This window comes from Pseudomonas sp. PDM01 (assembly GCF_014852325.1).
GTDB classification, from domain to species: domain Bacteria; phylum Pseudomonadota; class Gammaproteobacteria; order Pseudomonadales; family Pseudomonadaceae; genus Aquipseudomonas; species Aquipseudomonas migulae.
In genome coordinates this window covers 1-56691 of sequence record NZ_JACVBK010000011.1, presented here as the reverse complement: position 1 = coordinate 56691, position 56691 = coordinate 1, and the positions used below count along the sequence as shown (strand labels likewise).

At 60.4% G+C, this 56691-nt stretch carries 56 protein-coding genes; 7 read left to right on the top strand and 49 right to left on the bottom strand.

What is annotated here, in order from left to right; all coding sequences use genetic code 11:
- Positions 1-39 precede the first annotated feature (39 nt).
- From IB246_RS25015 to IB246_RS25005, 3 genes are all read right to left on the bottom strand, one after another.
- Positions 40-660: a 2-dehydro-3-deoxy-6-phosphogalactonate aldolase gene (locus IB246_RS25015; protein WP_008032870.1), complete on the bottom strand. Its 621-nt coding sequence runs from the start codon at positions 658-660 to the stop codon at positions 40-42.
- A 19-nt stretch (positions 661-679) separates the two neighbouring features.
- Positions 680-1672, bottom strand: a complete 993-nt coding sequence (locus IB246_RS25010; protein WP_008040869.1) for a 2-dehydro-3-deoxygalactonokinase — start codon at positions 1670-1672, stop codon at positions 680-682.
- Positions 1673-1844: 172 nt separating this feature from the next.
- Positions 1845-2327 (bottom strand): GNAT family N-acetyltransferase, encoded by a 483-nt coding sequence (locus IB246_RS25005; RefSeq protein ID WP_008034765.1) that lies wholly within the window; start codon positions 2325-2327, stop codon positions 1845-1847.
- A gap of 133 nt (positions 2328-2460) precedes the next feature.
- Here IB246_RS25005 and IB246_RS25000 point away from each other — a divergent pair, with 133 nt between their 5' ends.
- Both IB246_RS25000 and IB246_RS24995 read left to right on the top strand, forming a co-directional pair.
- Positions 2461-3114: an HD domain-containing protein gene (locus IB246_RS25000; RefSeq protein WP_008040870.1), complete on the top strand. Its 654-nt coding sequence runs from the start codon at positions 2461-2463 to the stop codon at positions 3112-3114.
- A gap of 112 nt (positions 3115-3226) precedes the next feature.
- Positions 3227-4429 (top strand): MFS transporter, encoded by a 1203-nt coding sequence (locus tag IB246_RS24995; protein WP_008040871.1) that lies wholly within the window; start codon positions 3227-3229, stop codon positions 4427-4429.
- A 184-nt stretch (positions 4430-4613) separates the two neighbouring features.
- Here IB246_RS24995 and IB246_RS24990 read toward each other — a convergent pair whose 3' ends face one another.
- The 27 genes from IB246_RS24990 to IB246_RS24860 all read right to left on the bottom strand — a co-directional run bounded on the left by IB246_RS24990 (position 4614) and on the right by IB246_RS24860 (position 29490).
- Positions 4614-5543, bottom strand: a complete 930-nt coding sequence (locus IB246_RS24990) for a PfkB family carbohydrate kinase (protein WP_008040872.1) — start codon at positions 5541-5543, stop codon at positions 4614-4616.
- Positions 5536-7002 (bottom strand): purine-cytosine permease family protein, encoded by a 1467-nt coding sequence (locus IB246_RS24985; RefSeq protein ID WP_008031640.1) that lies wholly within the window; start codon positions 7000-7002, stop codon positions 5536-5538. Before IB246_RS24985 ends, IB246_RS24990 begins: the two co-directional genes overlap by 8 nt.
- Positions 7003-7235: 233 nt before the next feature.
- Entirely contained in the window at positions 7236-8234 is a 999-nt protein-coding gene (locus IB246_RS24980; RefSeq protein ID WP_008040873.1) for an ADP-ribosylglycohydrolase family protein, read from the bottom strand.
- Complete coding sequence (locus IB246_RS24975; protein ID WP_032832566.1) at positions 8231-8944, bottom strand: GntR family transcriptional regulator; 714 nt, start codon at positions 8942-8944, stop codon at positions 8231-8233. The genes IB246_RS24980 and IB246_RS24975 overlap by 4 nt, the downstream gene beginning before the upstream one ends.
- A 212-nt stretch (positions 8945-9156) precedes the next feature.
- Positions 9157-10125 carry an L-arabinose ABC transporter permease AraH gene (gene araH / locus IB246_RS24970; protein WP_032832569.1) on the bottom strand — a complete coding sequence of 323 codons (969 nt, stop codon included), beginning with the start codon at positions 10123-10125 and terminating at the stop codon, positions 9157-9159.
- A gap of 12 nt (positions 10126-10137) precedes the next feature.
- Positions 10138-11682: an L-arabinose ABC transporter ATP-binding protein AraG gene (araG, locus tag IB246_RS24965; RefSeq protein ID WP_008040877.1), complete on the bottom strand. Its 1545-nt coding sequence runs from the start codon at positions 11680-11682 to the stop codon at positions 10138-10140.
- Positions 11683-11747: 65 nt separating this feature from the next.
- Positions 11748-12752, bottom strand: coding sequence for a substrate-binding domain-containing protein (locus IB246_RS24960; RefSeq protein WP_192230198.1), 1005 nt, complete (start codon positions 12750-12752; stop codon positions 11748-11750).
- A 124-nt stretch (positions 12753-12876) separates the two neighbouring features.
- Complete coding sequence (locus IB246_RS24955) at positions 12877-13695, bottom strand: SDR family oxidoreductase (protein WP_008040878.1); 819 nt, start codon at positions 13693-13695, stop codon at positions 12877-12879.
- Between the two features lie 198 nt (positions 13696-13893).
- Positions 13894-14769: an SMP-30/gluconolactonase/LRE family protein gene (locus IB246_RS24950; protein WP_008040879.1), complete on the bottom strand. Its 876-nt coding sequence runs from the start codon at positions 14767-14769 to the stop codon at positions 13894-13896.
- 131 nt (positions 14770-14900) lie between these two features.
- The gene (locus IB246_RS24945) at positions 14901-15617 is read right to left on the bottom strand and encodes a FadR/GntR family transcriptional regulator (RefSeq protein WP_008031621.1); all 717 of its coding nucleotides are present in this window, start codon (positions 15615-15617) and stop codon (positions 14901-14903) included.
- A 200-nt stretch (positions 15618-15817) separates the two neighbouring features.
- Positions 15818-16378 (bottom strand): DUF1285 domain-containing protein, encoded by a 561-nt coding sequence (locus tag IB246_RS24940; protein ID WP_008040881.1) that lies wholly within the window; start codon positions 16376-16378, stop codon positions 15818-15820.
- Positions 16379-16394: 16 nt separating this feature from the next.
- Entirely contained in the window at positions 16395-17003 is a 609-nt protein-coding gene (locus IB246_RS24935; RefSeq protein ID WP_008040882.1) for a DUF4823 domain-containing protein, read from the bottom strand.
- A 185-nt stretch (positions 17004-17188) separates the two neighbouring features.
- Entirely contained in the window at positions 17189-18157 is a 969-nt protein-coding gene (locus tag IB246_RS24930; protein ID WP_008040883.1) for a GTP 3',8-cyclase MoaA, read from the bottom strand.
- 138 nt (positions 18158-18295) lie between these two features.
- Entirely contained in the window at positions 18296-18934 is a 639-nt protein-coding gene (locus IB246_RS24925) for a TetR/AcrR family transcriptional regulator (RefSeq protein WP_008031613.1), read from the bottom strand.
- A gap of 342 nt (positions 18935-19276) precedes the next feature.
- Positions 19277-20062: a TatD family hydrolase gene (locus IB246_RS24920; RefSeq protein ID WP_008040884.1), complete on the bottom strand. Its 786-nt coding sequence runs from the start codon at positions 20060-20062 to the stop codon at positions 19277-19279.
- 15 nt (positions 20063-20077) lie between these two features.
- Positions 20078-20434 (bottom strand): PilZ domain-containing protein, encoded by a 357-nt coding sequence (locus IB246_RS24915; protein ID WP_008040885.1) that lies wholly within the window; start codon positions 20432-20434, stop codon positions 20078-20080.
- A 42-nt stretch (positions 20435-20476) separates the two neighbouring features.
- Positions 20477-21463, bottom strand: a complete 987-nt coding sequence (locus tag IB246_RS24910; protein ID WP_008031605.1) for a DNA polymerase III subunit delta' — start codon at positions 21461-21463, stop codon at positions 20477-20479.
- Positions 21456-22088: a dTMP kinase gene (gene tmk, locus IB246_RS24905; RefSeq protein WP_008040886.1), complete on the bottom strand. Its 633-nt coding sequence runs from the start codon at positions 22086-22088 to the stop codon at positions 21456-21458. The genes IB246_RS24910 and tmk overlap by 8 nt, the downstream gene beginning before the upstream one ends.
- A 19-nt stretch (positions 22089-22107) precedes the next feature.
- Positions 22108-23328, bottom strand: coding sequence for an endolytic transglycosylase MltG (mltG, locus tag IB246_RS24900; protein ID WP_008040887.1), 1221 nt, complete (start codon positions 23326-23328; stop codon positions 22108-22110).
- Positions 23329-23331: 3 nt separating this feature from the next.
- Positions 23332-24147 carry an aminodeoxychorismate lyase gene (gene pabC, locus IB246_RS24895; RefSeq protein ID WP_008040888.1) on the bottom strand — a complete coding sequence of 272 codons (816 nt, stop codon included), beginning with the start codon at positions 24145-24147 and terminating at the stop codon, positions 23332-23334.
- Complete coding sequence (gene fabF / locus IB246_RS24890; RefSeq protein ID WP_008031595.1) at positions 24147-25391, bottom strand: beta-ketoacyl-ACP synthase II; 1245 nt, start codon at positions 25389-25391, stop codon at positions 24147-24149. The genes pabC and fabF overlap by 1 nt, the downstream gene beginning before the upstream one ends.
- 108 nt (positions 25392-25499) lie before the next feature.
- Complete coding sequence (acpP, locus tag IB246_RS24885) at positions 25500-25736, bottom strand: acyl carrier protein (protein ID WP_003175607.1); 237 nt, start codon at positions 25734-25736, stop codon at positions 25500-25502.
- Between the two features lie 191 nt (positions 25737-25927).
- Positions 25928-26671, bottom strand: a complete 744-nt coding sequence (fabG, locus tag IB246_RS24880; protein ID WP_008040890.1) for a 3-oxoacyl-ACP reductase FabG — start codon at positions 26669-26671, stop codon at positions 25928-25930.
- Between the two features lie 16 nt (positions 26672-26687).
- A complete protein-coding gene (gene fabD, locus IB246_RS24875) occupies positions 26688-27626 on the bottom strand; it encodes an ACP S-malonyltransferase (RefSeq protein ID WP_008040892.1) in 939 nt (312 codons plus the stop codon).
- 125 nt (positions 27627-27751) lie between these two features.
- Positions 27752-28762, bottom strand: a complete 1011-nt coding sequence (plsX, locus tag IB246_RS24870; RefSeq protein WP_081500214.1) for a phosphate acyltransferase PlsX — start codon at positions 28760-28762, stop codon at positions 27752-27754.
- 4 nt (positions 28763-28766) lie between these two features.
- Positions 28767-28949, bottom strand: coding sequence for a 50S ribosomal protein L32 (gene rpmF / locus IB246_RS24865; protein WP_003179396.1), 183 nt, complete (start codon positions 28947-28949; stop codon positions 28767-28769).
- 13 nt (positions 28950-28962) lie between these two features.
- Complete coding sequence (locus tag IB246_RS24860) at positions 28963-29490, bottom strand: YceD family protein (protein ID WP_008031588.1); 528 nt, start codon at positions 29488-29490, stop codon at positions 28963-28965.
- Positions 29491-29595: 105 nt separating this feature from the next.
- On the opposite strand from IB246_RS24860, the gene IB246_RS24855 reads away from it, so the two are divergent.
- Positions 29596-30174 carry a Maf family protein gene (locus IB246_RS24855; protein WP_008040893.1) on the top strand — a complete coding sequence of 193 codons (579 nt, stop codon included), beginning with the start codon at positions 29596-29598 and terminating at the stop codon, positions 30172-30174.
- A 188-nt stretch (positions 30175-30362) separates the two neighbouring features.
- Here IB246_RS24855 and sppA read toward each other — a convergent pair whose 3' ends face one another.
- Genes sppA through rluC form a run of 3 tightly spaced genes read right to left on the bottom strand, consistent with a single transcriptional unit; the run spans position 30363 to position 32989 of the window.
- Complete coding sequence (gene sppA / locus IB246_RS24850; protein ID WP_032832571.1) at positions 30363-31352, bottom strand: signal peptide peptidase SppA; 990 nt, start codon at positions 31350-31352, stop codon at positions 30363-30365.
- Positions 31353-31377: 25 nt separating this feature from the next.
- Entirely contained in the window at positions 31378-32040 is a 663-nt protein-coding gene (locus IB246_RS24845) for an HAD-IA family hydrolase (protein ID WP_008040896.1), read from the bottom strand.
- Positions 32027-32989, bottom strand: a complete 963-nt coding sequence (rluC, locus tag IB246_RS24840; protein WP_008031576.1) for a 23S rRNA pseudouridine(955/2504/2580) synthase RluC — start codon at positions 32987-32989, stop codon at positions 32027-32029. The genes IB246_RS24845 and rluC overlap by 14 nt, the downstream gene beginning before the upstream one ends.
- A 701-nt stretch (positions 32990-33690) precedes the next feature.
- Here rluC and rne point away from each other — a divergent pair.
- Positions 33691-36909: a ribonuclease E gene (gene rne, locus IB246_RS24835; protein WP_008040897.1), complete on the top strand. Its 3219-nt coding sequence runs from the start codon at positions 33691-33693 to the stop codon at positions 36907-36909.
- 179 nt (positions 36910-37088) lie between these two features.
- Here the strand turns inward: rne and IB246_RS24830 are convergent, their stop codons facing one another.
- The 12 genes from IB246_RS24830 to IB246_RS24775 all read right to left on the bottom strand — a co-directional run bounded on the left by IB246_RS24830 (position 37089) and on the right by IB246_RS24775 (position 48549).
- A complete protein-coding gene (locus tag IB246_RS24830; RefSeq protein ID WP_008045094.1) occupies positions 37089-37679 on the bottom strand; it encodes an NTP transferase domain-containing protein in 591 nt (196 codons plus the stop codon).
- The gene (locus tag IB246_RS24825) at positions 37676-38659 is read right to left on the bottom strand and encodes an XdhC family protein (RefSeq protein ID WP_008031568.1); all 984 of its coding nucleotides are present in this window, start codon (positions 38657-38659) and stop codon (positions 37676-37678) included. The genes IB246_RS24830 and IB246_RS24825 overlap by 4 nt, the downstream gene beginning before the upstream one ends.
- Positions 38659-40980 (bottom strand): xanthine dehydrogenase family protein molybdopterin-binding subunit, encoded by a 2322-nt coding sequence (locus tag IB246_RS24820; RefSeq protein WP_008045096.1) that lies wholly within the window; start codon positions 40978-40980, stop codon positions 38659-38661. The genes IB246_RS24825 and IB246_RS24820 overlap by 1 nt, the downstream gene beginning before the upstream one ends.
- Entirely contained in the window at positions 40977-41447 is a 471-nt protein-coding gene (locus IB246_RS24815; protein ID WP_008031566.1) for a (2Fe-2S)-binding protein, read from the bottom strand. The genes IB246_RS24820 and IB246_RS24815 overlap by 4 nt, the downstream gene beginning before the upstream one ends.
- Before the next feature lie 247 nt (positions 41448-41694).
- Positions 41695-42714 (bottom strand): UDP-N-acetylmuramate dehydrogenase, encoded by a 1020-nt coding sequence (gene murB / locus IB246_RS24810; RefSeq protein WP_008045098.1) that lies wholly within the window; start codon positions 42712-42714, stop codon positions 41695-41697.
- Complete coding sequence (locus tag IB246_RS24805) at positions 42711-43181, bottom strand: low molecular weight protein-tyrosine-phosphatase (protein ID WP_008045099.1); 471 nt, start codon at positions 43179-43181, stop codon at positions 42711-42713. Before IB246_RS24805 ends, murB begins: the two co-directional genes overlap by 4 nt.
- Positions 43181-43945, bottom strand: a complete 765-nt coding sequence (gene kdsB / locus IB246_RS24800; RefSeq protein ID WP_008045101.1) for a 3-deoxy-manno-octulosonate cytidylyltransferase — start codon at positions 43943-43945, stop codon at positions 43181-43183. Before kdsB ends, IB246_RS24805 begins: the two co-directional genes overlap by 1 nt.
- A complete protein-coding gene (locus tag IB246_RS24795; protein ID WP_007945752.1) occupies positions 43942-44127 on the bottom strand; it encodes a Trm112 family protein in 186 nt (61 codons plus the stop codon). The genes kdsB and IB246_RS24795 overlap by 4 nt, the downstream gene beginning before the upstream one ends.
- A gap of 24 nt (positions 44128-44151) precedes the next feature.
- A complete protein-coding gene (lpxK, locus tag IB246_RS24790; RefSeq protein WP_008045104.1) occupies positions 44152-45162 on the bottom strand; it encodes a tetraacyldisaccharide 4'-kinase in 1011 nt (336 codons plus the stop codon).
- Entirely contained in the window at positions 45162-45593 is a 432-nt protein-coding gene (locus tag IB246_RS24785) for an ExbD/TolR family protein (protein WP_008031559.1), read from the bottom strand. Before IB246_RS24785 ends, lpxK begins: the two co-directional genes overlap by 1 nt.
- Entirely contained in the window at positions 45590-46228 is a 639-nt protein-coding gene (locus tag IB246_RS24780; protein WP_008045105.1) for a MotA/TolQ/ExbB proton channel family protein, read from the bottom strand. The genes IB246_RS24785 and IB246_RS24780 overlap by 4 nt, the downstream gene beginning before the upstream one ends.
- Before the next feature lie 98 nt (positions 46229-46326).
- Positions 46327-48549, bottom strand: a complete 2223-nt coding sequence (locus tag IB246_RS24775) for a DNA internalization-related competence protein ComEC/Rec2 (protein ID WP_008045106.1) — start codon at positions 48547-48549, stop codon at positions 46327-46329.
- A gap of 135 nt (positions 48550-48684) precedes the next feature.
- On the opposite strand from IB246_RS24775, the gene IB246_RS24770 reads away from it, so the two are divergent.
- Positions 48685-49203, top strand: coding sequence for a DUF2062 domain-containing protein (locus IB246_RS24770; protein WP_008045107.1), 519 nt, complete (start codon positions 48685-48687; stop codon positions 49201-49203).
- 951 nt (positions 49204-50154) lie between these two features.
- On the opposite strand, the gene IB246_RS24765 is transcribed toward IB246_RS24770, so the two are convergent.
- From IB246_RS24765 to IB246_RS24750, 4 genes are all read right to left on the bottom strand, one after another.
- On the bottom strand, positions 50155-50934 hold the full coding sequence (locus IB246_RS24765) for an ABC transporter permease (protein WP_008032943.1): 780 nt from the start codon (positions 50932-50934) through the stop codon (positions 50155-50157).
- Positions 50931-51863 (bottom strand): ABC transporter ATP-binding protein, encoded by a 933-nt coding sequence (locus IB246_RS24760; protein ID WP_008032944.1) that lies wholly within the window; start codon positions 51861-51863, stop codon positions 50931-50933. The genes IB246_RS24765 and IB246_RS24760 overlap by 4 nt, the downstream gene beginning before the upstream one ends.
- 133 nt (positions 51864-51996) lie before the next feature.
- On the bottom strand, positions 51997-52620 hold the full coding sequence (locus IB246_RS24755) for a glutathione S-transferase family protein (RefSeq protein WP_008045165.1): 624 nt from the start codon (positions 52618-52620) through the stop codon (positions 51997-51999).
- Between the two features lie 43 nt (positions 52621-52663).
- A complete protein-coding gene (locus IB246_RS24750) occupies positions 52664-53323 on the bottom strand; it encodes a transglutaminase-like domain-containing protein (protein ID WP_008045164.1) in 660 nt (219 codons plus the stop codon).
- 249 nt (positions 53324-53572) lie between these two features.
- Here IB246_RS24750 and IB246_RS24745 point away from each other — a divergent pair, with 249 nt between their 5' ends.
- On the top strand, positions 53573-56020 hold the full coding sequence (locus IB246_RS24745; protein WP_008045163.1) for an acyl-CoA dehydrogenase: 2448 nt from the start codon (positions 53573-53575) through the stop codon (positions 56018-56020).
- Positions 56021-56094: 74 nt separating this feature from the next.
- A complete protein-coding gene (locus tag IB246_RS24740) occupies positions 56095-56502 on the top strand; it encodes a PA2817 family protein (protein ID WP_008032949.1) in 408 nt (135 codons plus the stop codon).
- Positions 56503-56691: the final 189 nt, after the last annotated feature.

The following is a 56691-nucleotide window of genomic DNA, read 5'->3' as shown; positions in this document are numbered from 1 at the left end:
TCTCTTGTTAGATGCAGCGCGCTCGGCGCCAAAAAAGTCTTAACGCAGAGCGTTCCATGCAGCGACGTAGGCCTTGGCGTTGGACGCCACTTGCGCCGCCGTCATGCCCGGTTTGAACAACCCGGACCCGAGGCCGAAGCCCTTCACGCCCGCATCGATAAACACCTGCATGTTCTCCGGGGTGATCCCGCCCACCGGCGCCAGAATCGTCCCGGCGGGCAACACCGCCAGCCAGGCTTTTACAACCGCCGGGCCCATTTGCTCGGCGGGGAACATCTTCAGCACGTCCGCGCCTTCCGCCAATGCAGCGAACGCTTCGGTCGGCGTCGCCACGCCAGGCGACAGAAACAACCCGGCGGCCTTCGCGGCACGCAGCACTTTGGGATCGCTGTGGGGCATGACGATGACCTGCCCGCCGGCGGCTTTCACTTGCTCGACCTGCTCCGGAGTCAGCACCGTGCCCGCGCCGATCAGGCAATCGGCAGGCAAGGTACTGCGCAGGATGCGGATACTTTCGTACGGCTCGGGGGAATTGAGCGGCACTTCGATGACGCGAAATCCGGCTGCGTAAAGGACTTCTCCGATAGCCGCCGCTTCCTGCGGGCGCAGGCCACGCAGGATTGCGATCAGACCGTTTTGCGCCAATGCTTGTTTGAGCATGTCAGACCTCCAGTCAGGTTTAACGGGATGGGTTTGGAGTGATCAGCCCGGCGGCGAGCGCCAGTTGCCACAACCCGCGTTCGGTAGCCTGTTCGGCCAGCGTCACTCGGGCAAAACCGCAGGCGTCGAGCGCCCGGCTGTAACGGGCACAGAGTTGGGAATTGCCGATGAGAATGATCGACGGCAGATGAACGCTGTTGCGCCGACGCCGCTGAACCGTGGCCAGCGCCGACAGCTCATGACCGATCAACAGGCCGGACAAATAATCCGGTTGCGCACTGCCGCTCAGTTCGCCGGTCAGCCCGAGGCTGCGGGCACTGAACAGCGTCGACAGCGGGCCGATTTCGCCGTCCGCCGACAGGGCCACTTGCACGCCACGGTCAAACGCGTCGCCATCGAAAGACCCACCGCGTTGCTGGGTGCGCCCCAGAATGCTGTGTTCGCTGAGCACCGCGAAGACTTCGCCGGTCATGAAGGTGTCGAAATGCACGATGCAGCCGTCGGCCACTTCCACCCATTTCGAATGGCTGCCCGGCAGGCCGATCAACAGATCGCTGCCCGCCCCGCCCGCCAAGTTTTGCAGCACGCCGAGGACCTGGGTTTCTTCACCGCGCATCACGTTCGGCAGGCGCGAACGCTGAATCACACCCGGCACGATGTGCACATCGACACCGCGAAGACTGCGAATGGTTTGTAGGGAGGTTCCGAGATTGGCAACGTTTGCCGGCGTGTCGCGGTAGGCCGCTTCGCGCCAGCCTTGCGCGCTGCCAACCATGCCACAGGCAATCACCGGCAAACCGGGTTGCTCATCGAGCCAGTCACCGCAGGCCTCGTCAAAGGCCAGTTCAAAACCGTCGGTGCATGCCAGACCGTTAATGATTCGCGGCGTCCGGGGCAGCTGCATGATTCCCGATGACAGCGAACGCTGTTCGAGCACCTGGCCACCCGCGGCGAGTTTGTAAGCACGTAATGAGGTTGTCCCCCAATCGAGCGCGATCAATTGCGCCAGCATCGCTTCACCTGTTTTGTTTATTGGCAGTGAGTGAGCTGGACTATAAACCCTGACACGATCAAATCTCAATATATAAATATACATCCCATATTTTGGGATCAAACAAAAAAAGATCGCAGCCCTCGGCAGCTCCCCAATTAGGAGCCACCGAGGGCTGCGATCCTTTAAACGATCAATTGCCCGCAGCAAAATCCCTTAGCACCGCACCATCCATCCGATACCGCACCCACTCCTCCTGAGGCTGCGCTCCCAAGGACTTATAGAACTCAATAGCCGGCTTGTTCCAGTCCAGCACGCTCCACTCAAAACGCCCGCAATCATTGGCGCAGGCGATTTTCGCCAAGTGGCGCAGCAGGGTTTTACCGGCGCCGCCACCGCGTTGCTCGGGAGTGATGTAGAGGTCTTCGAGGTACAGGCAGTTGCTGCCGAGCCAGGTGGAATAGCTGAAGAAGAACACCGCAAAGCCGATCGGCAAACCGTCGCGCAGGCAGATCAGGCCGTGGGCGGTGGCGCCTTCGCTGAACAGGCTGCGCTCGATGTCGGCGACGCTGGCGATGACTTCGTGGCGGGCACGTTCGTAATCGGCCAATTCAGTGATGAACGCGAGGATTTGCGGTGCATCGCTGGGGGTCGCCGGGCGGATTTCGATCGTCATGGACGTGCCTTCGTCAAAAGTGGAAAACGCCATACTAAGTCGGCGCGCAACGCTCGTCACACTGGAAATTCAAAGCTGATCTATGGAGGATGTGGAACCGCTGCCCCAACCGTTTTCACTTAACAGGACGTTTATGACGACTGATGCTTTCGCGCCGCTGCCAATCCTCGCCGCCAGGTTGCTGCCCCACGCACTGGAACCCTCGGAAGACGGCGCCCACGATCTGTCGCACCTGCAGCGGGTCTGGCACAACGTGCGCACTCTTCATGCTGAGGAAGGTGGCGATATTGAAGTGCTGCTGGCAGCGGTGCTTTTGCATGATTGCGTGTCGGTGGAGAAGAACTCGCCGTTGCGTTCGCAAGCATCGCGACTGGCCGCCGAGAAGGCCTCTGCAGTGTTGACCGACATGCACTGGCCCAGCGCAAAAATCAGCGCCGTTGTACACGCCATCGAGGCCCACAGCTTTTCTGCCAACATCACCCCAAGTTCCCTCGAAGCGAAAATCATGCAGGACGCCGACCGTCTCGATTCCCTTGGCATGCTCGGCGTTGCGCGCACCTTTTACATCGCCGGTCGCATGGGCAGCGCGCTGTATGACCCACAAGACCCGGAAGCGAATGCGCGGGAATACGATGACAAGCGCTTTTGCCTCGATCATTTCCAGACCAAGCTGCTGCACTTGGCAGACGGCTTCCAGACCCTCACCGGTCAACGCCTGGCCCGCATCCGGCATGAACGTTTGAAAAATTTCATGGAGCTGTTCAAGGAAGAAATCGGCATCGGCTGAGCGCATTACTCCGCCCACCACTAACCCTGGAATCGATAACCTCAGACCTAACATCGGCGCCTTGCATGATAGATAGATGACACTCTCCGTTATCGGGTCAAGGAAGCGCGTCATGTCTACTGCTCCACCTCAGGTCTCCAGCAAACTGTTCGGCCTGTTTTGCCTCGCCAGTTATTTGCTGTCGCTGTCCTATGGCTCGACGTTTTTGCTGTCGCTGTTGATCGGCTCGCGCGGCGGCAATGAACACGATGCCGGAAGCGTGATTTCGGCGGCGATGCTCAGTACGTTTGCGGCGGTGATCGTTTCCGGGCACTTGTCCGACTGGCTTGGCGCGGCGCGTTCGATTGCGTTGTTCGGCGTGCTGCTGGTGGCGGCCAGCCTGGGTTTTGCACTGACGCCGGGCTTCGGCCATCTGCTGCTGTTTTTCGGCTTGCTGCTGGGTTTGGGCTGGGGCGTTTTCTATACGCTCGGGCCGATCATCGTCGCGAGCCTTGTGACGCCTGCCCAGCGGGCCAGATATTTCGCGCTGCTGTCGGGCAGCATGATGACCGGGATCGGCAGCGGTCCGTTGCTGGGCCGCGCGGCCAGTGCGCTGGGCTATCCCGTAACGGCGGCGTTTTACCTCGCGGCGCTGGCCAGCCTGATCGGCGTTTTACTGTTCTGGCGCCTGGATGCGCAGCTGAAAAAAGCACCCTCGCCTACCGCTGCGGTCGCACGCATTTCCTGGCGTGCAACCCGGCAGATTTTATCGTCCCGCGCAGTGTTCCCGATCCTCATGGTCGGCCTCGGCGGCTGTGTGTTCGGTGGTCTGTCGAGCTTCCAAACCAGCTACGCGGCGTCTCGTTCGCTGGATTACTCGCTGTTCTTTTTCGGCTTCATGGGCGCGGCGATCAGCAGTCGGATGGTGATTGCCGGATTCGTGGTCAAGCGCGATCCGTTCCGCGCGTCTTGCCTGTTGTCCGGGCTGATGATGGTTTCGATTGTGATGTTCGGTTTCGTGGTCGACAGCGGCTTGAGCTACGTGCTCGCGGCGATGATGCTCGGGGTCGGTTACGGGCTGACGTATTCGGTGATCAATGGCCTGGCGGCGAATGAAGCGCCGCACGGCACCACCGCGCAAGCGTTGCTGCTGTTCAGCCTGTCGTACTTCATTGGTGTGTTCGGCTTTCCGTTGCTGGCCGGGAAGATCATCGTCGAACACGGGATGGCGACACTGTTGCTCACCGTTCTCGCCGTGGCGCTGTTGAACTGGCTGATCACCGTGGGCCGCCTGATCTGGCGCCGCTACACGGTCAAAACGTTGCAAGAGGCCTGAACCGTTCGTCGTTCATCAGTATCCATGAGCGTCGATAAAACCGATCAAGCTTGGTGCGGCTAGGGTTGAGGTGGCGCGCAAGTTGGAGGTGTAAACGTTTGAGGGCCCCTTCGCGGGCAAGCCTCGCTCCTACAGGAACTACGCGATCCCTGTAGGAGCGAGGCTTGCCCGCGAAGACGTCAGATCAGGCGCCGAACGTTTTACTGATCAACGCATCCACCTCATCCGCCCCAGGCGAAGTCGCCGGCCCCCACCGAGTCACCGCCAGCGCCGCAGCCGCATTCGCCCGCCGCGCCGCCTCACCCGCCGACAACCCTCGCGCCAACCCGGCCACAAACACCCCGGCATGGGCATCCCCGGCGCCGTTGCTGTCCACCGCCTCAACCTTGAAACCCGGCACGTGCTGACGCTCGCCATGCTGATGAATCCAGCACCCTTGCGGACCGTCGCGGACCACCATCAACACCTTCGACGGCAGATGATCGGCCAATCGATCCAGCGCCTCGGCAATGTCCGACGCCCCGGTAAACCGCAGCGCCTCGACGCTGTTGCTGGTCCACACATCGATGCGCGGCAACAACGCCTGCATCAACGGCGCATCGGGTGATTCCACCAGCGGGCCCGGGTCGAACACCACGTTGATCGCACTCGGCAAATCCAACACCCAATCCACCAGCGCCTGAGCCTTGCCGACATGCAGCAGGCTGTAGCCGCTGACGTAGACATAGTCGCCCGCCTGCGCCGCTACGCTGTTCAAATCCTCTGCGGACACTTCACCTTCGGCGCCGATGTAGGAAACGAAGCTACGTTCAGCCGAGGCGTCCGTGATCGCCACGCACAACCCCGTGTCTCGTTCAGCACTGTGAGCAATGCCGATGCGAATGCCTTCAGCCTTCATCGCCTCACGCGCCAGGTCGCCGAAACGACCAGTGCCATGACGGCCCAGGTAAACCACCGGCAAGCCATTACGCTGAGCGGCGGCCATCACATTGAACCCGCCGCCGGCTTCGAAACTGGCGGATTGCGCCAGTACGTCGCCGCCGGCTTGAGGCAGTTTATCCACGGCCATGACCAGGTCGATGATGACCTGGCCGGTGTGCAACATTTTAGGCATGAGCATTCTCGAGCGACGCGGCGCGGCGATCCCTGGCCCCGCCGAGTACAAAGTAAATCCCGCCGGCGACCAGGAACGTCACGATCCAGCCGAGGCCGTTATGGCCCAGCCACGAGTCGGAGAGGAACCCACGGAACCAGACGGTTTGTTCGGTGGTGCCAATGGTGGTGAAGCTGAAACCCAGCACGATCGCCAGGGCCCACGCACCGAAAGCACGCCACTCGACGCCGCCGCGATACCAGTAGGCGCTGCTCGGGCTGACGTCCAGCAGGTCTTTGGGGCTGTAGTAATGACGATGAATCAGGTCAACGACGAAGATCCCGACCCACGCCGTGATCGGCACGGCCAGCAGCGAAATGAAGGTGATGAACGGGCCGTAGAAACTGTCGGCGATCAGCATGAAGTAAATCGAACCGGCGAAAATCGCGACGATGTCGACCACCACGGCGTAGACGCGCTTGACCTTCAGGCCGAGGGTCAGCGTGGTCAAGCCGGCGGAATACACCGACAGGTTGTTCGACAGCAGCAAGCCGCCGAACGCGGTGATCAGGTACGGCACGGCCATCCAGGTCGGCAGCATGTCGCGGATCGCGATGATCGGGTCAGTGGCCGACGCCAGGTCGTTGTTGCCCACCGACAGCAGGCCGCCGAGGGTGATCAGCAACACCAGCGGGATCCCGGCACCAAACGCGGCGGAAGCCACCAGACGTGCCGCCTTGACACTGCGATGCTGATAACGCGACATGTCCGCACCGGCGTTGGCCCAACCGATCCCGGTGCCGGCGGCCATGGTGCCGACGCCGATGATCATTGCGCTAAGCGGTGCAGGCGTGGCGTTGAACACGGCGCTCCAGTCGATGGTGGCGCAGAGGAAACCGCCGACCAGAATGTTCAGCGCGCCGAACACATAAGTCGCCCACTTCTGAATCACCAGCAACGTCGCGTGACCGAGGCCGGACACCGACAAGGTCAGCAGCACGAAAATCGCGATGAAGATCAGGGTCAGCACCGGTGCGCTTTTGGCTTCCACCGGCGAGCCGAACAGGATCGAGCACAGCGACAGCAACACGAACGCGGCGGTGGTGGTGTTGACGGTTTCCCAACCCAGCCGCGACATCAGCGAAACCAGGGTCGGGCCGATGTTGCCGCGTACGCCGAAGATCGCCCGCGACAGCGTCAGGCTCGGTGCGCGGCCACGGCGACCGGCGATGGAAATGATCCCGACCACCGCAAAGGAACCGGCAGCACCGAGGATCGCGACGATGATCGCCTGCCAGATCGCCAACCCGCGAAACGCCACCAGCGTAGCGCCGAGCGGCAGGCCGAGGATGGAAATGTTAGCGGCGAACCAGACCCAGAACAGCTGCAGCGGATGCCCGTTGCATTCGGCTTCCGGCACCGGCTCGATGCCACGGGTTTCCAGTTGCCCGGCACTTTGCCCGGCGTTCGATGAACTCATGTGAAATGCTCCTGTTGCCTTTGTTGTGGTTATGGGCAATGACGGAAGACGAAAACAACATCCCGGCTGTCCTGGCCAAGTCAGTGCGATCCATTGCGGGGTTATCAATTCAAATAAGCGGCGCGCCTATCGCCGGCAAGCCGGTCTCGCTCCCACAGGGATAGTGCAAACCTCACGGTACACGCCGTACCTGTGGGAGCGAGATCGGCTTGCCGACGATGGCGTCAGCACAGTCAACGCAGGGCGAGAAGGCCCTGCACCAATGGCTCTAAATCCAATTCATTAACGATTTTGACCTTGTCGATCATCGCCACCGGCCAACTCTCAAGCCCCAGACAAGCCCCGAGCATGGCCCCCAGAATCGCCGCGATGGTGTCGGTGTCGCCCCCCAGACCTGCGGCCATGCACAGCGCGTCGAAGGCATTTATTTCACCGATGGCCACTTGCTGCGCCAAGGCAAACGAAACCACCACCGACTCCTGCGAAGCCACCGACGTGCCGATCACGTCGTACATCAAGTCCGCCAGCATCGCCTTGTCGCTGTCGACGCTGATCGTCCGCGCCCAACTGATGCGCGAGGCAATGCGTCCGCCCGCGACCCAGTGGCCGTGGCTTTCCGCTTGTTGGGCGATTTGCTGGCCGAGGTTCAACGCCTCGCCGAGGTCCATGCCGTTGATGCCGGCCGAGACCACCGCCGCCACCGCCGCCGCGCTGGAGATGCCCAGCGTGGTGTTGTGGGTGACCTGGCAGGCCTGCACCACGGCGTTGATGAAACGCTCGGGATCGCGGACATCCGCCGAAATGCCGACGGGTGTGATGCGCATCGCCGCGCCGTTGGTGGTGCCGTAGCGCCCCGCTTCTTCCGGCGAATGACCGGCGAGGATCATCTCGATCGCCCGTTTGGTCGACGGCCCGAGCAAATCCTGCGAGCCCTTGGCCTGCATCGCGGCTTCCCATTCGATCAGCCGTTGCGCCAGTACCGACGGTTCGATCCTGCCCTTGCCGTCGATCAACAACTGACCGACCAGAATCGCCTGTTCGGTGTCGTCGGTGATCGAGCCTTTAGGCATGTTGGCCGCAATCGGTTGATTGGGGCCGGCGTCTTGCAGATCGGTGATTTCACCGAAACGCGCCTTGATAACGGCGCGGCTCAGCGATTGCGTCGGCATGCCCAGCGCATCGCCCAGGGCCAGTCCGTAAAACGCGCCCAGTGCACGATTGAGCGCGGTCATTGTGGGTTTCCAAATTGCAGGTGCAGGCGAAAGTGCACGGGATCGAGCAGGCTTTCGACCTGTTCCATGAAGCGGTTCTGCCGGTCGTAGGTGGTGCGCAAGGCTTTGAGGAACACCGTGCCGACCGGACGACCGAGCAGCTCGGCGTCTTCGGCGCTCAAGGGTTCGGCGCCGATCCATTGATCGCCGCGCTCGCCGATGTAGCCGTACGCGGCCAGGGTGATGGTCAGGGAATTGTCGATCAGGCCGACACGCGGCAGGCTTTCCAGGCCTCCGGTGGCGGGCATCAATGAGCGTTCGAGGGAAACCAGCTTGCCGTCGGTGGAACGACGGCGGCGGTCGAGGGTGATGAATTGGTCAGTGCCGAAACGCGGCAGCAGGTCGGGGCGAGTCACCGCCTCGAGCCGCAGCACTTCGGTATTGATCAGCGCCCCGCTGTCGGCCAGCGCCTGCGCCCAACCGCTGCGCTGATCGAGCACCACCCCGTCGAACGTGACGATGGAACCGACACCACTTTGCGTCGCGATGTAGTTGCGCCGTTTCAATTCGGCCAGGGCTTCACGCAGCGTACCTCGGCTGACTTTGAATTCTTGAGCCAACTGATGCTCGCCCGGCAACTGAAAACCGTCCTCCATGAGGCCGCTTTCAATGCGCCGGATGAGTTCGTCGACCACCCGTTGTTTCTTGTCAAATCGTACCTGTCTAATCATGTACAAATTGATACCCGAAACGACTTGTAACAGGCAAGACATATTTAGGGGGAGTGACGGAAGGATGCGGTCGCGAGGTGAACCAGGTACATCGTCTTCGCGGGCAAGCCTCGCTCCTACAGGTTATATGTCAGTCGCGTAATCCATGCACGACACATAACCTGTAGGAGCGAGGCTTGCCCGCGAAGGGGCCAGCACAGACAACAAAAATCTCAGCGTTGTTTCAGACGGTCGATAACCACAGCCAGCAGCAAAATCGAACCACGAATCACGTACTGATAAAACGTATCGATGTTCTTCAGGTTCATCGCATTCTCGATGATCGCCAGAATCAACACCCCGGCGATCACATGCCGGATCATGCCGATCCCGCCACTGAGCGAAACCCCGCCAAGCACACACGCCGAGATCACCGTCAGCTCGAAACCCTGCCCGATCATCGGCTGGCCGGAAGTCATCCGCGACGCCAGAATCACCCCGGCCAACGCCCCGATCACACCGTGCACGGCGAAGATGATGATCTTGGTCCGGTCAACGTTGACCCCGGCCAGCAGCGCCGCTTCCTGGTTGCCGCCGATGGCCATGGTGTTGCGCCCGTAGGTGGTGTAATTCAGCAACCAGCCGAAAAACAGGAAGCAGGCAATGGTGATCAGGATCGGCACCGGCACGCCAAACAACTGGCCGTTACCGAAGACGAAGAACGACTCCTGCGACACACCCACCGCTTTGCCATTGGCAAAAATGTAGGCCAGACCGCGAACGATCTGCATGGTCGCCAACGTAGTGATCAATGCATTGACCCGCAACTTGGCGATCACGATCCCGTTGATCAGCCCGACGATCAAGCCCATGAACAGCGCCGCCGCCACACCGAGAAACACGCTGTCGGTGTCGCGCATCACCACCGCCGCGACCACGCCGGCACAGGCAATCACCGAGCCCACCGACAAGTCGAAATGCCCCGACGCCAGGCAATACAACATGGTGCATGCGGCAATCCCGGTGGTGGAAATCGCCAGGCCCAGGCCGCGCATGTTCAGCGGCGAAAGGAAGTTGTCGATCAGCAAGGTGCAGAGCACAAAGATCCCGACGGCCGCGAGCAGCATCACCCAGTCATCGAGAAAGCGCCGCAGGTCCAGAGGTTTGCGCTGGGTGGGCAGAGCGTTGTTTTGGGTTGTCATCATAGTCACCTCTCAGTTCGCCACGCCGTCAGCACGGTGGCGCGGCAAAGCCAGTTGCAGCAGGTTGGATTCGTTGGCCTCGTCACGGGACAGTTCGCCGCGCATCGCGCCTTCGCAGAGCACCAGGATGCGGTCGGAAATACCCATCACTTCCATCAGGTCGCTGGACACCACGATCACCGCGATGCCGCTTTCAGCCAGGTTATGGATGATCTGGTAAATCTCGGCCTTGGCGCCGATGTCGATGCCGCGAGTCGGTTCGTCGAGCAGCAGCACTTTCATCGGCATCGACAGCCAGCGGCCGAGAATCGCCTTCTGCTGATTGCCGCCGGACAGGTACATGATTTTCTGCGCCGCGCTGGGCGTCTTCACTTTCAGCGCCTTGATCTGCTTGTCGGCGTTGTCCTTCTCCCACAGGCCGCGCAACAGGCAACCGAAAGTGGAATGGGCGCCGCGCGCGCTGATGTTGATGTTCTCGGCAACGCTGGAGAGCGGCATGATGCCCTCCTTCTTGCGGTCCTCGGGACACAGCAGAATGCCGGCGGCAATCGCATCGCGGGGTGAACGCAGTTTCAGTTCATGCCCGCGCAATTCCAGGCGCCCGGCGGTGTTGCGTTCAAGGCCGCTGAGCATGCGGAACAGCTCGGTTCGCCCAGCTCCCACCAGGCCGAACAGCCCGAGAATTTCGCCTTTGTGCGCATCGAAACTCACCGGCTCACGCAAGCCCGGCCCGAGCAGACCGTCGACCCTCAACGCCACCGCGCCACGCTTGCGCGGGCGGTAATCGTAGATGTCCTGAATGTCGCGCCCGACCATGCACGTGACCAATTGATCGTGGGTCAGCTCGCTCATGTCCTCGAAGGTGCGCACGTAGCGGCCGTCCTTGAACACCGTCACCGCGTTGCAGATGCGGAACACTTCTTCCATGCGATGGGAGACGTAAAGCACCACTTTGCCTTCGTCGCGCAGGCGCCCGATGATCGCCATCAAGCGATCGATCTCCCGCGCCGAGAGGCTACTGGTCGGTTCGTCGAACGCGATCACATGCGCGCCACGGGACAACGCCTTGGCGATTTCCACCAGTTGCCGTTGACCGAGGGACAGGCGCCCGACTTTCTCCTGCGGATCGATTTCATCGGCCAGGCCCTTGAGGCAGGCCAGCGCTTGTTGTCGCAGTGCGTTGCGATTGATCAGGCCGAAACTGGCAGGCAAATGACCGAGGAACAGGTTTTCCGCCACGGTCATTTCCGGGACCAGATGCAGTTCCTGATGGATCACCGCCACCTTGTTGCCGATGCTGTCGGCGGTGGATTTGAAGACCATCGTTCGCTCGCCGATCTGCAGGTCGCCGCTGTTCGGCGTGTAGGCGCCGCCGAGGATTTTCAGCAGGGTCGATTTGCCGGCGCCGTTCTCACCCATCAAGGCATGAACCTGACCCGGATGGGCGACGAAGCTGATGCCGTCCAATGCCTTTACCCCGGGAAAGGTCTTGCCGATCCCGTTGAAGCGCAGGCTGCCGCCGGCGCTGTCGTGTTGTGTCTGTACTTGCGCGTGCATAAAACACCTCATCACACAGATCAGGCAGCCCCGTCGCCAGGGCCGCCGATGAAATCAACCGCGCCTCAGTTCCAGAGGCCGATTTTTTCCAGTTCCTGCTTGAAGTTGTCGCGCGTGATCAGGGTCACGTCGTCCATGGCGGTGTACTTCGCCGGCTCTTTGCCGGTGGTGACCCACTCGAACATCATGCTGGCGGCGTTGTAACCCTCGATGTGCGGGCTTGGCAGCATCGAGCCGAAGAAGCCGCTGTTGGGCTTTTTCAGTTCGCCGATGGCGTCGGTGCCGTTGATGCCGATGCCGATCACATTGGCGGCGGCAAAACCGGCGCTCTCGGTGGCGCGCACGCCGCCCAGCACGGTGTTGTCGTTCATGCCGCCGATGATCAGGTTCTTCGCCGCGCCCGGCAGTTTCACCAGCGCCGAGTTGGTGGCGTCCATGCTGCCCGGCACGTCGAGGGTTTTCAGGGCCGAGAACAGGATGTGGTCTTTTGGCATGCCGGCGTCTTCCAGCGCTTTGACTGAACCGTCGGTGCGCTTCTTGCCGGTGTCGAGTTCGTTGTAGGTGTTGATGACCGCGTAAGTGTCTTTCCAGTCCCAGTTACGTTTTTTCGCTTCGGCGGCCATCGCCGCGCCCTGCTTCTGGCCGACTTCGAACGCCGCCATGCCGAGGTAGGGAACGTCTTCCATGAACTTGCCGCTGGCATCGACGAAACGGTCATCCACGGCAATCACTTTCAAACCGTTGAGTTTGGCTTTGGCCATGATCGCCGGGCCGAGGGACACGTCCGGCGGGCAAATCACGAAGCCCTTGGCGCCGTTGGCAGCCAGGCTGTCGATGGCGGACAGGGTTTTCTCGCCGTCCGGCACGGCGATCTTGATGACCTTGAAGCCTTTCTCTTTACCGGCCTTTTCGGCGAAGGCCCATTCGGTCTGGAACCAGGGCTCTTCCGCCTGCTTGACCAGAAAACCGATCTTCACTTCCTCGGCCGCCAGCAAGCTGCTGCTGAGGCTGACCGCGGTGACCGCCAAAGCGGCACAGCACAGGGAACGGATCCCACGACGACGATTCATAAGCTGACTCCTTGTTATTTTTTTGAGCGTTATTTTTCAAAGCCGGTGCAAACGTTGTAGCAAATAGTCATATCGTATGATGATTGGATTTCAGGCGTAATTCCGCGCCTGAAACCCCGGTTATTCAGTCGTGGTACATCACCGAGCGCCCACCATCGATGGTGATGCACGAGGCGTTGATGAACGGCGCTTCATCGCTGGCCAGGAAGACTGCCGTCATCGCCACTTCAATCGGCTGGCCAATGCGCCGCGGCGGATGCAGATCGAAAGCGCGCTGACGTTCGGCCTGCGGGTCGGCAAAACCGTTCCAGTAATCGACGTTCAGTTGGGTTTCGATGTAGCCCGGTGCAATGGCGTTGACGCGAATGCCTTTCGGCGCGTATTCGATGCCCAGTGCGCGGGTCAGGCCGAGCAAACCGTGCTTGGCCACCGGGTACGGGAAGCAGCCGGGAATGATGTGCGTGGAATGGGTCGAGGCGATATTGATGATGCTGCCGACGCCCTGCTCGATCATCTGCGGCAACACCGCCTTGCAGCCGAACCAGGCGCCATCGAGGTCGATGGCAAAGCAGCGGCGCCAGTCTTCTTCAGTCATTTCCAGCGGATCGCGGAACACATTGACGCCGGCGCAGTTGACCAGCACGTCGATGCGGCCATGCAACTCGACGGCCCTTTTTGCCATCGCGTGCAGGTCTTGTTGATTGGATACGTCAACCTTGATCGCCTGAACATCGAAGCCTTGGGCGCGCCAATGCGCCGCGACGCTTTCGACTTTCTCGCCCTGGATGTCGCTGATGATCAGCCTGGCTTGCTGGCAAGCGAAGGCCGCAACAATCGCCTCGCCAATGCCCTGAGCGGCACCGGTCAGCAGCACGACCTTGTTTTTCAGGCGCTCGCCCTTCGACGGCTCGGGCACCGGAGGCAGGGAGAGCGCTTCAGCCATGGATCAGCACTCCCTTTCGCGGGCACGACAAAAACCGGGCATCAGTCGATGTCCGGCCAAAAAACGTGTTGGAAAATCGCTGCATCACTTCACCTGTTTTGTTTTTTTAAGTGTGAGTGCGTGTAACTGATGGGGCCGACTATAAACCCGACCGCCAAATAATCTCAATATATAATTTTACATCCCATATTTTGGGATTTAATCGGCAAATCTCGTACAGGGCTTTCCGGGTATATCGACCCGGATCGACAACACCGCGCCGTCCAGCGGATGGTTGAGCGGGCTCGCAGCGCTGGTGATGTAGAGGGTTTTCAGGTCGGCGCCACCGAAGACACAACTCGTCGGGCGACTGACTGGCAATTCGATGATGCGATCGACATACCCATCCGGTGTCAGCCGGATCAGGCAGCTGCCGTCCCAGCGTGCGTTCCAGATATAACCTCTGGCATCCATCGCCGAGCCGTCGGGGCCGCCACGTTGATGCGGGCCGAACCAAACCAGCGCGGGATCGAGGCCGCCGTCGGTGCGGATGAAATGCTGGTAGAGCGTGCCATCCAGGCTGTCGGCGAAATAAAGCGTGGTGGCGTCATCGCTCCACAACAACGTGTTGGGAATGCCCAAACCGCGCAGCAGCGGCGTGACCCGGGCATCCCGGTCGATACGAAACAAGCCGCCGGAACGCCGCACAACGGGCAGGTCTTCGCCATTTTCGCCGATGTTGTTTTGCATGGTGCCGAGCCAGAGTCGCCCCTGGGCATCGCAACGGGCTTCGTTGCCGCGATTGCCCGGCTGCGGGTCCGCGACGCAGAACAAGGTCAGCCGTGGCTCAAGGCCTGGTGAATCCAGATCGAGCCGATACACGCCACTGCTCAACGTCACCAGCGCATCGCCGCTTTCGCAGGGAATGAAAGCCGACACGTGCTCGGGCATCTGCCAGATCTGCACGTTGGCACCGATCAGGCGCAGTACCTGTTTGCCGGCGATATCCACCCAATAGAGGGCTTGCGTCGGCGCATCCCAGAACGGGCCTTCGCCGAGGCGTGCCCGGTGTCCGGTGACTGCGGTCCATTCCATGAAACCTCCTGCGTTGTTCTTGTTTTATGTGGGAGCGGGCTTGCTCGCGAAGAGGTCGTGTCAGACGACATTGACGTTGAATGACACACCGCCTTCGCGAGCAAGCCCGCTCCCACAGGGGATTAGTGTGATCAGCCGGCTTTTTTGTCGGCCATGACTTTTGGGTAGAAACGTTTGATGGCCAGGTCGGCGTTGTCGATCAGCGTCATGCAAGCCCACACACCGCGCGCCGCGTCGCGGGCGGCGATGGCGTCGGCCATGTCCTTGTGAATCGGCAGCGTGCGGCGCAGTTCGTCCGGATCGGCGGCGGAGACTTCAAAAGAAACCGCCAGCAACGCGCCGAGGGCCGGGACCATTTGTTCGATGAATTGATTGTGGCTGGCCGCGAGGATGCACTCGTGGAAGAACTGGTCGGCGCGGTTGTAATCGATGCCGCTGTGCACCGCGCGCTCCAGCGCGTTATAGGCCTGAAGCACCGCCTGCACCTGCTCGACGGTCGCTCGCTCGCAGGCCCAGCGCACGGCCATCGGCTCGATGGTGCGGCGTAAATCGAGGAGGTCGTCGACGAAGTTTTCCGGCAGGCCGCTGCGGGACAGCCAGCCGACGACTTGCGGATCGAAGAGGTTCCAGCGCCGCACCGGCAATACCCGCGTGCCAACCTTCGGCCCGACTTCGAGCATGCCTTTGGCGACCAGGGTTTTGATGGCTTCCCGGATGACGGTGCGGCTGACGCCGAGCTGCTCGCCCAGGTCAGCCTCAACCTTGAGGGTTTCGCCGGGTTTTACCTGGCCCGCCGCAATCCAGCAACCCAGCCAATCGACCGTCGATGCGTGAAAACTGCTGGACATGGGCACCTCGATGCAGGGACGGCACAATGCCGTTCGCGATGGTTGCCCACGCTAATCATCATACGATTGGGTGTCAATTTGATTTTGAAGCTGAGTAGCGAGATCGCGTTATCGTTCTTCGCGGGCAAGCCTAGCTCCTACAGGTGCCGGCGAACTCTGTAGGAGCGAGGCTTGCCCGCGAAGGCGTCAGCACTGACGACTCAAGGCTCGAGGCCGATGGGGAAGAAGATGCCGCCGCTCCATACGCCCAGCCAACGCTGCCCATCGATTTCACGAGTCACCGCCAGCTCCACCAATTGGTAAAACACATTGCGATGAATCAGCGCTTCGAGATTGGTGCGCACATGCACGTAAGGCGCAGGCTCCTGTGTCACCGGGTCAATCACCACGCGGATCGCATGGTCGGCACCGGCCTCGGCGGTTTCATCCACATGGGTGGTGAAGCGCAAGACCTGGGCTTCACCCTCGCCTTCAACATCCACGGCAATCGCCACGAACGGAGCATCGTCAACCTTGATGCCGACTTTCTCGACCGGGGTGATGAGGAAATAATCATCGCCGTCGCGGCGAATGATGGTGGAGAACAGTTTGACCATCGGCTTGCGCCCGATCGGCGTGCCCAGGTAATACCAGGTGCCGTCGCGGGCGATGCGCATGTCGATGTCGCCGCAGAAGTCGGGGTTCCACAAGTGGACCGGTGGCAAGCCTTGGGTCTTGGGGATTTGCCCCAACAGGTCGTTGGCTTTTTGCGGGCCACTCATGGCGTTCTCCTTGGAATTACTGGTCGCTGAACCCCAGCAGGCTGCGCGCGTATTGCCGCAGCGGCGGGCCCATCAGGTCTTCTGGCTTTTTGTCGTAGAACGTCAGTAAACCGCCACGACTCTTGATACGTGCAGTATCAATCAAATACTGGGTGCTGGTCTCGATCAACATGATCTGAATCACGCCGGAGTCGATACCGAGACGATCCACGGCTTCCTGATCGAGCCATTCGTCCGTGTTGCCGATACGGTCGTCAGTCTTGGCGAAACGGGTGTAGAGCAGGTAATGCGCACCGACCGCACGGGCTTCGCCCATGGCCTGGTCGAGGCCTTCCGGCGTGCGTGCACGGCGGACCATCGGGAAGTATTCGATAAAACCGTCGAAGGCGACTTCGGCGATCACGTTAGGTCGCGGGTAGACCGCACTGCCCGGCGGCACAAAGGCGCCTTGGGCGATATAGACGAACGAATCCGGCTGAATGCGCAGGTTGTGCACGCGGCGGCTGTCGCTGTGGTCAAGCAGCCCCACGTCGCTCATGTGGTAGCGAGCTTCTTCAGCCATATCGCTGACATTCATGCAGCCACCAAGCGCCAAAACGGCCAGCAGCAAAACCAGGCTACGCATCCTACCCTCCAGAGGCCGGTGACGGAAAACCGGCGAATGGCCATGGGATGCAGCTTCCGCGCCAGCTCCAGAACGTCGTTGCCTGTTCGAACGCATTCGCGGGCAAGTCGGACCGCCGCACCGCTCGCTCCTACAGGGATATGCATTCTCCTGTAGGAGCGAGGCTTGCCCGCGAAGAGGCCGGTTCAGCCGCCGATAATCTTCATGACGGTCGCACCACCGGAAAACGCCACTTCCTGCTTGTCACCCAAGGCCTTCACCAAGAGTCGCTGCAAAGCCGGCAATGCCTGATGACGCGGTTTGTCCAGCAGATCGCCGACATAGTGACGATTGCTCGACGACAGGCAGCCATGCAGCCACCCGGTTGAAGACAGGCGCAGCCGCGAACAGGTTCGGCAGAACGGAACGCTTTCGTTGGCGATTACCCCGAAATAGCCCTGCCCCGGAATTTCATAGCGCACCGCTGTGGCGTCAACCGGCGCATCGGCCTGGAGATACTCATAGCGATCACCGATCAGGCTCAGCAGCTGTTGCAGGCTGACGAATTGTTGCAGGAATGCGTTGTTGTCGTTGGCTAGGTGGCCCATGCGCATCAGTTCGATGAAGCGCAACTCGTAACCGCGTTCCAGGCAATAATCGAGCAGTGGCATGACTTGATCGAGGTTCTGCCCGCGCAGCGGCACCATGTTGACCTTGATCTTCATGCCGGCAGCGCTGGCCTGGTCCATGCCATCGAGCACAGTCGCCAGATCGCCGCCGCGAGCAATGCTGCGGAATGCGCCGGCATCCAGGGTATCGAGGGAAACATTGATGCGACGAATGCCGGCATCGACCAGCAGGGGCAGTTTTTTCGCCAGCAATTGACCATTGGTGGTCAGGCTGATGTCTTGCAGGCCCATCTGCCCGACAGCGCTCATGAAGGCTTCGAGTTTGGGGCTGACCAACGGCTCACCGCCGGTGATGCGCAGCCGTTCGATCCCCGCCGCCTCGATCAAGTAGGCAACGCCGCGTGCCATGGCCTCAGCCGACAGTTCATCCTGCGCAGCAACCAGCCGCTTGCCGTTAGGCACGCAGTAGGTACACGCGTAATTGCAGGCGGAGGTCAGGCTGATTCGCAGATTACGAAAACGCCTGCCTTGACGGTCAACGATCATGGTCACTCCGGCACAAGGAATTCGGACGACGCAAAACTTGACTCACAAATCAAGTTTTAGCAAGTCCCATGCCTGAGTATATTACTGAGGTACTGCGCCATATAGCGAAATCATGGCGCAATAAGACAACTGAATGACTCAGCTACTCGGTGTGTCGGTGTCGCGCTTGCGCTTGTTGCCCATGCGCACGCCGATGTCCATCAGGAACTGGAAGAAGCCTTCCTGATCTTCCAGCACATTGCTCCAGAACGGCGAGTGATACAGCGCCACGGCGCCGTGCACCAGCGCCCAGGATGCGCAGTAATGGAAGTAAGGCGGCACGTCTTCGAGCTTGCCTTCGCTGATCCGGCCCTTGATCAGCAGGGTCAGGCGTTCGAAGTTCGAGGCGCGAATCTTGTGCAACTCCTCGATCATCTCCGGCACCTGGTTGCCCTTGACCACCTTTTCTTCCAGGCGATCGAACAAGCGGTAACGTTGCGGATCGCGCATGCGGAATTCGAAGTAGGCCCGGGACAGCGCTTCCTTGTCCTTGTCGACATCGGCCGAATGCAACAGCTCGTTCAAATCGCGCTCGTAATCGAGCATCAGGCGCAGGTAGATCTCCGCCTTGGATTTGAAGTGCTTGTAGATTGTGCCTTTGCCGATACCGACGGCATCAGCAATCATCTCGACGGTGACACTGTCTTCACCTTGGTCGAGGAACAGCTTGAGCGCGGTATCGAGAATTTCTTGCTCACGGCGACGAAATTCACGGACCTTACGAGGTTCTTTATGCATAAGAAAAGGTCTGTCGGGGTCAAAATTCGAAGCCGCGTATTATGCCTAACTTGCGGCAAAATGCACGGATCATCCTTCCATATCTGTGTTTCTAGATGAATTCTGTCAGCACCAGCTTTTAATGAGAACTCTTCCGAAGCGCCTGTATTCCAAAATTGTTTAAAAACCTGGGCCGGTAAACTGGACTCAGCGCAATACTGATCAATACTTCAACTGTCGGCGGGGCATCTCCCCCAAGTGCCGCGTCGATATTGGTACCAACGGACCGCGTACCATTGTTTTACTCCTAATGGTCTTAACCCGGATTCACCCCCCAGAACCCGGGTTTTTTTTGCCTGCGATTTAACCTTTCACATGCGCCAGCGGGAACAGTCGCTTGAAGTTCTCGGTCGTCTGCGCGGCAAATCGCTCGTAGGATTCACCGCGTAGCATTGCCAGAAACTCTGCCACTTCCCGCACATATTGCGGCAAGTTCGGCTTGCCGCGATAAGGGATCGGCGCCAGGTACGGCGAGTCGGTTTCCACCAGCAATCGGTCGGCGGGCACTTTACTGGCCACGTCACGCAGCGCATCGGCATTGCGGAAAGTGACGATGCCCGACAGGGAAATGTAATAACCCATGTCCAGCGCCGCTTTGGCCATGTCCCAATCTTCGGTAAAGCAATGCAAAACGCCGGCCTGGGGCAACGCGGCCTCGCGCAGCAGGTTCAGCGTGTCCGCCCGGGCACCGCGTGTGTGAATGATCACCGGTTTGCCGGTCTGCTGCGCAGCTTGCAGGTGCAGGCGAAACGACTCCTGCTGCAACTCCGCCGCTTCAGGTTCGTAGTGATAATCCAGGCCGGTTTCACCAATCGCGACCACACGCGGGTGATTGAGCTCCTGCAGCAGCCAATCCAGCGCTGGCGCAGCGCCCGGTTGCACGTCCAGCGGGTGCACGCCGACCGAACAGTCGACATCGTCATAACGTTCGGCCAGGGCTTTGACGTCGGCGGCGTTGTCGACACTGACGCCGATACACAGAAAGTGCCCTACCCCGCGCTGGCGGGCCGCGTCGAGTGCGGCATCCAGCGAGCCGTCATGGGCGGCGAGGTCAAGGCGATCAAGGTGACAATGGGAATCTACGAGCATAAAAAGGGCTGCAACTTACATCGTATGAGTGGGACGGTCGGACTTCAGGGCTCCGGCCAGGTGGGTTTCGATTCGACTGCACGCGGTGTCGTCACCGTCGTTGAACTGCACGCCGACGCCAGCGGCCCGGTTGCCTTGCGCGCCTTTGGGGGTGATCCAGGCAACCTTGCCGGCGACCGGTATTTTCTCCGGCTCGTCCATCAGGTTCAGCAGCATGAATACCTCATCGCCCAACTTGTAGCTCTTGTTGGTCGGGATAAACAGGCCACCGTTCTTGATGAAGGGCATGTAGGCCGCGTAGAGCACGGAGCTGTCCTTGATGGTCAGGGACAAAATGCCGTTGCGCGGCCCCGGATTGACAGCTTCATTCATGCTGACCTCCACTGCTGATGTTCAGAGGATAGGCCCAGTCGGTCACTTCTGGGTAGGCAATGACGCCCATTGCACCAGCAGCGCTTCAAGCAACAGCACCCGATTGAGGTTGGCCTTGCTCATGACTTTCTGACGCTGGGCGAGGATCCAGTCCTGAATGTTCAGGACTTTGTCCTGAGCGCTTTTCTGCGCCAGATATTGAATCACCTTGCGCATATCGGCCAATCCCAGCCCGTCTTCATCCTGAGTCAGCTGATACCGCAGGATCAGGCTCGACCAGTCGCAGAACCAGTCAAACAGCAACAACAGCGGAATCGCGTTCCAGCCTTCGGCCAGTTGTGTCGGCGATTGCTGCTGCTTGAGCAACTTCTTCACACCGTCGACCACCAACGCCCGCTGCTCGCGCACGCCCTGGGCCTGCAAATTCACCGCCGCCAGCGGTGAGCCGGCGGCCAGGGTCAGCAGTTCGACACGCTCTTCTTCCGAGCTGTCCGGTAACGCCTTGGCCAGCCACGCAAGGCTCATGGCCTCGCTTGGCAGTGGACAGGCTTGCTGCACGCAGCGGCTTTTGATGGTAGGCAACAGCCGACTGGTCTGGTGACTGACCAGTAACAGCACCGTATCGCCGGACGGCTCTTCAAGGCTTTTGAGCAAGGCGTTGGCTGCGTTGATGTTCATCGACTCGACCGGCTCGATCAACACCACTTTGCGCCCGCCCATCTGCGCGGTCTGGACCACGAAGCTGACCAGTTCGCGGACCTGATCGACCTTGATCGCCTTGTCGGCTTCTTCCGGCTCGAGGATGTAGTTGTCAGGGTGGCTGCCGGCTTTGAGCAGCAGGCAGGATTTGCATTCACCGCAAGCGTCCTGTGCGGTCGGGCGCTGGCACAGCAGGCTGGCCATCAGGCGCTCGGCCAGCGCTCGCTTGCCGATCCCGGCCGGGCCGTGCAGCAGATAGGCGTGCGCATGTTGTTTGCGACCTGCCAACTGCTGCCAGAGGCTGTCCTGCCACGGATAGGCTTCAGCCACGGGTCAACTCCAGCAGACGCGGCAACAAGGCGTCCAGCGACTGTTGAACCTGCGCCAGCGGCTGGGCGGCGTCGACCAGCACATATCGCGCCGGGTCGGCTTTAGCGCGTTTGAGGAACGCACTGCGCACCGCATCGAAAAACGTCCGGCCTTCGAGCTCAAAGCGATCCAGACGACCGCGAGCGCTGGCGCGGGCCAGACCCACTTCCACCGGCAGATCGAAAATCAGCGTCAGGTCCGGGCGCAGCTCGCCCTGAACGAAGCTTTCCAGCGTAGCGATGCGTTCCAGCGACAAACCGCGACCGCCGCCCTGATAGGCGTAGGTCGAGTCGGTAAAGCGATCGCACAACACCACCGCGCCACGGGCCAGCGCCGGGCGGATCACGCCGGCCAGATGCTGGGCGCGCGCGGCAAACACCAGCAACAACTCGGTGTCGGGGTCCATGGCCTCCTCGACCGGCGCCAACAGCACCTCGCGGATCTTTTCGGCCAAAGGCGTGCCGCCCGGCTCGCGGGTCAGCACCACTTCAATACCGGCGGCGCGCAGGCGCTCGGCGAGGTATTCGCGATTGGTGCTCTTGCCGGCGCCTTCGGGGCCTTCCAGGGTAATAAACAAGCCAGTCACAGGCAGTCCTTAGTCAGAATCATTGCGGGCTTTGCGGCGCGGTTGCATCCGATTCGGGCGCGGGTGCAGCAGCGGGCTCTTTAGCAGGTTCTTGAGTCGTTTCTTGAGCCGGCTCTGGCGGCGTCACTGGCGCCAACGCCTCCGGGGCCGGGTCAGGCGAAGCCGCCGGGATCGGAGCCTGCTCATTCGTCGCCTCTGGTGCGGTGACCGGCGCCGGACTGGAGCGGTAATCGGCGCGACGCTTGAGCTGAAATTCACGCACCGCGCTGTTGTGAGCATCCAGATCATCGGAGAACACGTGGCTGCCATCGCCGCGCGCAACAAAATACAGGCTGTTGCCGGCCACCGGGTTGAGTGCCGCATGGATCGCTTCGCGACCGACCATCGCGATCGGCGTCGGCGGCAGGCCGCTAATCACGTAGGTGTTGTAAGGGGTCGCTTCCTTGAGATGGGCGCGGGTCAACTTGCCGTTGTAGCGATCACCGAGGCCGTAAATCACGGTCGGATCGGTCTGCAACAGCATGCCCATTTCCATGCGCCGCACGAACACGCCAGCGATCTGCCCACGCTCTTGCGGTACGCCGGTTTCCTTTTCCACCAGCGAAGCCATGATCAGCGCCTGGTAGGGTTCGGTGTACGGCACGTCAGCCGCGCGCTGCCCCCACTCCTTGGCCAGGACTTCGTCGAGGCGGTCGTAGGCTTTTTTCAGCAGCTCGACGTCCGTCATGCCACGCACGAAACGGTAGGTGTCCGGGAAGAATCGCCCTTCCGGGAAGATCCCGGCGTGACCGAGCTTGTCCATCACTTCGCTATCACTCAAGCCGTTCAGCGTCTGCTCAAGTTTTTCATCCTTGGCCAGCGCAGCACGCACTTGATGGAAATTCCAGCCTTCGACCAGCGTCAGGCTGTACTGCACCATTTCCCCACGTTTCCACAGGTCGATCAGGTTTTCTACCGTCATGCCGGGCTGCATGCGGTACTCACCTTTGTGCAACGGTTGCCCGGCCAGGTTGAAGCGCCAGTACACACGCAACCAGAAAGCGTCCTTGATGACGCCATCGGCTTCGAGTCGATAGAAAGTGCGGGTGGGTGTCGTGCCTTTGGGCACTTCCAGGAGTTGTTCCTGGGTAATGTTCAGCGGCTGTTCCAGCGCCGAATGAATCTTCCAGGCCGAAGCGCCCAGACACAGCCCTGCCAGAACCAGTCCGGTTTCCAGCAGCAGCAAGAATTTACGTCTCACGTATCAAGCATCCAGTAGCGCGCGGGCAATGGTTTGGAGTTTACGGGTGAGCGGCCCAACCGGCCAGCTCAGAGCTGCATAGGCGCGCACCGGCCAAACGCCATACACGCTGTTGCAGATAAAGACCTCATCAGCCCATTGCAGCTGTTCGAGGGTGATGTCGGTGATTTGCGTGGGAATCCCCAGCGACTCGGCTTGAAACAATAATTCGGCGCGCATCACACCGGCCACACCGCAGCGCTTGAGATCGGCAGTGATCAACACGCCATCGCGGACCAGGAACAGATTACTGAACACACCCTCAATCACCCGCCCGGCCTGATCGAGCATCAAGCCTTCGGCATGCTCGGTGTCTTGCCATTCGGAACGGGCGATGACTTGCTCAAGACGGTTCAGGTGTTTGAGCCCGGCGAGCAAGGGTTGTCTGGACAGTCGTGTGGCGCAAGGAAACAGGCGAACGCCCTGCTCCGCATGTACGACAGGGTAAGCGGCAGGCGGGTTGCCCTGAAGAATGCGTCGGGCCTGGGCCGCAGGGTCAGGCGCATAACCGCGCAGGCTGTCGCCGCGGGTGAGGATGAGTTTGAGCACGCCCTCGCCCAGTGCTGCGGCGTAGGCCAGCAGCTCGCTGCGGATCAGCGCGTGATCGGCCGTGATCGCCAGGCGTGAACAGCCTTGCGCCAGGCGCGACAGATGCCGGTCCAGCAACAGCGGCTGCCCGTTCCGCACGGCAATGGTCTCGAACAGACCATCACCGTAAGCCAGGCCGCGATCCTTCAGCGACAGAGCGTCAGCCGGCTGACCGTCGACCCAGCTGTCCATCAGTCAGCGAACCGGCGGAACACCAGCGAGCCGTTGGTACCGCCAAACCCGAAGGAGTTGGACAGGACCACATCGATGTCCATGTTGCGCGCGGTGTGCGGCACAAAGTCCAGGTCGCAGCCTTCGTCCGGCTCGTCGAGGTTGATGGTCGGCGGTGCCACCTGGCTATTGATCGCCAGCACACTGAAGATCGCCTCGACTGCGCCCGCCGCACCCAACAGGTGACCGGTCATGGACTTGGTCGAGCTGACCGCCAGCTTGTAGGCGTGATCGCCGAACACCGACTTGATCGCGCAAGCTTCGGCAAGGTCGCCGGCCGAAGTCGATGTACCGTGGGCGTTGATGTACTGGACTTGATCGCTATTGATCTTCGCATCGCGCAGGGCGTTGGAAATGCAACGAGCAGCACCCGCACCGTCAGCCGGCGGCGACGTCATGTGGTAGGCATCGCCACTGGTGCCAAAGCCGATCAGCTCGGCGTAGATGGTTGCGCCGCGAGCCTTGGCGTGTTCCAGCTCTTCAAGCACCAGCGCACCGGCACCGTCGGACAGGACGAAGCCGTCACGGCCCTTGTCCCATGGACGGCTGGCGCGGGTCGGCTCGTCGTTGCGGGTCGACAGCGCGCGGGAGGCACCGAAGCCGCCCATGCCCAGACCGCAAGCGGCCATCTCGGCGCCGCCGGCAATCATCACGTCGGCTTCGTCGTACATGATGTTGCGGGCTGCCATGCCGATGCAGTGCGTACCGGTGGTGCACGCGGTGGCGATGGCGTAGTTAGGTCCCTGTGCACCCAGGTGGATCGACAGGAAACCGGAAATCATATTGATGATCGAGCCAGGCACGAAAAACGGAGAGATCCGTCGTGGGCCGGAATCATGCAGCGTGCGGCTGGTTTCTTCGATATTGGTCAGACCGCCAATACCCGAACCCATGGCCACGCCGATGCGCTCACGGTTGGCGTCGGTGACTTCAAGACCGGCGTTACGCACCGCCTGAAAACCTGCGGCCAGACCGTACTGAATGAACAGGTCGAGCTTGCGAGCTTCCTTGACCGACAGATATTCCTCGACATTGAAGCCCTTTACCGAGCCGCCAAAACGGGTGGAATAGGCAGAAAGGTCGGTGTGTTCGATCAGACCAATGCCACTACGGCCAGCCAGAATGCCCTGCCAACTGCTCGGCACATCCGTGCCCAGTGGCGACAACATACCCATACCGGTGACTACGACGCGTCTACGCGACACAGCACTCTCCTTTTTCAAATGACGACTTTGCATCAGGCCTAAAGAAAAAACCGCACGCCATGATGGCAGTGCGGTTTTTCCATGACAGCAAGCAACGATTACAAACTATTACGCCTGGTGGCTAGTAACGTAGTCGATTGCAGCTTGTACAGTAGTGATCTTCTCAGCTTCTTCGTCAGGGATTTCGGTCTCGAATTCCTCTTCCAGAGCCATCACCAGCTCAACGGTGTCAAGGGAGTCGGCACCCAGGTCTTCAACGAAGGAAGCAGTGTTGACCACTTCTTCTTCTTTAACGCCCAGTTGCTCAGCAACGATTTTCTTGACGCGCTCTTCGATGGTGCTCATACCTTGTTTTCACTCCTAATGGACAAATTCAGGCAGCTGGCCAGTGGGTAAGTGTATAGAAAGACTTTTCAGTTTTTCAACTGAAAGCTTCACTCCTCAAACCCCGTGACCCTCTGCCTATAAATAGATTGCAGCTTTATAACGGATTTTAGACAGCTCGTATGACATTTTTTTGAAGCAACCCGTCACATTTAACTCATGTACATCCCGCCGTTCACCGGGATTGTAGCCCCAGTAACGTAAGCCGCACCGTCGGATGCAAGAAAAGCGACCACAGACGCGATCTCTTGAGCTTGCCCCAGACGACCCAGCGGAATTTGCGCCTGCAAGACTTCACGCTGTGCCTCGGGCAGTTCGCGGGTCATATCGGTGTCGATGAACCCAGGGGCCACCGAGTTTACCGTAATCGAACGCGAACCGACTTCACGCGCCAGAGCACGGCTGAAACCTTCCAGACCTGCCTTGGCGGCAGCGTAGTTTACTTGGCCTGCGTTGCCCATGGCACCCACAACCGAGCCAATACTGATAATTCGTCCCCAACGGGCTTTGGTCATACCGCGCAGAACGCCCTTGGACAGGCGGAACAGACTGTTCAGATTGGTATCGACGACGTCATGCCACTCGTCGTCTTTCATGCGCATCACCAGGTTATCGCGGGTGATGCCGGCATTGTTGACCAGGATCGCCGGCGCACCGAACTGCTCCTGGATGCTCGCCAGCACAGCGGCAACGGATTCGTCGCTGGTGACATTCAGTTCCAGGCCAGTGCCTTGAATACCGTTTTCTTTCAGGGTAGCGGCGATGCGCTCGGCACCCGAGGCGGATGTCGCGGTGCCCACAACAATGGCGCCCTGACGACCCAGTTCCAGGGCGATGGCCTGGCCGATACCGCGGCTCGCACCGGTGACCAGTGCAACTTTACCTTGCAGACTCATGCAAGCTTCTCCTGATTCAGGCCAACGCTGCACGGGCGGCAGCGAAGGCTTCTGGGGTATTGAGGTTGGATGTCGACACGCCTTCGGCGCAGCGTTTGTTCAAGCCTGCCAGCACTTTGCCGGGGCCGCATTCGACCAACTGGGTCGCGCCCTTGGCGGCCAGCGCCTGGACCGATTCAACCCAGCGCACAGGCTTGTAGAGCTGCTCAAGCAGATCGCGCTTGAGGGTTTCGAGATCGGCCGGCACGTTCGCGCTGACGTTTTGTACCACAGGAATCTGTGGCGCCTGCCAGTTGATCGCAGCGATCGACTCGGCGAAACGCTCGGCGGCTGGACGCATCAGCTCGCAATGGGACGGTACGCTGACCGGCAACGGCATGGCGCGCTTGGCACCACGGGCCTTGCAGCCTTCGATGGCGCGCTCGACCGCAGCCTTGGCACCGGCGATCACGACTTGACCCGGAGAGTTGAAATTGACCGCGCTGACCACTTCGCCTTGCGCCGCTTCGGCACAGGCTGCCAGTACGTCAGCATCGTCCAGACCGAGAATGGCAGCCATACCGCCCTGCCCGGCCGGAACGGCTTCTTGCATCAACTGACCGCGACGCTCCACCAGTTTCACCGCGTCGCCCAGACTCAGGCTGCCCGCAGCGACCAGGGCGCTGTACTCGCCCAGGCTGTGACCGGCAACGTAAGCCGGACGCGCACCACCTTCCGCCAGCCACAGACGCCACAAGGCGATCGAGGCGGTCAGAATGGCCGGCTGGGTTTTATCGGTTTGATTGAGTTGCTCTTCCGGTCCTTGCTGGGTCAGTGCCCACAGGTCGTAACCGAGCGCGTCGGATGCTTCTTTGAATGTTTCGAGGACCACCGGATGTTGCGCGCCCAACTCGGCCAGCATGCCGAGGGACTGCGAACCCTGTCCTGGAAAGACGAATGCGAGGGAAGCAGACATGTAACAAGCCCCTAATGATCTTGTCGTCGGAGAATTGACGTCCCGCTTGGGGGACGCAAGAAACTGACAGTTGGATGGCAAATTGAACTGAGCGGTCACATTTAAGCATTGTCCGACGAAAACGCCTAAAGCAACAAATCCTCCAGACGACCGTGAATGCGTTCCGGCAGGTTTTCCTGGATCTCGATCAAGGCTCGCTGAATCGCACTCTGGAAGCCCTGAACCCCTGCCGAACCGTGGCTTTTCACCACAATCCCCTGCAACCCGAGGAAGCTTGCGCCGTTATGCCGAGCAGGCGCCAGATCAGCCTGAAGACGCTTCATCAGCGGCAGCGCCAGGGCGCCCACCATTTTCGATGCGAGGTTTTTTTTGAAAAGCGCTTCAATTCGCCCGGCAATCATGGTCGCCAGACCTTCACTGGACTTGAGCAAAATATTGCCGACAAAACCGTCGCACACCACCACATCCGCCTCGCCACGGTACAAACCGTCACCTTCGACAAAACCGATGTAGTTGATGCCGCGAGCGCTCTGCAACAAGGTCGCCGCCAGCTTGACCTGCTGATTGCCCTTGATGTCTTCGGTGCCGATATTCAGCAATGCAACCCGTGGACGAACGATGCCCAGGGTTTGCGCCGCGACCGAGCCCATCACCGCAAACTGCAGCAAATGCTCGGCGCTGCAATCGACGTTGGCGCCCAGGTCGAGCAACTGACAGTAACCCTTCTGCGTCGGAATCGCCGCGACCATGGCCGGCCGATCAATGCCCGGCAAGGTCTTGAGCACGAACCGTGACAAGGCCATCAGCGCGCCGGTATTGCCGGCGCTGACGCAGGCCTGAACCTTGCCATCACGCAACAACTCAAGCGCCACGCGCATCGACGAATCCGGCTTGCCACGCAAGGCCTGGGCAGGTTTTTCGTCCATGGTGATCACTTCGGATGCCGGGGTAATCGACAGGCGCGAGCGATCCACAGCCGATTGGCCAGCGATCAATTCTTCAAGAAGGGAGGGTTGACCGACAAGGGTCAGGTGCAGCGAGGGTGTAGCAATCAGACAAGCAAGGCTGGCCTGAACAATGCTGCGGGGACCGAAGTCCCCGCCCATTGCGTCAATCGCGATGACTTGAGCGGACAAGTGATTACTCGTCAGCGCCCTTGTCGATCACTTTACGGCCACGGTATACGCCTTCTGGCGATACGTGGTGACGCAGGTGAACTTCACCGGTGGTTTTTTCTACAGACAGGGTGCTAGCCTCGAGAGCGTCGTGCGAACGACGCATGTCACGGGCGGAGCGGGATTTTTTGTTCTGCTGAACAGCCATAATTGATTAACTCCTAAACGTTTGGGTCACGCTTTAACTGCGCCAATACACTGAACGGGTTGGACCGCGTTACCTCGTCCTCGCTCGGTTCGGGCTCATCGAGACCCGCCGGCTGCTGGCATTCTTCCGGATGATGAGCAGGCACAATGGGCAAGGCGAGCAGAAGCTCCTCCTCGATCAGTGACTGCAGATCCAAAGGATCTTCGCCCAGTTCCAGCACGTCATAACCTTTCGGCAACGACTGGGTATTCGCACCCTCCTTCACCACAGCATAACTGCATTCGCTGTGGATCGGCAGGGTGACCAGCTCAAGACAACGCTGGCAAACCATTTTGACTTCGGTGTCGATAAAGCTGTGGATTACCACAGACTTACGTTCATCTCGTTCAAAAACGAATTTAGCCTGCACCGTACCGACATTGTCGGAAAGCGGGTCGCAGAGTCTCTCCAAATCGGCCAGCAGCAGTTCACCTTGAAGGGTGGTGCCACGGTCAGCCAATTTGCGCGGGTCAACGTGAGGTGGAATCGGGTCATTCAACATAGGCGCAGCATTATAGGGATGCACCCAGCCATGTCAAAGGAAATTCAGCCCTGTCCGTCACCTGGAAGCCTCGCTAGAATTCGCGCCTGTCTTCTGGAGATGCGCATGCTGCCTTTATTACTCGCTTCAAGCTCAGTGTATCGCCGGGAATTGCTGGCCCGCTTGCAGCTGCCGTTCACCTGCAGCTCGCCGGACATCGACGAAAGTCATCGGCCGAATGAGGCCGCCGTCGAACTGGTAAAGCGCCTCGCCGAAGAAAAAGCCCGGGCTCTTGCCGGCAGCCACCCTGCCCATCTGATTATCGGCTCCGACCAGGTTGCAGTGCTCGGCGAGCGCATTATCGGCAAACCCCATACCTTCGAAAAGGCTCGCGAGCAGTTGCTGGCCTCAAGCGGCGCCAGCGTAACCTTTCTGACCGGCCTGGCCCTGCTCAATAGCCAGACGGGACACTGCCAGGTCGACTGCGTGCCGTTCACCGTGCACATGCGCACACTCGACACCGCACGCATCGAACGCTACCTGCGCGCCGAACAGCCCTACGATTGCGCTGGCAGCTTCAAGGCCGAAGGTTTGGGGGTGAGCCTGTTTCAACGCACCGAAGGCCCTGACGCCACCAGCCTGATCGGCCTTCCGCTGATTCGTCTGATCGACATGCTGCTGGCTGAAGGGGTGCAAATCCCCTGACGGTTGCCGAGCCCTTCACTGATCTTGAGGACGCCATCGCCGGCAAGCCGGCTCCTACAAGGGAACGCCCCAATCTGCACCACAACAAAATCCTGTAGGAGCCGCCCGCAGCAAGCCGGCTCCTACAGGATGTGGGCGCCAACAAAAAAACCGGCCACTTGGGCCGGTTTTTTTATGTAGCCGGAAGATCAGCGCAGCGACGGACCCTGGAAGCCCATCCACATCGCCAACTGCTCAGCCACGCTGGCGCCCAGTTTCTTCGAGAAGCGATCGAACGGCGATTCCTGAACGGTGAAGTCCACCAGCTCTTTCTCGCCAATCACATCACGCGCCACCGAACTGGCATTTCCAAGACCATCGATCAACCCCAGCGGCAGCGCCTGCTCACCGGACCAGACCAACCCGGAGAACAACTCCGGATGCTCTTTGTCCTTGAGCCGGTCGCCACGACCCGTCTTGACGCTGTTGATGAACTGCTGGTGCGTCGTATCGAGCACGCCCTGCCAGAACCGAGTCTCCTCAGGCTTCTGCGGCTGGAACGGATCGAGGAACGACTTGTGCTCGCCCGACGTATAAGTCCGACGCTCGACACCCAACTTCTCCATGGTGCCGACAAACCCGTAACCGGCCGCCGTCACGCCAATGGAACCCACCAGGCTCGCCTTGTCGGCGTAAATCTGATCCGCCGCACTGGCGATGTAATAAGCACCGGAAGCCCCCAGATCGGAGATTACCGCGTAAACCTTGGTGTCCGGGTTCAAGCCGCGCAACCGGCGAATCTCGTCATACACGTAGCCGGACTGCACCGGACTGCCGCCCGGACTGTTGATGCGCAGGATGACGCCTTTGACCTTCTTATCTTCGAAGGCGGCACGCAGGCTGCCGACGATGTTGTCAGCGCTGGCGGGCTCCTTGTCGGCGATCATGCCCGTCACTTCGATCAGCGCAGTGTAATTGGCGCTGCGAGTGGCGGCTTTTTCCATGTCCATCAGCGGCGTGAACAGAATCAACGCGCCAAACAGGTACACAAAGGTCAGCAACTTGAAGAAAATCCCCCAGCGACGCGACCGACGCTGCTCCTGCACGCTGGCGAGCAGGGTCTTTTCCAGCAGCTTCCAGCTTTTTTCGTCACCGCTCTCTGCGCTCGGCTTGGCGGGCGCTTTCCATTCGTCGGTCATGGCCATCTACCCCGGCAAAAACTAATTAAGCCCGCTGACTCAGCCAGGCATGCAATTCTGAAAAACGGTCAATAGCCAGCGCCGGCTCGAACAACTTCAGCGCTTCAATCGATTGCGCGCCGTAGCTGACCGCCACCGAATCCATGCCGGCGTTGCGCGCCATCTGCAGGTCGAATGACGAATCGCCGACCATCAACGCTTGCTCCGGGCGAACTTCGCAATGGGCGAGGATCTGCTCAAGCATCAGTGGATGGGGTTTGCTGGCGGTTTCGTCGGCGGCACGGGTGATATCGAAATAATCTTCCCAGCCGTGCGCCTTCAGCACCCGATCCAGTCCGCGACGCGCCTTGCCGGTAGCAACGGCTAAATGATAACCCTCGGCGCGGAACGCCTCCATCGACTCGACAACCCCTTCGAACAACGGCGAAGGCACGGCTTCAGAGGCGATATAGTGGTCCGCATAATGCTCGCGAAACGCCACCAGTTCGGTATCGCTGATCTCGGGGTACAACGTGCGAATCGCCTCCGGCAGGCCCAGACCGATGATGCCTTTGACAGCAAAGTCATCGCGCAACTGAAAACCGGAACGCTCGGACGCTACGTGCATTGCTTCGACAATCCGACCAATGGAATCAGCCAGCGTGCCGTCCCAATCGAAAATCAGCAGTTTGTAATCAGAGGGGTGCACTCAGGCGCTCCACAGTCTTGGCCCACATCTCGTCGACAGGCGCCTGCAACTTCAGTTCGCCGCCATCCGGCAGCGGCACGGTCAGCATGTACGCATGCAGGAACAGGCGTTTGCCGCCCAGATCGCGGATTTCCTTGCTGAAATCGTCATCGCCGTACTTGGTGTCGCCGGCAATGCAATGCCCGGCGTGCAAGGTGTGAACACGGATCTGGTGAGTCCGGCCAGTGATTGGCTTGGCCTCGATCAGGGTGGCAAAGTCGCCGAATCGACGCAGGACCTTGAACACGGTCACCGATTCCTTGCCCTCCTCCTCGTCGACCTCGACCATCCGCTCGCCGGAACGCAGATTGCTCTTGCCCAGCGACGCACGGACCTGCTTGATCGATGCCGCCCAGTTGCCGCGAACCAGCGCCATGTAGCGCTTGTCCACGCCATCACCGCGCAAGGCCGTGTGCAAGTGACGCAGCATGCTGCGTTTCTTGGCGATCATCAGCAGGCCGGAAGTGTCACGGTCCAGGCGGTGAACCAGCTCGAGCTCCTTGCAATCCGGACGCAACTGACGAAAGGCTTCGATCACGCCGTAAGTCAGGCCGCTGCCGCCGTGAACCGCAATGCCGCAAGGCTTGTTGATCACGATCAGCGCTTTGTCTTCATAGACAATCGAGGCTTCGAGCCGCTGCAGCAGGCCCTGGGCCAGCGGCACGGGCTCGTCGCGTTCAGGCACGCGAACCGGCGGCACGCGCACGATATCGCCCGCCTGCAGCTTGTATTCGGGCTTGATCCGGCCTTTGTTCACTCGCACTTCGCCTTTACGCAAAATGCGGTAAATCAAGGTCTTGGGCACGCCTTTGAGCCGAGCGAGAAGGAAGTTATCAATACGTTGGCCGGCATATTCCGGCGAGACCTCAAGCAGTTGTACGCCTGGGGTCGAGGGGGCAGTAGTCGTCATGGCGCGGATGATATCAATTTTTTATGGAATTGAAGCACTTAATCATTACTGCTATAGTCGCGAACGCCGCCAAAAGCGGCCTGGACAGCGGACAAACGGTCAAAAACCGGCCCTGACCAATGCAATTCACCAGGACGCGAGGCCGTCCTACGGCGCTTTCGCTACGTAACGGTGGAGTTTGCAGGTGTAACGAGCGCAGGTGACATGAGGCCTGAATCACGCCGCAAAGCAGAGTTTTCACTCGCTACGCGAGCCCATATTCACGGCCAGTTCACAAAGTGCAGTCAGCTGCGAATGACCCCGAGCGAACGCTTCGGAAACAACGCCTAAATTAGCCATGATGCGTGACCTCCCCTTTCGGAGCTCACGGTAAATGCCAACCCGCTGCGGATTCTGCGCGCGGCAGCACCCGAATTATCAGGGATACGTGTAGGGTGGAGATGCACAACCGCTGGACTGTGTAGCAATAGGCTTTATCAAGACGCTTCATCTCGTCCACAGCCGCCGGTTGATTCCTCCTCCTGACTGAGTGCTTAAGTAGCCACAGCAAGCAGGACGCGTACGTCGCGACGAAGGCCCACATTGGCCGGACTTCGCTAGACACGGGAATGGCCAACCACTCCCGACGCACCTGACACCGACCATGAGAAGTCGTGTGTGCCGAACGCCGTTTCCGGCAGCCCGGAAACCGACGGTACTACATGAAAAGAATGCTGATTAACGCAACTCAACCCGAAGAGTTGCGTGTTGCACTGGTAGATGGCCAACGCCTCTACGACCTGGACATCGAATCCGGTGCACGCGAGCAGAAGAAGGCCAACATCTATAAAGGCCGGATTACTCGCATCGAACCAAGCCTTGAGGCTGCCTTTGTCGATTTCGGCTCCGAGCGCCACGGCTTCCTGCCCCTCAAAGAAATCTCCCGCGAATACTTCAAGAAAGCCCCTGAAGGCCGCGTCAACATCAAAGACGTCCTGAGCGAAGGCCAGGAAGTCATCGTTCAGGTCGAAAAAGAAGAACGTGGCAACAAGGGCGCAGCCCTGACCACCTTCATCAGCCTGGCCGGTCGTTACCTGGTTCTGATGCCGAACAACCCGCGTGCCGGCGGTATCTCCCGTCGCATCGAAGGTGAAGAGCGCAACGAACTGCGTGAAGCCCTGAACGGTCTGGTTGCACCGGCCGACATGGGTCTGATCGTGCGCACTGCCGGCCTGGGCCGCAGCAGCGAAGAAATGCAGTGGGACCTCGATTACCTGCTGCAACTCTGGACCGCCATCAAAGAAGCCTCGCTGGATCGCTCCGCGCCATTCCTGATCTACCAGGAAAGCAACGTGATCATCCGCGCCATCCGCGATTACCTGCGCCAGGACATCGGCGAAGTGCTGATCGACAGCGTTGAAGCCCAGGACGAAGCCCTGACCTTCATCCGTCAGGTGATGCCGCAGTACGCCAGCAAGATCAAGCTGTACGAAGACAGCGTTCCGCTGTTCAACCGTTTCCAGATCGAAAGCCAGATCGAGACCGCTTTCCAGCGCGTCGTCGAGCTGCCTTCCGGTGGTTCCATCGTTATCGATCCGACCGAAGCCCTGGTGTCCATCGACATCAACTCGGCGCGCGCCACCAAAGGCAGCGACATCGAAGAAACCGCCCTGCAGACCAACCTTGAAGCCGCCGAAGAAATCGCCCGTCAGTTGCGCCTGCGCGACATCGGCGGCCTGATCGTCATCGACTTCATCGACATGACCCCTGCCAAGAACCAGCGCGCCGTGGAAGAGAAAGTCCGCGAATGCCTGGAAGCCGACCGCGCTCGCGTGCAGGTTGGCCGCATCTCGCGCTTCGGCCTGCTGGAAATGTCCCGTCAGCGCCTGCGTCCATCGCTCGGCGAAAGCAGCGGCATCGTTTGCCCGCGTTGCAACGGCACCGGCATCATCCGTGATGTTGAATCGCTGTCGCTGGCGATCCTGCGCCTGATCGAAGAAGAAGCCCTGAAAGACCGCACCGCCGAAGTTCGCGCACAAGTGCCAATTCCGGTCGCAGCCTTCCTGCTTAACGAAAAACGCAACTCGATCACCAAGATAGAACTGCGCACCCGTGCCCGCATCGTCATTCTGCCGAACGATCACCTCGAAACGCCGCACTTCGAAGTTCAGCGCCTGCGTGATGACAGCCCGGAAGCCAGCATCAACCAGTCCAGCTACGAAATCGCTGCTGCCGCTGCCGAAGTCGAAGAAGTCCAGCCAGCCGCTGCGACCCGCACCCTGGTTCGCCAGGAAGCCGCGGTCAAGACTGCGCCGGCCCGCGCCAACGCTCCGGTTCCGACCGAAGTCATCGCCGCACCGGTTGCTGCACCGGCCGCCGCGCCAGAGCCAAGCCTGTTCAAAGGCCTGGTGAAGTCGCTGGTCAGCCTGTTCGCTACCAAAGAAGAGCCTGCTGCTCCGGTTGTGGTTGAAAAACCAGCGACCACTGAGCGTCCGGCCCGTAACGAAGAGCGTCGCAACGGTCGTCAGCAGAGCCGCAACCGTAACGGTCGCCGCGATGAAGAACGCAAGCCTCGCGAGGAACGTGCACCGCGTGAAGAACGCGCACCACGTGAGCCACGCGAAGCCCGTGAAGAAACCCCGGCAGTCGCTCGCGAAGAACGCGCTCCACGTGAAGAGCGCGCACCACGCGCCCCTCGCGAAGAACGTGCACCGCGCGCGCCTCGTGAAGATCGCAAGCCACGTGGCGAGCGTGAAGAACGCGTTCGTGAACTGCGTGAACCGCTGGACGCCGCCGCTCCGGCTGCTGCTGCCGCTACCGCTACTGCTGAAGAGCGTCCAGCTCGTCAGCCACGCGAAGAGCGTGCGCCACGTCCACCGCGTGAAGAGCGTCAACCACGCGCCGAGCAAGCCGCTGCCGCCGTTGCTGAAGAAGAGCTGACCGGCAACGAAGAGCAACTGCAGGAAGACGGTCAGGAAGGCGCCGAAGGCGATCGTCCACGCCGCCGCTCCCGTGGCCAGCGTCGTCGCAGCAACCGTCGCGAGCGTCAACGCGATGCCAACGGCAACGTGATCGAAGGTTCGGAAGAATCCGAGTCCGCCGAAGGTAACGAAGGCGCCGAAGCACCAAGCGCTGCCGATCTGGCCGCTGGCCTGGCTGTTACCGCAGCCGTTGCCAGCACCGTGATCAGCGCTCCGGCCGAAGCACAGGCCAACGAGCAAGCCGAACGCGCCACTGCCGCCACACTGGAAACTGCTCCAGTCGAAGCGCCAGTCGTTGAAGCGACCACGCCTGTAGAAGTAACTGCCGCTCCAGAAGTCGAAGTGGCTCCGGTTCGTGAAGCACAGCCTGAAGTCGAAGCTGCCGCCGAGCCTGCCGTTGTTGCTGAAACGCCTGCCGTGGTTGCGGAGCCGGTTGTTGAAACCGTCGCTGAAACCGTGACCGAAACCGTTCGTGAAGTTCGCGAAGAGCAAACCGCTTTCAACTGGGTTGCCGAGCCGGTAGCGGTCGAAACGCCAGCACCAGTCGCTGAAGTTGCGGTTGTCGAGCCTGTTGTTGTGGCTGCCGAACCAGAAGTGGCTCCGGTTGTTGAAGCCCCTGTTGTCGCCGAAGTGGCTGCACCAGTGGTTGAAGCTGCCCCGGCCAGCGCCCTGACACCAAGTGGCCGCGCACCTAACGACCCGCGTGAAGTGCGTCGTCGCAAGCGTGAAGAAGAGCGCCTGCAGAAGGAAGCCGAACTGGCTGCCGCTGCTGCTCCGGTCGCTGTCGAAGTGGCACCGGTTGTTGCTGAAGTCGTCGAGGCTGCTCCTGCCCCGGCTGCTGAAGTGGCTGCCGAACCAGCTGACTCCGTGATCGACGAAGCTCCACGCTCCGTTCAGGAAGCGGTAGAGCAACACGAGCAAGCCCAGGAAAAAGAGCACGAGCCTAAACCTCTCGTCTGATTCCATCGGCTACTAAAAAGCCCCGCCTGGTAACCCAGGCGGGGCTTTTTTATGCCGGCTATTTATCAGGTAGATCGCGTTATCGTTCTTCGCGGGCAAGCCTCGCTCCTACAGTGATCGGCGGAAAATCTGTAGGAGCGTGCGGTGCGGCGATCCGACTTGCCCGCGAAAGCGGTGTATCAGGCGAAAACCAACGCCTCAGGCACATCCACATCCCACAACACCCCGGCATCCTCCACCGCCACCTCAACCACCCGAGCCGACGCAAACAACGGCTTGGCCCCGCGATCCCCCGACAACGCCATCAACCCCGGTCCAAACGTTCGCCCGAAACCAACCGGATGGCCATATTCGCCATTCATCACCGGAACACTGATCCCGTCATCAGCAATCCCCGCCAACACCTGTTCAACCGTCGACGGCAGAATGAACGGCATATCCCCCAACACAATCAACCAGCCACCGAGCTGCGGGCACGCCGCCACCCCAGCCGCAATGCTGTCGCCCATGCCGGAGGATTCCACCAGCACAATCTCGAAACCATACGCCTGAGCCATACGAGCCACTTGCGGGCGATCTTCGGTCGTCACCAGCACGCGTTTCGCCAGCGTGGCCGGCAAACTCACCAGCACCTGCTCGATCACCGAACGAACGCCGCCATCGCGCCCCGTACAGTCCGCCAGCAACTTGTCCCTGTCGGCACCCGCCACCTGTCGAAACCGAGTGCCCTGCCCCGCCGCCAACACGATGACGCCGATTGGCCCGCTCATGCCTCCTCCTGCAACGGCTTCTTCTGTTTCAGCTCGACGCCGTTCTTGATCGCGACAATTTCCGCCAGCAGCGACAAGGCGATTTCCGCCGGGGAATGGCTGCCGATGTGCAGACCGATCGGGCCGTGCAAGCGCTCGATGGCCTCTTGGGACAAGCCTAGCTGAGCGAGGTTTTCCCGGCGCTTCAGGCTGTTGACCCGCGAACCCAGCGCACCGACGTAAAACGCCCTGGAATCGAGCGCCGTCAGCAACGCCATGTCATCCAGGCGCGGATCGTGAGTCAGCGCGACGATGGCCGTGCGTTCGTCGGTCTGGATGTTCAGCACCGCTTCGTCCGGCATACCGGATACGAAGCGCCCGTGCTGTTCTTCCCAGCCGTAGACGAACTCGGTGCGTGGATCGCAGATCAGCACTTCGAAATCCAGCAGCCGCGCCATCTCGGCAACATAACGGGACAATTGCCCCGCGCCGATCAGCAACAACCGCCAACGCGGACCGTAAATCGCGCGTAGCGTGGTGCCGTCAAAACTCAGCGCGTCGTTCTTGGTCGCCGGCTGCAACGTCACTTCACCGCTCGCGATATCCAGCGAGCGCGCCGTGATTTCATGGGCCTCGCAACTCGCCAGCAACCCGGCAACCCAAGCCGGGTCGCCGACTCGCTCCTCGGTCAGGCGCAACGTGCCGCCGCACGGCAAACCAAACCGTGCGGCCTCCTCGCGAGTAACGCCATAAGTGATCAACTGCACCGGCGGCCCGTCAGCCGGAATCCGGCCATCGTGCAGCCGGGCGATCAAGTCATCCTCGACACAACCACCGGACACCGAACCGATCACCACCCCGTCTTCGCGCAAGGCCAACATCGCGCCAGGTGCCCGGGGCGCGGTGCCCCAGGTCTGGACCACGCTGTACAACACCACTCGCTGACCGGCGCGGCGCCATTCCAGCACGCTGCGCAGGACATTCAGATCCACGCTGTCCATCAAGCCTCGGCCTTCTGCCAACCTTGCAATTGATAACGAACCGGCAAGTTGCGGATGCGTTTGCCGGTGGCGGCGAAAATCGCATTGCACAGCGCCGGCGCAATCGGCGGCACGCCAGGTTCACCGACACCGCCCAACGGCACCACGCCCGGCGGCGTGACCAGATGCACGGCAACTTCCTTCGGCGCCAGGGACATGCGCGCCACTTCGTACATATGGAAGTTGTCTTGCTGGACCTTGCCGTCCTTGAAACTGATCTCGCCCAGCACCGCGTTGCCCAGCCCCATCACACAAGCGCCTTCGAACTGCGAGCGAATTCGCTCGGGGTTGATCTGCGGGCCGCAATCCACCGCTATATCGGCCTTGTGCACGATCAACGTGCCGTCATCTTTGACTTCAACCTCGATCACCGCCGCCACGTAAGTGACGAAGCTGTAATGCACTGCCAGTCCCAGGCCTCTGCCCTTCGGCAACTCTCGCCCCCAACCCGCGGCTTTCGCGGCGGTTTCAAGGACGGTGCGCATGCGCCCGGTGTCGATCGGATAGCGTTCGGGCGACTCGCCGTAGTTCCACTCTTCACTCAACGTACGCGGATCGATCTGACGGTCCGGACCGAGCAATTTGATCTGGTACTTGAGCGGATCCTGTTTGGCCTTGTGTGCCAACTCATCGACAAAGCACTGGATCGCGAAGCCGTGAGGAATGTTCGACACCGAGCGATACCAGCCGACCCGCGTATGAATCGCCGCTTCCGGGTTCTCCAGGCGCACGTTGGGGATCGCGTAAGCCATGTTGGTGAAGCCCATGCCCAGCTCGAAAGCGGCCTCATGGTTCATGCCCGGCGCGAACAGCGCGGTGATACTCGGCGCTACCGTGCGGTGCAACCAACCCGACGGCAGGCCGTCCTTGTTCAGGCTGGCCTTCAAGTATTCAGCCGAGACGGTGTGGAAATACGAACAGTGGATGTCGTCTTCACGAGTCCATTGCACCCGCACCGCCTTACCGGGGAATTCCTTGGCGAGGATCGCCGCTTCGATGATGAAGTCCGGCTTGGACTTGCGGCCGAAACCGCCGCCGAGCAGGGTGACGTGGAAGGTGACGTTATCGAACGGAATGCCCAGGCGTTCGCCGATTCGTTCACGGGTGACCTGCGGCGCCTGGCTTGGCGCCCAGGCTTCGCACACGCCATCCTTGAAACGGGCGATGGCGACCATCGGCTCCATCGGCGCTTGCGTCAGGTGCGGCAGATAGTAAGAGGCTTCGAGGGTGCTGTCGGCGCCGCTCATGGCCTGGTCGATGTTGCCGGTATTGCGCACCACTTTGCCGGGCTTGAGCGACGCCGCTTCAATTTCCTTGCGGTAGGCGATCGAGTCGTAACTGGCGTTGGGGCCGTCGTCCCATTCGATTTTCAGTGCATCGCGGCCCTTGATCGCCGCCCACGTATTGCTGGCCACCACCGCCACGCCGCCCAACGGCTGAAATTCCGAGGGCAGCGGACGGCCTTCGATCTGGATGACTTTGACCACCCCGGGGACTTTCAGCGCCGCGCTGTCATCCACGGATTTGACCTTGCCGCCATACACCGCCGGACGTGCAATAGCGGCGTAAAGCATGCCGTCGATATGCACGTCGGCACCGTAGATCGCGCGACCGTTGACGATGTCAGCACCGTCGATGGCCTTGGTGCCTTCCTTGCCGATGTAGCGGAATTCTGACGGATCCTTGAGCCGCAGGCTGTCACGCGCCGGCACCGCCAGCGCACCGGCAGCGACGGCGAGCGCGCCGTAACCCAGTTCACGACCGCTCGGTTTATGGATGACTTTGTGCAATTGCGCGTGGCACTCGCCGACCGGGACTTTCCACTGTTCGGCGGCCGCCTGTTCGAGCATGGTCCGCGCGGCTGCACCGCAGCGGCGCATCGGCTCGTACCAGTGGCGCATGCTGCGCGAACCGTCGGTGTCCTGGTTGCCGAAGCGCACTTCATCGCCCGGCGCCTGCTGCACTTTCACCAGCGCCCAGTCGGCTTCAAGTTCATCGGCCACGACCATGGTCAGGCTGGTGCGTACGCCCTGGCCCATTTCTGAACGGTTGCAAACCACGGTCACGGTGCCATCCGCAGCGATGCTGACGTACACCTTCGGATCATCGATCCAGCCGTTGGGCATGCCGTCGGCGCCGAATTTCTTTTCCTTCTCGGCTGCGAACGCGTCCTGCCAGCCCCAACTCGCGGCGACCACCAGCGCACTGGTGGCACCGACGCCTTTGAGGAAACCGCGACGACTGAGGTTACTCAGGGCGAAATCATTCGGGAACTGGCTCATGCCTTGGCTTCCTTCAGGTGAGTGGATGCCTGGCGGATAGCGGTCTTGATGCGGTTGTAGGTGCCGCAACGGCAAATATTGCCGACCATCGCCTCTTCGATCTGTTCGTCGCTCGGGTTCGGGTTGGTCTTGAGCAGTGCGGTGGCGGACATGATCTGCCCGCCCTGGCAGTAACCGCACTGGGCGACGGCGGTGTCGAGCCAGGCTTGCTGCACGATTTGCCCGACCGGGTCGGCGTGCAGGTTGTCGATGGTGCTGACGTTCTGACCGACTACCGAGCCGATCGGCGTGATGCAACTGCGCGCCGGGGCGCCTTCGATGTGAATGGTGCAGGCGCCGCACAGGCCCATGCCGCAGCCGAACTTGGTGCCGTTGTAACCGGCCACGTCGCGGATGGCCCAGAGCAGCGGCATGTCCTCGGTGACATCGAGTTGATGGTCTTGACCATTGAGTTTCAGGGTAATCATGGGCACGCCCGCATAGTGGTATGGGTTATGGGGTCGAGCAATCTGCCGCTGGGGGATTAGCGGTTGGCATCACGCAGATCGACTCAGGCTAATGAGGCTCTCTTATGCGGACGGAGATGTCTGCATCGGGCCCTTGGTGGAGCAAATGCTTGCATCGTTAGGGGGCTAAGTTAACCCAGCATTAACAAAAAAGCCCTGCACAATCGAAGATGTGCAGGGCTTTGAGATCAGCCTTGAAAGCGTAGCCTCAATACTGATTGGGCTCCATTTCCAGGTCGACATGGAAACGATCTGAAATGTCTTTTTGGATGCGCTGTGCCAGGTTCAGCAACTGCAGACCGGTCGCGGCCCCGTAGTTGACCAGCACCAGCGCCTGCAATTTATGCACGCCCGCGTCGGCCTCGCGAAAACCTTTCCACCCTGCCCGCTCGATCAGCCAGCCCGCAGCCAGTTTCATCTGCCCGTCGGGTTGCGCGTAAGCCACCAGGTCCGGGTATTCGCCTTTGAGCCGAGCGACCAGTGCAGCCGGTACCAAGGGATTTTTGAAGAAGCTGCCGGCGTTACCAAGCACCGCCGGGTCCGGAAGCTTTTCGTTGCGGATGCTGCAAATCGCCTGGCTAACGTCGGTGGCGGTCGGGTGATCGATGCCTTGCTCGGTCAGACGCTGACGCACCGGGCCGTACTCCAGATGCAAGTGCTCGGCACGGTCCAGGGCGAAACGAACCCGCAGGATCAACCAGCGCCCCGGTTCCTGTTTGAACAGGCTGTCGCGGTAAGCGAAGTTGCATTCGGCCAGCGTGAAGTCGCGCAGCTCGCCAGTCTGGCGGTCCAGCGCGGTCAGGCCGGCGAACACGTCCTTGATCTCCACGCCATAGGCGCCAATGTTCTGCATCGGTGCCGCGCCGACGGTGCCGGGGATCAGGCTGAGGTTTTCCAGACCCGACAAACCCTGCGCCAGGGTGTGTTGCACGAACGGATGCCAAGGCTCGCCGGCCTCGGCTTCGATCACGACCTTGTTGCCGTCGTCGCTCAAAATGCGAATCCCGCGGGTGGCCATGCGCAGCACCAGCGACTGGATGTCGGCGGTCAGCAGCAGGTTGCTGCCACCACCGATCACCAGCAACGGCACGTCATGCTCCACCGCATAGGCCAGCGCCTCGCGTACGTCGGCATCGCTGTGAGCCTCGGCAAACAAGCGCGCCTGAACGTCCACGCCAAAGCTGTTGTAAGGCTTGAGCGAAACCTGTGGCTGAACCTGCAAACTCATAACCGGCCCTTCAATTCGATCACCAGTCGATCACAGGCGCTTTCGATCAAGTCGAGCACCTGCTCAAAGCCCTGGTTGCCATCGTAGTAAGGGTCCGGCACTTCATCGACTGGCGACTGGTAGCGGCGCAGAAACAGGTCCAATTCGGCCTTGGGCTTGCCCTTGGCAGGTTGCAGCGCCATGAGGTCGCTCAGGTTGCTGTTGTCCATCGCCAGGATCAGGTCGTACGTGGAAAAATCGGCGCGGGTCACTTGCTGGGCGCGCTGCATCGACAGGTCGTAACCGCGCAGCTTGGCCGCGGCCTGGCTACGTTTGTCCGGAGCCTTGCCGACATGCCAGCCACCGGTGCCAGCGGAGGCGACTTCGACTTGATCGGCCAGCCCCGCTTCACGCAATTTGTGCCGCAGCACACCTTCGGCCGTGGGTGAACGGCAGATGTTGCCCAGGCAAACGAACAAAACCCGCATCAGGCCTCCAGCAGGCGACGAACGCGCTCGAGGTCTTCAGCCGTATCGACGCCGGTGGGCGGTGCGATCAGCGCGTCGGCGACGTGAATCCGCACGCCGTGCCACAGCGCACGCAGCTGTTCCAGGGATTCGGTGTTTTCCAGCCAGCACGGGCCCCAGCTGACGAAGTCATGCAGGAAACCGGCGCGGTAGGCGTAGATGCCAATGTGGCGGCGATACGGCACGCCTTCCGGCAACACGTCTCGACTTTTCGCGAACGCGTCCCGAGCCCATGGCAACGTCGCACGACTGAACGTCAGTGCCAGGCCATTGAGGTCGCTGACCACCTTGACCACGTTGGGGTTGAACAGGGTTTCGACATCTTCGATCGGCTCGGCCAGCGTGGCCATGCGCGCTTCGGTGTGGGCCGCGAGGTTGGCCGCGACCTGATCGATCACGCTTGGCGGGATCAGCGGTTCGTCACCCTGCACGTTGACCACGATCGCGTCGGACGCCAGACCGAGTTTTGCGGCGACTTCGGCCAAACGATCCGTGCCGGAATTGTGGTCTTCTCGGGTCAGCACCACGTCGGCACCAAACGCGATGCACGCCTCGACAATGCGCGCATCGTCAGTGGCAACTACCACACGCTCGGCGCTGCTTTTGCACGCTTGTTCCCAGACGTGCTGGATCATCGGCTTGCCGGCGATCAGCAACAGCGGTTTGCCCGGCAGGCGGGTCGAGGCGTAACGCGATGGAATGACAACGGTAAAGGCTGTGGTCATTTATCCAGACGCTCGTCGGTGGTCAGCGTGCGAGCTTCGGTTTCGAGCATCACCGGGATGCCGTCGCGAATCGGGTACGCCAGGCCGGCGCCCTTGCTGATCAGCTCGGTTTTGTCGGCGCTGAGCTTGAGCGGGCCTTTGCAGACCGGGCAAGCGAGGATGTCGAGCAATTTGGTGTCCATGAGCATTCCCTGGATAAAAACGGTTTAAGGCAAAAGTCGAGCCGGCAACAGGCGCATCAACTGCGTATCGAACCAGGCCACGAAGGCCGGCGATGGCGCAGCATCGACCGCCAGGTACCACCAATCGGCAGCGGCGAAGGCACGGCACTTCACCGCGTCCTTTTCGGTCATCACCAACGGCAATGACGGTGTGAAATTCAAGGCCTGCACGCTGTACTCGGCGTGGTCGGCAAATGCATGCGGGACTGGCTGCCAGTGTAGCGTTTCGAGGGTCGTGAAGAAACGCTGCGGATTGCCGATCCCGGCCACGGCGTGCAGTGCCTGGCCTGCTGGGAAGTGGTCGAGGGGACGGCGTTCGCCGCTGTGCAGGTTGACCAGTTCCGTGGGTTGCAGCTGGAAGGCAAAACCGTTGTCGCGATCATCAGTGGCGCCGTTGAACAGCACCGCGTCAACGCTTTGCAGGCGTTCGACCGGTTCGCGCAACGGTCCCGCAGGCAGGCAGCGCTGGTTGCCCAGGCCTCGGGCGGCGTCAATCAACACCAGCTCAAGGTCGCGGGCCAAACGGTAATGTTGCATGCCGTCGTCGGAGAGAATCAGGTCCAGAGGTTCGCTCGCCAGCAGCGCTTTGACCGCACTGCTGCGGTCCGGGTCGATCATCAACGGAACGCCGGTACGCTGGACGATCAGCAGCGGTTCGTCGCCGGCGATGTCGGCGCTTTGATCGGCCTCGACGCGCCACGGCAGTTGCGGCGGTTTGGCGCCATAACCACGGCTGACCACGCCGACCCGCAAACCGCTGCGCTGACAATGCTGGATCATCCACAGAATCAGCGGCGTCTTGCCGGTGCCGCCCACCGTGATGTTGCCGACGACGATCAGCGGCACCGGTGGCTGATAAATCTCGCCCTCACCCGCCAGAAAGCGTTTGCGCTTGTTCATCACCACGCGCCGGTACAGCCACTCCAGCGGCTGCAACAGCTTCAGGGCCGGATGACCCTGGTACCACGCGGCGAGCAAGCGATCGGACATGGCCATCAGGGCGCGGGCTGCGCCGCCTCGACAGTGGTCATGCGCAGGTGACTGAAGCCGAGTTTGCCGGCGGCGTCCATGGCAGTGATGACCGATTGATGCTGGGTCTTGCCATCCGCACTGATCGACAGCGGCAGGTTGGTGTCACCGTTGGATTCTTTTTGCAACGCGTCCATGAGCGCGGTCAGATCGTTCTTCTGCAAGACCTGATTGTTCACCGAGAACACACCTTCGGCGCTGATGGCCACGTCCAGGTGTTTGACCTGTTGGTCTTCGGCAGGCGAACCGCTGACCGCTTCGGGCAGATCGACGCGCAACTGGGTTTCACGGGTGAAGGTAGTGGTCACGACGAAAAACAGCAGCAGGATAAACACCACGTCGATCAGCGACGCGAGGTTGATGTCGACCGTTTCCCGCGGTTTGCGGCGGAATTTCACGCTTTTTTGCCCTCGGTCAGGTCCACGTCACGATCACCCTGTACCACCTCGACCAGCTTGATCGCTTCCTGCTCCATGCCCACCACCAGCTCATCGATGCGGCGTTGCAGGAAACGGTGGAAAAATACCGCAGGGATACCGACCATCAGACCAGCAGCCGTGGTGATCAAGGCCTTCGAAATACCACCGGCCAACACGGCGGCATTGGTGCCCATGCCCGTCCCCATGAACGCGCTGAAAATATCGATCATGCCCAGCACGGTGCCGAGCAAACCCAGCAACGGCGCCATGGCGGCGATGGTGCCCAGCGCATTGATGTAGCGCTCGAGCTCATGAATCACCCGCGCGGCGGCTTCTTCGATGCACTCTTTCATGATCTCGCGACCATGTCTGGAGTTGGCCAGGCCTGCCGCCAGAATCTCGCCCAATGGCGAATTGGCGCGCAATTCCTTGAGTTTTTCTTTATTGAGTTGCTTGTCCTTGATCCACACCCAGACCTGCCCGAGCAAGTGCTCCGGGGTCACACGACTGGCGCGAAGGGTCCAGAGACGCTCGGCGACGATCGCCATGGCCGCGATGGAACTCAGAATGATCGGCAGCATCATCCAGCCGCCGGATTTGACCAATTCCCACACAGTGACAGTCCCCTCGAAAAAGTGCGCCACTCTAACATAGGGGGTCGATGCACCGAAGACCGTGATGTCGCATCCGGTCGGGCTTTCATAACTCGCGGTTATTGCGTGGAACGCCAGAAACGCCGTTCTTGACGCATCGTCCACGGGGGATGGAAGCGTCCTAGGTGCAGACGGATGGCGCCCTGCTCGGCGCTGTCATGGATTTCCATACCGCGTTTTTTATAACGGGCCATGACCGTGGGGTGCGGGTGACCGAACGAATTGCCGTTGCCGCGAGAGATCAGCACCGCTTTGGGTTGCAACGCAGTGAGCAACGCCATCGACGACGAGCTGCGGCTACCGTGGTGCGGCGCCTGCAACCAATCGGTGGGCACTGCGAGCGGGCTGTCGAGCAGGGCACGCTCGGCGGCGCTGTCGATGTCTCCGGTCAGCAATAATCGCTCGCCATTGGCTTCGATTTGCAGCACGCAGGATTTTTGATTGCGGTCCGTGGCCGAAGGCCATTGCCAGAGCTGAAACCTCACGCCGTCCCAGGTCCATTGCTGGCCACTCTCGCAGGCATCGGCGTGCAATTCGGCAGGCAGCGCCAAGGGATCACCGCTGAGCACCAGCTTTATCGGCAAACCATTGGCAACCGCTCGCGCACCACCAGCGTGATCGGCGTCGGCATGGCTGATCAACATCAGGTCGAGTTCGTTCACGCCGAGTTTGCGCAACGCTGGCAGGACCACTCGCTCGCCTAGATCGAAGTCGCCGAAGCGTGGTCCGGTGTCATACAACAGCGTGTGTTGGCGAGTTCGCACCAGAATCGCCAACCCCTGGCCGACATCCAGTTGCCAGACTTCGGCGATGCCCTCGGGCAAAAGTGGCCGTGGTGGAAAAACCAGCAACAGCAACAACGGCCAACCCAACGGGCGCAGCGGTACACCACGAGGCATTAACAGAAGAAACGCGCCGAGCATGCCCAGTGCCCATATCCACAATGGAATCGCCACGGGCACCCACGCTGGCAATTGACCGGCCATCAACCCAAGGCCCTTGAACAGCCAGTCGATCAGCCCACCCGCCAACCACAACAAGCCCTCGCCCACATACGGCAGCGGCATCAACAGGGTTCCCATCAAGGCCGGTGGCAATACCAGCAAACTGATCCAGGGCACCGCCAGCAGATTGGCGACCGGCCCGCTGAGACTGATCGGCAATCCCAACACCAACAGCAATGGGCCCAGGCCGATTGCGATCAGCCATTGGGCACGGGTCCAGGTTTGCCACCATCGCCACGGCCCCAAGCGACCGCCGAAGGTGAAGATCAACACCGCCACTGCGGCGAAGGACAGCCAGAAACCCGGTTGCAGGCTCGCCAGCGGGTCCAGCAACAAAACAGCGTTGAGCGCCAGCAACAGCGGCCACCAGGCGCCGAGGTGACGAAATCGCAGGCGCCACAACAGCACCAGGCCGATCATCACGCAGGCCCGCCGCACCGGTACTTCGAACCCAGCCAGCAGTCCGTAACCAAGGGCGGCGGCGAATGCCAGTGCGCAGGCCCATGGCAGCCACGGCAAGCGGTGCGGCCACACCCCATAACGAGCGAGTCCGGCAATCAGCAGGTAAACCACCCCCGCCAGCAAACCGATGTGCTGTCCGGAAATCACCAGCAAATGCACGGTGCCGGTGTCTTGCAACACCTGCCAATCCTCACGACTCAGCCCGGCGCCATCCCCCAGCACCAGCGCAATCAACGCCCCGGTTCGCCCCTGGGCATCCACGGTTTGCAAACGCTGGCGGATGCTGTCGCGCCAGGCCCATCGGGCTTCCCTGAGCCGCTCGCCGTCCTTGATCGTTCCGGTAGCGCCGATGCGTTGTGCCAGCAGCCAGGCGTCGTAATCGAAGGCATGAGGATTGAGCAGCCCGGCAGGACGCTTCAGCTTCACCGCGAGCCGCCAGCGTTCACCACTGTTGACCGGCGCTCCGTCATACCAGGCCAGGCGCATCCGTCGCGGCACCTCGGCCTGTCGCGACCGGACGTCTGTCAGTTCGAAGCGCACAACCCCGTCATTGTTCTGCGGCAAACCGGTCACCCGCCCTTCGACCCAACGGGTTTCGCCATCGAGATGCGCTGGCAAACGATCATCCAGCGCCCACTGCGCATTTGCGCCGGCCCAACTGATGCCGAACAGAAAAAACGCCAATGGGTACGTGCGAAATGGCAGCGCCATCAAACCCGTTACGGGCAACACCAGCCATAACCAGACCGGCGGTAATACCGGCAAAAAACGCAGGGCCAGCAGACCCAACGCCAGCGCCATCATCCCTGTGCGCATACGCCCGTCCTTGAGAGTCCCCTCCTAGGCATAGCCGGCTCGCGGCACGTGCATCGTTATTAATTGTCACAAAGTCTGAATGGGCGGCTCATAGAATCCAGACATACTTGCCGCCTTAACCGACCGAGAAGCCCTATGCCCCGGCGCTTATTCAAACGTTACATGCCAGACCCGATCAGCATCAGGGAACACAAATCCTTACGCTTTCTCGGCACGCTGTTGCATGACCCGAACCTCTGGCATCTCAACCGTCACTCGGTCGCACGGGCGATGGCGGTGGGTTTGTTTGCGGCGTTCCTGCCGATTCCGTTGCAGATGCTGGTGGCGGCGGTTCTGGCCATTGTCGTACGCGGCAATATGCCGATTGCGGTCAGTCTGGTCTGGCTGACTAATCCGATCACCATGCCTGCGGTGTTTTTTTGTACGTATCAGACTGGTGCGTGGCTGATGGATGTCCCGGCTCGTCATCTGCCGGATGAATTGACCTGGGAATGGATCAGCGGGGAGCTGTCTACGCTGTGGCAGCCGTTTTTGCTGGGGTCGGTTGTGGTGGGGCTGGTGTTGGGGGCCTTCGCTTATTGCCTGGTGATGATGTATTGGCGGTGGTGGGTGAGTCGGCAGTGGGCTCGGCGCAAGAAGAAGCGGATGTTGTGAATGTGGTAGCTGGGCGGGATTTGATCTGGGGGCATATCCATTTCTGCGGTGACGGCGGCTATTGGTTTCGCCCTTACGGCGAGTCACTTGGAAGAGCCCCAAGTAACCAAGGGCTCTTGCCCCTTTCGTTCGGTGCCTCGCTAAGGCTCGCCATACCCTCGCTCCGGTCCTGCTCCGTGGGCCCGCCGCGATCGGCCATCCTTGGCCGTGCGCGGCTAACCCGGCATCCATGCCGGGTTGCCCACTACGCAGAACCTCCACTCGGCCTCTCGAGGGGGCGCTCAGATCAAAAGCGGAAGGCGAGCTAACGCTCGGCCTGATGAGTGGTGAAAATCAAAAGCAAACGCGATTCCCTGTAGGAGCGAGGCTTGCCCGCGAAAAACGTCCGGACAACGCGTTCATTCAGACAGCACGCGTTATCGTTGACCTCCATCGCTGGCAAGCCAGCTCCTACAATTTTGAATCGTGTGAACCCAATCCCGTGTAGGAGCCGGCTTGCTGCGGGCGGCGTTCCGACGATAGCGGTGGGTCAGTCGACACACCTAACACCTGAAAGGACGCCATCGCCAGCAAGCCGGCTCCTACAGGGGGTTTGTGTACAAATCCGGAATGAGTGAGCGCATCAGAGAAGGATAACGCGGACAGCTAAAGAGCCAGGTCGGCTTTCAGGCCGCCTCGGCGGCTGTGGCGGTGGTCGCCCCCTCGAGAGGCCGAGCGCAGGTTCTGCGCAGTGGGCAACCCGGCATGGATGCCGGGTTAGCCGCCCCCGGCCAGGGATGGCCGATGGCGGCGGGCCCACGGAGCAGGACCGGAGCGAGGGCATGGCGAGCATTAGCGAGCCACCGAACGAAAGGGGCAAGAGCCCTTTGGTTACTTTGGGGCTTTTCCAAAGTGACTCGCCGTAAGGGCGAAACCAATATCAGCCACTACCGAAGCAACGGATATGTAAGCTTAAGTACGCATCCCCCGCCCACTAACCAACAACCGCGCACACCCGATATACAACACCACCGTCGCCACCAGCATGAACGTAATCGCCACACTGATCCTGATGTCCGAAACACCCAAAATCCCGTACCGAAACGCATTGACCATATGCAAAACAGGGTTCGCCAACGACACCGTCTGCCAAAACGGCGGCAACAACGAGATCGAGTAAAATACCCCACCCAGATAAGTCAGCGGCGTCAGCACAAACGTCGGAATGATCGAGATGTCATCAAAGTTGCGCGCAAACACCGCGTTGATGAAACCCAGCAACGAGAAGATCGTCGCCGTCAGCACCACCACCAGAATGGTCACGCCCAGGTGATGCACCTGCAACTTGGTAAAGAACAGCGACAGCAACGTCACAATGAGCCCGACCATCAACCCGCGCAGCACGCCGCCCAGGGTGTAGCCGATCAGAATCGTGTGCGGCGACACCGGCGACACCATCAGTTCCTCGATGGAACGCTGGAACTTGCTGCCGAAGAAACTCGACACCACGTTGCCGTAGGAGTTGGTGATCACCGACATCATGATCAGCCCCGGCACGATGTACTCCATATAGGTGAAACCACCCATGTCACCGATTTGCCGGCCGATCAGATTGCCGAAGATCACGAAGTACAAAACCATGGTGATCGCCGGCGGCAGCAGCGTCTGCGGCCAGATCCGGGTGAAGCGTTTGACCTCGCGATAAACGATGGTATTGAGCGCGACGAGATTGGGCTGCAGCTCGGAACTCATACCGCCACCTTCGACAGATTTTTCTCCACCAGGGACACGAACAACTCCTCAAGGCGATTGGTTTTGTTACGCAGGCTCAGCACTTCGATGTTCTGCTGCGCCAGTTGAGTGAACAGCGCGGTGATGCCCATGGACTTGTCGACCTGGACTTCAAGGGTATGGCCGTCAAGCAAACGGGTCGGGTAACCCAGCAACTGCGGTGCAACGCTCAGCATGTTTTTCGTGTCGAGCAGGAAGGTTTCCACATGCAGCTGGCCAAGCAGCTGTTTCATGCTGGTGTTCTCGACAATCGTGCCGTGGTCGATGATGCCGATGTTGCGGCACAACTGCTCAGCCTCTTCCAGATAGTGCGTGGTGAGGATGATGGTGATGCCTTTCTGGTTCAGCTCGGTGAGGAACGTCCACATCGAACGACGCAGCTCGATATCGACCCCCGCCGTCGGTTCGTCGAGGATCAGCAGACGCGGTTCGTGAACCAGCGCGCGGGCGATCATCAAGCGACGCTTCATGCCACCGGACAGCGAGCGCGACGGTACATCGCGCTTGTCCCACAAACCGAGTTGGGTCAGGTATTGCTCGGCGCGTTCCTTGGCGATTTTCGGCGGGATGCCGTAATAACCGGCCTGGGTCACGACGATGTCGAAGGTTTTTTCGAACTGGTTGAAGTTGAATTCCTGGGGCACCACGCCGATGGAGCGCTTGAGCTGCGCAGGATTCTTGTCCAGGTCGTTGCCGAAGATATTCACTGTGCCGCTGGTTTTGTTCACCAGGGTCGAGAGAATGCCGATGGTCGTGGATTTGCCGGCGCCGTTAGGGCCGAGCAAGGCGAAAAAGTCACCTTCGGCGACGTCCAGATCGATACCACTCAGGGCCTGGAAACCGTTGCCGTAGGTTTTGGTTAGCTGCCGGATGGACAGAGCGGAACTCATATCGGATTTACGCACCAAGAAGGGAAGAAAGGGATCAATAAGGGCGGGCGGCGAGCATTGCAACCCCGGCGCATGAGCGCAATGGTGCTTGTCGCCGCCACACAAGTACAGTCAAGTGTGTCGATAGTGAGTATTAAGTCAACGCGGTCATAACGGCTTTCTTGTACGCCGCACGCTGCTTCAGCCGTGCATACCAGGCTTCCAGATGTGGCTGCGGCGCACGCTCGACCGGCATCTCGAACCAGGCATAAATGAAGCTGCCGAGGGGAATGTCGCCCATGCCGATTTCATCGCCGGACAAGTACGGTTTGGCCGCCAATGCCTGATCGGCCATTGCCAGCAAGCCATTGCACTCTTTGATTGCGGCATTGATGGCGGGCCAGTCCTGCTGGTCCGCCGGTGTGCGCAAGACGCCCCAGAACACGGTGCGGAATGGCCCGGCAAAACTTGAAGTGGTCCAGTCCATCCATTTGTCGGCAGTGGCGCGGGCTTTCAGGTCCGAGGGATACCAGGCGGTGTCGTTGGCGTGGCGAGCCATCAGGTAACGCACGATGGCATTGGATTCCCACAGCACGAAGCCGTCGTCTTCAATCACCGGAACGCGACCGTTGGGATTCATCGCACGATACTCGGGCGTATCGACCACACCAAAGGCGCCGCCTGCATCGATGGCTTCATAGGCCAGGCCCAGTTCTTCGGCGGCCCACAAAGGTTTTCTGACATTCGACGAATTTTTCCGACCCCAGATCTTCAGCATGACCGCCTCTTGATTGATGAATGCGCAGGCAGCATACGCCGGATCAGCCGCGACTCAAATCGCTCTGCATGTCCCCCAACAGCGACGGCAACTGTTCGCTGAACAAGTGCGGATAGCACTTTTCCAGGTGTTCGAAAAAGAACGCCTCCGGCACATCGGTGAACTGACCGTGATCGATCAAGTACTCCATCAGTTGCTCGCCGTCACGATTGAACGGGTGGAAAACGCTGTCGTTGATCCCGTCGAATTCCAGCGGCGCAACGTTGAACATTTCGCAGAGTTTCTGGTTGAACGCCGGCGTGGCTTTGACCCAGCGATCGTTCAGGTACAGCTCTGTATAACCATGCATGGCGAACACGTCACTCTTGAGCAATTCCAGCAAACGCGGGGTCGACAAGTGATTGCGCACATCCGCCAGGCCGATCCGCGCGGGAATCCCGCAATGCCGCGCCGCACCGGCGAGCAGCGTGGCCTTGGGCACGCAATAACTCTCACCGGTCGCCAGCGCATAACTGCCGCGCAAGGTCTCTGGATCGCGGCTGAACGTGTAAGGGTTGTAACGCACGGCCTCGCGCACCGCGTAATAGAGATTGATCGCCTGCTCGAGCGGGTCGCGGTTACTGCCGCGATGTTTTTCGGCGAACTCCACCACCGACGGGTGGTCACTATCGATGAAGCGGCCGGGACGCAGATACTCGTGCATGAGGACAATCTCCTGGGGAAGCCACGAGTCTAGCGACAGGTTCAGCACAGAGATAACGACGTTTCGGCCAAACATGGACGCTTTGCCGCCCGCCCGGCGAACGATTTACCCGGCCCGATGCCAACCGGTCCTACAAAACTCATCGAAGGTTTCCCACGATTTCAATCACCTTGCTCTGACCACCCTGTTTTGCGGATGCCGTCTAAGCTCTGAAGGTTGGTTTTGCCCTGGTTTCACGGAGGATTAAATATGCTGCTGTTGTGGATACTGGTTCTGGTTGTCGGGATTGCGTATTTAGCCCACCGCCGTATCGCCCCCCTACCCGCCCTGTGCATCGTTGCCGTTTATGTGGTGGCGATGGGGGCCTTCAGTCGTGCGCCTGGCTGGCTGCTGCTGGTGCTCTGGGTATTGATCGCAGCGGTGGCGGCGCCCTTGTTGCTACCCGACCTGCGCCGCAAATACTTCAGCGCGCCGCTGTTCAACTGGTTCCAGAAAACCCTGCCGCCGATGTCGGAAACCGAACGCGACGCCATCGACGCCGGCACGGTGTGGTGGGACGGCGAACTGTTCAGCGGCCGTCCGGACTGGGACAAACTGCTGTCCTATCCCAAAGCTCAACTGACCGAAGAGGAACAAGCCTTCATCGATGGCCCGACCGATGAGCTGTGCGCGATGGTCACGGACTGGCAGATCGGCCAGGACATGGACCTGCCGGCCGAAGCCTGGACCCACATCAAGGAAAACGGTTTCTTCGCCCTGATCATTCCCAAGGAATACGGCGGCAAGGGTTTTTCTGCCTACGCCCATTCCCAGGTGGCCATGAAACTGGCGACCCGCAGCGGCGACCTCGCCTCCACTGTGATGGTCCCCAACTCCCTCGGCCCGGCTGAATTGTTGCTGCATTACGGCACCGACGAACAACGCAACCATTACCTGCCACGACTGGCGCGCGGTGATGACATCCCGTGCTTCGCCTTGACCGGACCACTGGCCGGCTCCGATGCCGGCTCGATGCCCGACACCGGGGTCATCTGCAAAGGTGAATGGGAAGGCAAGGAAACCCTCGGCCTGCGCCTGAACTGGGAAAAGCGCTACATCACCCTCGGCCCGGTCGCCACCCTCCTCGGCCTGGCCTTCAAGGCGTATGACCCGGATCACTTGCTGGGTGATGAAGTGGATCTGGGCATCAGCCTCGCGCTGGTCCCTACCGACACCGCCGGTGTCGAGATCGGCCGTCGTCATCTGCCATTGGGCGCCGCCTTCATGAACGGCCCGAACTCCGGCAAGGACGTGTTCATTCCGCTGGACTTCCTCATCGGCGGCCAGGACATGCTCGGCAAAGGCTGGATGATGCTGATGAACTGCCTGTCGGTCGGGCGCTCGATTTCGTTGCCTGCGGTCGGCACCGGCGCGGCGAAGTTCACCAGCCTGGTAACCGGTCAATACGCGCAGATTCGTGAACAGTTCAACGTACCGTTGTCGGCGTTTGAAGGTATTCAGGAAGCCATGGCGCGCATCGGCGGCAACGCCTGGATGATGGACGCGGCGCGGATGCTCACCGCCAACGCGGTGGACCTCGGCGAGAAACCGTCGGTGCTGTCGGCGATTCTCAAGTACCACCTTACCGAACGTGGTCGCGAGTGCATCAGCCACGCCATGGATGTGCATGGCGGCAAGGCGATCATCATGGGGCCGAACAATTACCTCGGGCGCAACTGGAATGGCGCGCCGATCTTCATCACCGTCGAAGGCGCGAACATTCTCTCGCGCAACTTGATGATCTTCGGCCAGGGAGCGATTCGCTGCCATCCATTCGTCCTGAAAGAAATGGCCCTCGCCGGGCGTGAAGACAAGGATCAGGCCCTCACCGAATTCGATGGCCTGCTGCTCAAGCACATCGGTTTTGCCGTGAGCAACGCTGCCAGCACACTGGTGCTGAACCTTGGTTTCGGTCAATTCGAACATGCACCGGGAGACAAGCTCAGCCAGGGGTATTTCCGTGCGCTCAACCGTCAGGCGGCTGCGTTCGCCCTGCTCGCGGACTTGAGCATGATGTTGCTGGGCGGTGAACTGAAACGTCGCGAACGTCTGTCGGCACGCCTGGGGGATGTGCTCAGCAACCTGTACCTGGCCTCCGCCGCGCTCAAGCGTTACCACGACCTCGACTCACCGGAACACATGGCGCCGCTGTTTACCTGGGCCATGGAAGAAAGCCTTGGTCAGTCGGAACGCGCGCTGGATGAATTGCTGACCAACTTCCCGAACAAGGTTTTGGGCTGCCTGTTGCGGGTGATTGTGTTCCCGCTCGGTCGCCGTCACAAAGGACCGTCGGACAAACTCGGTGCAGAAGTCGCCGCGGTGATTGGCCGGGCCAAGGGCGATCCAACCCTGGAAGAACTGCTCGGCGGATGCTTCCGTCCGCAGTCGGCCGATGACGCCGTTGGCGCCCTGCAACACGCGTGTGACCTGTTGAACGCGGTGCAGCCGGTGCAGAAAAAACTCCACATGGCGCTCAAAAGCGGTCAGGTCAAACCGATTGCCGGGGAAAACGTTATCGAAGCCGCGCTGGAAGCTGGTGTGTTGCAGCCAGTGGAAGCGCACAACCTGCGCAATGCCGAAGTGGCGCGGCGCAAGGTGATCGATGTCGATGATTTCGACAAAGAAGAGCTGAAGCTGGCCGAAGGAAAGGTCCGCTGATCCTGCTTGCGATGTAAAAAAGGGCGCAGGAGCTTTATACTCCCGCGCCCGTTTTGCTCTTGAGGACTTATCTCGTGTCCAACATCGTTGCCGATCATCTCGTTTTGCTCGACCACCTGCGCAGTATCCTGGTCGCCGTGGGTGAGGCCGATCAGGTTCCCGAAGAAAGCCATGCCTTGTTCCTGGAGCGCTTCGACGAACTGCGTGCGTTGCTGCCGGTCGACCCGATTGAAAGCCAATACCTGGGCCAGGACATCCTGTGCCAGGTGATCACCCGTTACCCGCAAATTGCTCACCTGGTCCCGCGTGACCTGTTGTGGTATTTCGCCGGTGACTGCCTGCACTACATGCCCGATGATGAAATCGACTTGTATCAGGCGCTGGAAGAACGTCGCTTCGAAGCTGAACAGAACGACGAACCGTTCGACTGGAATCAGGAAAAGCAGTTGCTGGCGATGTCGAACGACGACAGCAAGCACTGATCCCCGGTCAGAAATGCAAAAGGCCCGCATGGTTGAACATGCGGGCCTTTTTTTGTGGCATTTGTCCCGTCCTGAATAAGGTTTACACCTTCTGATCTATTTTCAGGAGGACGTAATGGAATCAGCAAAAAGGCGTAGTCAGCGAGACTACACGCTGACCTTTAAATTGTCGGTCGTCGACCAAGTCGA

Bases quoted from the DNA above. Each gene is read 5' to 3' on its own strand.
- rluC (WP_008031576.1), bottom strand. From the start codon at position 32,989: ATGACGACTACTGCCCCCTCGACCCCAGGCGTACAACTGCTTGAGGTC.
- IB246_RS24750 (WP_008045164.1), bottom strand. From the start codon at position 53,323: ATGCACGAGTATCTGCGTCCCGGCCGCTTCATCGATAGTGACCACCCG.
- IB246_RS25015 (WP_008032870.1), bottom strand. From the start codon at position 660: ATGCTCAAACAAGCATTGGCGCAAAACGGTCTGATCGCAATCCTGCGT.
- IB246_RS24945 (WP_008031621.1), bottom strand. From the start codon at position 15,617: ATGTCCAGCAGTTTTCACGCATCGACGGTCGATTGGCTGGGTTGCTGG.
- IB246_RS24990 (WP_008040872.1), bottom strand. From the start codon at position 5,543: ATGCCTAAAATGTTGCACACCGGCCAGGTCATCATCGACCTGGTCATG.
- kdsB (WP_008045101.1), bottom strand. From the start codon at position 43,945: ATGACCACAGCCTTTACCGTTGTCATTCCATCGCGTTACGCCTCGACC.
- pabC (WP_008040888.1), bottom strand. From the start codon at position 24,147: ATGGACAGCTGGGTCGACGGTCAGCCGGCTGACGCTCTGTCGCTGAAG.
- IB246_RS25005 (WP_008034765.1), bottom strand. From the start codon at position 2,327: ATGACGATCGAAATCCGCCCGGCGACCCCCAGCGATGCACCGCAAATC.
- murB (WP_008045098.1), bottom strand. From the start codon at position 42,714: ATGAGTTTGCAGGTTCAGCCACAGGTTTCGCTCAAGCCTTACAACAGC.
- IB246_RS24995 (WP_008040871.1), top strand. From the start codon at position 3,227: ATGTCTACTGCTCCACCTCAGGTCTCCAGCAAACTGTTCGGCCTGTTT.
- rpmF (WP_003179396.1), bottom strand. From the start codon at position 28,949: ATGGCTGTTCAGCAGAACAAAAAATCCCGCTCCGCCCGTGACATGCGT.
- IB246_RS24980 (WP_008040873.1), bottom strand. From the start codon at position 8,234: ATGACCGCGCTCAATCGTGCACTGGGCGCGTTTTACGGACTGGCCCTG.
- IB246_RS24775 (WP_008045106.1), bottom strand. From the start codon at position 48,549: ATGCGCACAGGGATGATGGCGCTGGCGTTGGGTCTGCTGGCCCTGCGT.
- fabD (WP_008040892.1), bottom strand. From the start codon at position 27,626: ATGTCTGCTTCCCTCGCATTCGTCTTTCCAGGACAGGGTTCGCAGTCC.
- IB246_RS24820 (WP_008045096.1), bottom strand. From the start codon at position 40,980: ATGAGCCAGTTCCCGAATGATTTCGCCCTGAGTAACCTCAGTCGTCGC.
- IB246_RS24925 (WP_008031613.1), bottom strand. From the start codon at position 18,934: ATGCATAAAGAACCTCGTAAGGTCCGTGAATTTCGTCGCCGTGAGCAA.
- IB246_RS24830 (WP_008045094.1), bottom strand. From the start codon at position 37,679: ATGAGCGGGCCAATCGGCGTCATCGTGTTGGCGGCGGGGCAGGGCACT.
- IB246_RS24915 (WP_008040885.1), bottom strand. From the start codon at position 20,434: ATGAATGAAGCTGTCAATCCGGGGCCGCGCAACGGCATTTTGTCCCTG.
- IB246_RS25010 (WP_008040869.1), bottom strand. From the start codon at position 1,672: ATGCTGGCGCAATTGATCGCGCTCGATTGGGGGACAACCTCATTACGT.
- araG (WP_008040877.1), bottom strand. From the start codon at position 11,682: ATGCACGCGCAAGTACAGACACAACACGACAGCGCCGGCGGCAGCCTG.
- IB246_RS24745 (WP_008045163.1), top strand. From the start codon at position 53,573: ATGCTGCTGTTGTGGATACTGGTTCTGGTTGTCGGGATTGCGTATTTA.
- fabG (WP_008040890.1), bottom strand. From the start codon at position 26,671: ATGAGTCTGCAAGGTAAAGTTGCACTGGTCACCGGTGCGAGCCGCGGT.
- IB246_RS24765 (WP_008032943.1), bottom strand. From the start codon at position 50,934: ATGAGTTCCGAGCTGCAGCCCAATCTCGTCGCGCTCAATACCATCGTT.
- IB246_RS24940 (WP_008040881.1), bottom strand. From the start codon at position 16,378: ATGAGTGGCCCGCAAAAAGCCAACGACCTGTTGGGGCAAATCCCCAAG.
- IB246_RS24960 (WP_192230198.1), bottom strand. From the start codon at position 12,752: ATGAATCGTCGTCGTGGGATCCGTTCCCTGTGCTGTGCCGCTTTGGCG.
- araH (WP_032832569.1), bottom strand. From the start codon at position 10,125: ATGACAACCCAAAACAACGCTCTGCCCACCCAGCGCAAACCTCTGGAC.
- IB246_RS24770 (WP_008045107.1), top strand. From the start codon at position 48,685: ATGCCCCGGCGCTTATTCAAACGTTACATGCCAGACCCGATCAGCATC.
- IB246_RS24935 (WP_008040882.1), bottom strand. From the start codon at position 17,003: ATGCGTAGCCTGGTTTTGCTGCTGGCCGTTTTGGCGCTTGGTGGCTGC.
- IB246_RS24975 (WP_032832566.1), bottom strand. From the start codon at position 8,944: ATGATTAGACAGGTACGATTTGACAAGAAACAACGGGTGGTCGACGAA.
- IB246_RS24760 (WP_008032944.1), bottom strand. From the start codon at position 51,863: ATGAGTTCCGCTCTGTCCATCCGGCAGCTAACCAAAACCTACGGCAAC.
- IB246_RS25000 (WP_008040870.1), top strand. From the start codon at position 2,461: ATGACGACTGATGCTTTCGCGCCGCTGCCAATCCTCGCCGCCAGGTTG.
- IB246_RS24755 (WP_008045165.1), bottom strand. From the start codon at position 52,620: ATGCTGAAGATCTGGGGTCGGAAAAATTCGTCGAATGTCAGAAAACCT.
- rne (WP_008040897.1), top strand. From the start codon at position 33,691: ATGAAAAGAATGCTGATTAACGCAACTCAACCCGAAGAGTTGCGTGTT.
- lpxK (WP_008045104.1), bottom strand. From the start codon at position 45,162: ATGGCCATGTCCGATCGCTTGCTCGCCGCGTGGTACCAGGGTCATCCG.
- IB246_RS24930 (WP_008040883.1), bottom strand. From the start codon at position 18,157: ATGATCGTTGACCGTCAAGGCAGGCGTTTTCGTAATCTGCGAATCAGC.
- IB246_RS24955 (WP_008040878.1), bottom strand. From the start codon at position 13,695: ATGGCTGAAGCGCTCTCCCTGCCTCCGGTGCCCGAGCCGTCGAAGGGC.
- IB246_RS24815 (WP_008031566.1), bottom strand. From the start codon at position 41,447: ATGATTACCCTGAAACTCAATGGTCAAGACCATCAACTCGATGTCACC.
- acpP (WP_003175607.1), bottom strand. From the start codon at position 25,736: ATGAGCACCATCGAAGAGCGCGTCAAGAAAATCGTTGCTGAGCAACTG.
- IB246_RS24985 (WP_008031640.1), bottom strand. From the start codon at position 7,002: ATGAGTTCATCGAACGCCGGGCAAAGTGCCGGGCAACTGGAAACCCGT.
- IB246_RS24855 (WP_008040893.1), top strand. From the start codon at position 29,596: ATGCTGCCTTTATTACTCGCTTCAAGCTCAGTGTATCGCCGGGAATTG.
- IB246_RS24860 (WP_008031588.1), bottom strand. From the start codon at position 29,490: ATGTTGAATGACCCGATTCCACCTCACGTTGACCCGCGCAAATTGGCT.
- IB246_RS24920 (WP_008040884.1), bottom strand. From the start codon at position 20,062: ATGCTCGTAGATTCCCATTGTCACCTTGATCGCCTTGACCTCGCCGCC.
- sppA (WP_032832571.1), bottom strand. From the start codon at position 31,352: ATGACCGACGAATGGAAAGCGCCCGCCAAGCCGAGCGCAGAGAGCGGT.
- IB246_RS24825 (WP_008031568.1), bottom strand. From the start codon at position 38,659: ATGGACAGCGTGGATCTGAATGTCCTGCGCAGCGTGCTGGAATGGCGC.
- IB246_RS24795 (WP_007945752.1), bottom strand. From the start codon at position 44,127: ATGGACACCAAATTGCTCGACATCCTCGCTTGCCCGGTCTGCAAAGGC.
- IB246_RS24950 (WP_008040879.1), bottom strand. From the start codon at position 14,769: ATGGAATGGACCGCAGTCACCGGACACCGGGCACGCCTCGGCGAAGGC.
- IB246_RS24805 (WP_008045099.1), bottom strand. From the start codon at position 43,181: ATGCGGGTTTTGTTCGTTTGCCTGGGCAACATCTGCCGTTCACCCACG.